The organism is Thalassotalea litorea (genome assembly GCF_043642205.1).
Taxonomy (GTDB): domain Bacteria; phylum Pseudomonadota; class Gammaproteobacteria; order Enterobacterales; family Alteromonadaceae; genus Thalassotalea_A; species Thalassotalea_A litorea.
This window is the reverse complement of the sequence record NZ_JBHZSG010000002.1, coordinates 155,221-207,378: the sequence shown is the minus strand read 5'-3', so window position 1 is coordinate 207,378 and position 52,158 is coordinate 155,221. Positions and strand designations below refer to the sequence as shown.

The window sequence follows — 52,158 nt, the reverse complement described above, 5'->3', positions numbered from 1 at the left end:
TTCTCTGCAATCAAAGCCTTGCCTAAAAGCCTTTAAATTCTCACTGAGTGAGCAATAATTTAATGTGATTGGTATAAGTATAGAAAAATTATGGAATTTGCCGAGAAAAGGCGAAAAAGAAAAAACCCCAAGCCTGGACTTGGGGTTTACTGCGATTAAGTTTTAAATCTTAGTATTAAATTTGCGACAGCTTCGCTGAAGCTATTTCCAGCGTTTGATTTTATAACCTTTAACGGCATAAAACAGAATAAAGAGATAACAAGGTAGCATTACCAAATACGCGCCCTGTTGACCTGCATCCGATGCCGAACTTGCCAAGCCCCAAAACAATGGTCCAAACGCTCCGCCTGCAATCCCCATCACCAACAATGCTGAACCAATGCTGGTGAGTTTGCCTAGCCCTGATAATGCCAAAGGCCATACCGCTGGCCAGACGATGGCATTAGCCAGGCCAAGCAAGGCAATTAACAATAAGCTGTCAGGCAGCATTGCACCGCCAAATGGAACTAATAATGCATTTGCTAACATAAACGAGTCATTATCGGCAACGACAATTAATACTGTTAAAATAACCCCTAATACGGCTGAAATCGTTAATGCGGCAGGCTGAGATAAAAAGCGCGGGATGGTGATAATGCCAATGATATAACCTAACACCATACATGCCATGGTGTAGGAGGTCATCACCGCGTAATTTTCGATGCCGAGCGATAGCGCATAGGTACCAATGGTATCACCGGCAATCACTTCTACGGCCACGTAGAAAAATAGCGCCGCAACGCCAAATACCAGGTTCGGATGAGCGGCAGCGTCTCGCAATCCATGTGCATTGCCAGTGCCTTCGTCCTCTTTTTCAAGTTCTGGTAACGGCGACTTTTTAACCAGCAAGGCCAAAAAGCCAATAAATAACGCCATGCCTAAATACGGAAATACTAAGCCATTAGCCATTTCTTCAATCTGAATTTGTGTTAAATCCGTGCCTACCCGATCTTTAAAGCTATCTAAGATCAGTGCAGTAAATACCATAGGTGCAACGACCCCGGCACTTTTATTCAAAATTCCCATGACACTAACACGTGCCGCAGCAGACTCTTCAGGCCCTATACGCACCACATATGGATTTACCGCCGTTTGCAACAAGGTCTGCCCTGCCCCCATCACTAACTGAGCGAATAAAAACAGACCGAATATTTGGGTTTTGGCCGCTGGAATGAAAAGCAAACCGGCGATCATCATACCGACCATGCCAAGCGCCATACCGGATTTATAGCCGACTTTACGAATTAACCACGCCGAGGGCAGCGCAGTGAATGTTACAGCGATATAAAAAGAAAACAGGATCAAAGACGCCTGAAAGGGTGTTAATTGTAGGATTTGCTTGAGATATGGCATTAATGAACCATTCAGCCAGGTCGCAAACCCGAGAATAAAAAATAACCCGGCAACGATGGCCATGGGCACGAAACTACTTTTGGATTGTTGTGTCATGGTCGAAGCCATATTAGCACCTTCTGTCTGTTGCATAATTCCCCAACTATTTTTACGTGTTTTTATTGTTTTAAATAAAGCAAAGGCGCGATTAAAATAACCGCGCCCCGTTAACCCAAGTTTGAGTAACATTGAAATCGTCATCGAAAATCACGAAATCGGCTGCCGCTCCAACTTTTAAATGTCCTAATGTTTTATCCTGATGAAGAAACTGCGCCGGATACAGCGAAGCCATTCGCAGCGCCTCCGTCACCGGTTGTTGTAATTTTTCAATGGTGTTCTTTACCGCCCTTGCCATATCCAGACAAGAACCCGCTAATTCACCCGTGGTGGCGTTTAATCGATCGCCATTTCGCAATACTCTGGCGCCAAGTAAGTCAAAACTGTCTTCATCACTTCCTACTGGGGACATTGCGTCTGTTACCAGCATGATTTTCCCAGCGCTTTTCGCTTTGATCGCAAGTTTGAGCGCATCATAGTGGACATGATGACCGTCGACAATCACCCCACACCAGCTATTATCATCAAGCAAGGCTGCACCAACCATCCCCGGTTCACGGGATTGAAATGCAGACATGGCATTAAACAGATGAGTAAAACCGGTTGCTCCAGCGTTAAGGGCCTTGGTTACGGTGTCAAAATCGGCATTGGAATGCCCCAGACATACATGCACGCCGGCGGCAACCAATCGGCTGATATCATCAGGAGACACGGTTTCCGGCGCTAATGTAACAATTACATTGCCCAGATCCTGACGACAGAATACCGCCATTTCCCGTTCTGTAATTGGGCGAATAAAGCTGGCATTATGAACACCTTTTTTCGGCACCGAAAGATGCGGGCCTTCAAAATGCACACCAATGATGCCCGGTAGTTTATCCGCCAGAGCCGCACTTATCACATCCGCAGTTTGCTCCATCACTTCGACATCGTCGGTGATCAGAGTCGGTAACATCGCGGTTGTTCCAAATTGCGCATGGGCGTTAAACATGGCTTCAAGTGTATCGATGCTTGGTGCAACATTAAGCAGAACACCACCGCCACCATTCACTTGTACGTCGATTAATCCAGGTGCCATCAGGCCCTGAATTTGCTCCGCTTTCGGATGATGCCCTTGAATTTCTTCAGTATGGATAACCCGCCCATCGAGCAATTCAACCACACAATTTTTGTGCAGTGTTTCACCATCAAAAAACGCGCTAACCTGAAGTAATTGCTGCATATTATAGAGTCCGTGTTACTTTTTTAAGTCCTTGTGGTTCATCTGGATTAAAGCCCTTAGCTAAGGCCACTTTTTCAACATCCAGATAAAAGCGTTGCAAGACTAACAATGGTGCTAACCTTGGGTGAATGTTGTTAACCACCTGGTCCAAATGAATCATATCAGCACCACGATTCGTGACTTCAACAACCTGCTCTTTGTGGGCCGTTGCCGACTCATCATTAACATGACAGTCGATGATAGTAAGTTTCTGCGCCACCAGGGTTACCGGACCATGTAAAAATTCGGCACTGGAAAAGGCTTCTGCATGAATTGAACAGACTTCTTTGAGTTTCAGTGCAATTTCTTTGCTTACCGCAAAACCAAGACCACGACCAAGAACCACGAGATTACGAGTATCGGCCAGTGCTTCTGCCGATAATTGCACTTCACTGTCTATCGCCTTTTGCAATCCTGCAGGCAAGGTTTGCAACGCATTAATAAGTTCTTCGTTTTTACCCCAATTTGCCGCTAACTGCAATAACGCGCTCAAGGTCGCCAGGTAACTTTTCGTCGCTGCTACCGAGTTTTCTGGGCCGGCTTTTAACGGTAAAACATCATCCACTAGCTCTGCAAGCGGAGAGGTCTCATCATTGACCAGGGCAATGGTGTAGGCACCCGCATCTTTGGCCATCTGCGCCTGAGACAATATATCCGGGCTACGACCCGATTGCGAGATAACGATCGCTAATGCTTTATCAAGTTTGAGTGCTTTACCATATACACTGGCAACCGATGGTGCAGCCGCAAACGTCGGAACACCCACTTCAATCTCAAATAGATACTTGCCAAACACGCCAGCATGATCGGAGGAACCACGACCAATGATCATCACCATTTTTGGATCAAATTGATTGAGCTTATCGCCAATTCTGGCGGCAGTATCTGCGTTTAACTTAAGTTGCTCGGCAATTACCTGAGGTGCCTGACGAGCTTCTTTTTGCATTAGAGTTGACATGATAAGTGTATATCCTGCTATTACGTGAACGATTGAGTCTTTTGTCTGGCGAAAAGCACGGCGCCGATTTCCGGTGCCTGCATTGGTTCGCTAAATTGACTGAAAATGTCGGTGGCAAGCCAGTCCTTTAACCGGACTTGCAAGCCACCGATCAGGGAGATCCTAGCCGGGTCTTTGGCCATCAGTTTATGAAATACCGCGGTAAAATAGTTGCTTGCCTGGGCCAATATTTGTTGTGCGACCAAATCGCCTTCATCGGCGGCATCGAACACATGGATGGCTAAACGTGCATAAAAGGTAGCCCCCTGAGCGCATAACTGGCTAACCAGATCATTTGAATCACTGCAATCAAGCGCATGATAAATGCGTTCGGTTAAGCTGGTTTGCGCGCCTAAATCATCGGCGGCTAACAACACTTTTTGTACCGCTTGCAATCCAAGCCAGGCACCAGAGCAGGTATCACCTTGCGGAAATCCATGGCCACCGACGATTAATGACGCACCATCAATACTGACATAGCCAACAGAGCCGGTACCGCAAATCATAATGGCGCCGTTTTCACCGTTGTGCGCGCCAAGGCAGGCAATGTGTAAATCCGTGGCTAAATGCATAGCCTGAAACGGATGCTGCCAGGCATTCATTAAATCGAAATATTTTGGAATGTTTACACCAGCCAGACCGACACCGGCAATTAACTGGCTAAGTTGTTGCTCGCCAAGCCCGGCATCAGCTAATGCAAGCAGCGCTGCGTCGATAATCGACTTTTGGGCCTTTTCAACACTGTGAAAAGGGTTTGCAGCACCCGCGATGCCTTCTCCCAGGCATTTCATTTGGGCATCAAGGATCACGGCTTTGCATTTACTGCCGCCGCCATCGATCCCCAAAAAGAGTTGTTGTTGACTTGTAAGCATCGAAGCCTCTGTTCACAACCGGGGCGACTTAATCTAAAGCCGCCAGTTTACAATTTATCTAAGTTGAAATAAGTCTACCGACAAATGACAACGCTGTCATTAATTATTTGATGTTTTTTATTACCCGTTAAAAAACATCAAGTTAGGGGGTGATTATTGGACCTTAAGTGCCCTACCCGCGCGATCTGAAGTGATGGCTTTGGCACGTACCCAAACCTCACTTTCCGTCACTGATACCGGCGCAGTATAGTCCACCCAGGTCGAATTTCCGACTCGGTACTGGAGGGGTAATCCCGGATAAATACTGTTGATATGTAACATGCCATCAACGATTTTGGCACCAACGGTAGGAATCCGGTAATGAATATTTGCCAATTCCAATTTTGCGAACTCTTTATTGACCATGGTATTGGCAAAGTCGCGCCATTTCTGTTGACGCAATTGGTGTTGTTGCTCGCTGATTTTTTGGCTTTGGCGATCATACACCTGACCCGAATGATCATAAGGCAACGCCCATTCAGGCGAGTACCATGCACGCTCCGCTAAGGCGAGCAAACGCGGAAAGATTTTATACTCGGTTAAATCATCATTGCGGGTATTCTCGCTCCACAATTGTCCCTGGATCCCGACAAACCCTTTGCCTTGTGCCATCGGCCCGTGCAACACATTGCCCTGGTCATCTTTTCTCAGGGAATCATCCGACTGATACGGTTGATCTTCACGGTCAAGCCAGTATTCTGCATGTGCCGGTAAATTATCAGGCATAAAATTAAAGATTTTTTCGGTGTTAATGTGACGAGATGCCCAGTAATAACCGTGCTCTTTGGGATCCGGTTCATAAGGAAAATCAAAATACATCACATCTGGACTGGACACGACCACTTCCCACCCTTGATTAACGAGTTGATGCGCGGTCTGATGGCCTTGCCAGAAAAGTACGCCCCAGGCGTTGGCCTGAACCACTTCTGGCATATTCTCAACTTTAGTGTGGCTCATGCCGTCGCTCCAACCGGCAACTTCAATATCCCGATCCGCCAGAATATGACCGACTCGCTCGATAAAATACCCAACCAAGTCTTCTGGCTTCGCAAGCGCATCATTGGCAGCAATAAATGCCTGACATTTGGGCGATTCCACCCAGGCGCCTGCGGTTTCATCGGCGCCAATGTGATAGCGGGTAAGCGGATAGCCCGCCTCATTATGCATGGCTTTTACTTCATCCATCACCTTGGCAATAAACGCATAGGATGAATCCATACAGGCATTAATGGTATTGTCATGGTAATACTGCACTGACGAATAGACGGTAGTATCGTTTGGATCATGGAGCATATATTGCTCGGCTTTGGCTTGTTCACCCGCCTGCATATAGTTGTCATAGCGCCGCTTCATCGAAACGATGGCGGCTCGGGAATGGCCGGGCATGTCCAATGAAGGGATCACCTGAATATGACGCTCACCGGCATATTTAAGGATCTCTTGATACTGAGCTACGGTGAAATAACCATTTACGTCGCTATTACTATCCACGCCAGCGCCTAGTTGAGGCAATAAACAGGTTGTCTCACTGAGATCAAAGCAACGTTTAGAACCAATATCGGTCAATTCTTTCAGCCCCGGTATTTCCAGACGCCAGCCCTCATCATCTGCCAGATGCAGATGCAGCTTGTTCAGTTTATAAGCCGCCATCTGATCAATCAGGTCGAGTAAAAACTGCAGAGAATGAAAGTTTCGGGATACGTCGACAAACATACCACGAAAATCGTAATGCGGCTCATCTTCGATGGTCACCGGTTGCGCGGTTAAATCGTCAATACGCACCAAGCCTGCAAGTGATTGCAATCCATAAAAAAGCCCTGTGCTATCACTGGCACTAATCGAAATTTCCTCACTGGCAACCTGGAGTCGGTAAGCGCCGCTTATCGGTTTGGTATTCGCATCCGAGCTACCATCCAAATTGTTATGTAGCTCAAGCAATACTGGCACACCACTTTCCGTTTGCTTAACGCCAAGCATCGCAAGGCGTTCAAGGGCGGTATGCACCGAGCCCGCATCTACCTGATTAAAGCGCACGTTTATGCCTTTGCTTAAGTCAAGAGTAGGTGCCGCGCTATCAACAGATATCGATTTCGGTGTTGGGATCAACGATGTTTCAAGATCATTACGGCTGGGTTGTTGCCCATCATAACGTGTAAACAAAGCTGCAGCGGTCGCCCATTGGGTCTGATCGGTATCGGTACGTTTAAATTGTTCACGAACCTGAGTGTACTCTTTTACAAATGGCGCAATTTCCAACCCGGTTTCAGGATCAATCTCAGTACGAGTACTTTCAATGACGCGGGCCTGCCAGTTGCCTTTATTAGCCAGCGCACTGGTTTCATCAACCGTCAATATATAGTTGGGGATCAGATCGGTTTCAGACAAACTCCAAAAGTCAGCACGAAAATCCAACGATTTCGTCTCTCCGGCTTTAAACCCTGTAAAGCTGTCAGATAACGCGATTTTATGCAGATCGCCATTTACGTGAGTGATGGTAAATTCGCCGCTCGAATGGGTTTGCACAGGATTAATCAATGAGAAGTAAATTGCCCAGTCTCTATCGGGAAAGTCTTCCTGGGCGGTAAAGTTCAACCGCCCCTGATAACAAAGACCATCATGTTTAGCTTTGTCACATTTTTCATCGGCAACATTCGTTACCAATTCAAATTCAACCTTTAACGATTTCGCAAAATTGTCGAGCTTTGCTTGCGTCAGTTGTTGTGCATGAGTGAATTGTTCGGTTCCATTTGCTGAATATATTTCAGGCTGAGGTTGACAACCTAACAGGGCACTCAGGCTAAAACTCAATAGCAAAGTTTTTTTGATCATCTTTAATATCCTTGCGCAACTTCTTAGTAATATTTATTGAAATTAGAGAAACTTAAATTTTTGGGTGTTCTCGAATTTTTTATGCGTTAATACATATTGCTAAATTTTCAACCATTGTAGACGGTCAAAACAATATTTATAGGGTTTACTAAGCGAGCGCGAGGAAAGATATTAAGCCACCTTGTACGGTGGCTTCGAGGTAAAGTCCAATTGCCGAAAAATCGCATTGAGACCATCTATTATCATTCAGGCGGTGAGCTTAGTATAAAAGCTCACCAAACTGAATTAAGCAGCTTGTTGTGCTTTCTTTTGAACCAAACGATGTACCTGGTGCATTGAATTTAAATGAGCAAAAATTGGGCTCATAAATCCACGTTTGCGAAGTTCCAGATACTCTTCATCGCTTAATTCATTCAATTTCTTTTCATTAACCAGATATAAACCGTTAATCGCGATTTTCTCGCCATTTAAATCGATTTCAAGATTCTGCTGAACAAGTAAATCTTTATCGGCCAATTCCTTGGTGAACATACGCGTAATATGAGCATGCTCTAAATATGACGCCATGGCTTCTTTGCGTTTGGCTAAGTATTCAGTCTCGTCACCGTTTTCTTCGAATAATGACTGACCTTCTTCTTCATTTACTACGTCATTATCGGTTGCGATAATCACCATGTAGTTGTCTGAATCTTTTGACTCAGGTACTAACGCCATCGGAAAATGGGTAATACACGCTGGTACGTATGTTCCGCCCCAACTCTCACTTGCCGTATATAGGTTTTCCCCTGGCTTAAGACCAAATAAGGCAACCGGTTGAAAGGTGCCATTTTCAGAGTTTTTCACAAACACGACCGGGAACTCGGCACTTGCTCTTGAAAACTCATGAACAACCAGTGGAACTAAATGCTGTGATTCAACCTGTTTGAAATTCTTTTGTGCTTTAATTTTTGTGTTGCCGTGTACGTTCTTATTTAACGGCTGTACGTTTTGCTGGCTCATTCTACTTCTCCAAACGTGAGAACCTTTTTTATCGAAACCGTAGACTAAACCTTACGTACACAACAATACAAGCGTTTTTTATTAAAAATTAAAATTAGATTTTCTGGACACCGTAGCGATAAATCTTTTCGATCAATTCTCTATGTTTTGGCAAAGCATCCAATAATTTTTCTGCTGTTTGTGAAACACGTTTAAAGTGCATTCTTGCCAGAGCAGATTCAGCAAATGCCGATTGATTTGGTGACAATTCAACATCAAATTCCATACCATATAAAACAAACAAATAGCTATCTAAAACAAAAGGTTCATATGCATAGTCAAAGTCGTATTTGCCTGGAGGATGATATTTCCAATGTGCTAATCGCTTTTGCAGACTTTCTGGTATAGATTCTTTACGACGGTTATCTGACCAATAGCGCGTATCACACCTTTTACTTATACAGTAATGTAACTTCACGAAATCAACGCTTTTATCCCAACGGAGTCGAAATGTATCATTAAACTTTTCTTCAACATAAGGCATTACTGCACGCTGCCTGGGGAATTGCTCAGCAAGCATGTTAGCAGCGGCCTCAACTAAAAATATTGCACTGGCTTCAAGAGGCTCTATAAAAGCGGCTGACATACCAATTGCAACACAGTTTTTATGCCAAAACTTTTGTCGATAACCTAGATTTAACGGAATTTTCCGTATTTCCTGATCGGCGCCCATTTTACCAGCGTACTGACGCAAAATTTGCTCAGCTCTTTCATCGGTCGAATATTTGCTACTATATACGTAGCCAATACCTCGGCGATGGTGGAGGCCTATATCCCAAATCCAGCCAGCTTCCTGAGCTGTAGATATAGTGTGAGTAGCTATCGGTGAATCCGGTTCCTCATAGGGCACCTGCATCGCCAGAGCCGTATCATTAAACAAGACATCATCTATTTTCTTCCACTCAACACCTAGCGTTTCGCCTATCAGCAATCCTTTGGTTCCAGTACAATCCAGAAAAAAGTCTGCAACAATCTCTCCTTCAGTGTCCGTCTCGACAGAGGTAATCATGCCCTTTAAGTCAACATTCACTTTTTCGACGTTCGCTAGAACATGTTGAACTCCAAGATTCCTTTGACAAAAATCACTCAAGAATTTTGCAAATTTATTTGCATTCAAGTGATAGGAGTAGTTTTGAATTGCATCATACGCTTTAGTGGTGATTAATTTGGGCGCGAGACCTGCTTTGCAAACATGTGTTTGACTAGCGACGCTTTCGTCGTAAGCTAATCCAGGGTTCTCACCGAGCAACCAGTATGGTGCAAGGTTAAAGTCATACGATGAATGAAACACTGCCGAAAGAGGATGAAAATAACTGGAGTGCTCACCTTCTGCGGGGGTGCGAACCCAATCTACGAACTCAGATCCTTGCTTAAATGTGGCATCACATTCACGCATGAATTCCCCTTCGTCAATTCCCAGAGTCTCTAGTGTTGTGCGTATCGTTGGCCACGTACCTTCACCAACCCCTAATATTGGAATGTTAGGGGATTCAACCAAAGTGATTTTAACTGCGTCGGTGTTAACCGCATTTAATTTCTTAGCAAGAATTGCTGCACTTAACCACCCGGCAGTACCGCCGCCGACAACAAGTATTGATTGATTAAGCTTTTCCATGATATTTATTCTCTTGATTACTCATTACTAACTCTTACTGACGAGTTTCCTTAAATCGCCTGAAATTCATAATCTCGAAGCTTTTCCAGTAATTCTCTATTTGTTGGCAATTGGTCTCGTAATTTAGATTTAATCTGTTGCACCTGCGCACAAGAATGTTGTGCCCTTGCAACTTCTGAATATTGCATTTCCCGTTGTATCAAGTCTTGTTTAAAACCCATGCCATAAAGCACATATTGATAACTTTCTAATGGGAAAGGTTCATAAACATTATCAAAATCATAATCGTTCAATGGTCTGCTCTGCCATTGTTCAAGTTTCATTTGCAAACTTTTGGGAATCGTATCGGGCTGCTTATTATCCGTCCAAAACGACTCTTTGCGGTTTGACAGTAAGTAATGCATTTTGATGAAATCAACTGTTTTGTGATATCTGAATGAAAAAGATTCATTGAACATTTTTTCAGATAACGCTAGCCCCGCCGTATTAGCAGGCAAGAGTTTAGTTAGCATATTTGCTGAGGCTTCAATTAAAAAGATCGCCGATGCTTCTAAGGGTTCGACAAATGATGCTGAAAGGCCAACGGCTAGGCAGTTTTTATGCCAAAATTTCTCTCGATAACCAAGTTGCATCGGGATCCTTCTTGCGTCAAGCCCCTCGGCTTGCGGACCTAAATAGTCTCTTAATACCTGCTCAGCTCTTTCATGAGACGTATGATTGGAAGAATAGACATATCCTGTTCCCCGCCGACTTGCTAAGCCAATATCCCAAATCCATCCTGCCTCCTGAGCTGTTGATAGGGTACAGCTGGAAACTTCATCATCTTCAGGTTGGTAAGGAATTTGAATCGTTACTGCATGATCCGTTAATAAAACATCATTGATAGGCTTAAATGGAACTTTTAATGTCTCCCCAATTAATTTAGCCCTAAAGCCAGTGCAGTCGACAAAAAATTCACCTTCGACAATATGGCCCTGTTTTGTCTGGATAGCTTCAATACACCCGTTTTTTGTAAGCTTACAATGTTCAACATCCGCCCGAATATGATTGACCCCCAATACTTGAGTCGAATGTTCGGTCAACATTTTTGCAAACAAAGCCGCGTCCAGATGGTATGCATAATTTTGCATACCTTCATATTCCCGATTTGTGATAGTTTTTGGACTAAGGTTTAAATCACATATTTCTCCCTGAACACTAACCGCTTCGGCATAGGTAAAATCTCTACCTAATTTCCCTAACTGCCAGTAAGGCGCTAGATTAAATTCTGAGGGATCAAATATTGATGTAAATAAATGGTAGTAGTGATCAGCAGCTGATTTGTTATGCCAATCGACAAATTTAGTACCTTGCTTTAACGAGGCATTGCAATAGCGAATAAAATCCGTTTCTTTAATGCCTAGGTTTGCAAGTGTTTTTCTCATCGTGGGCCAAGTCCCTTCCCCAACACCAACGCTAGGGACAGTTGGTGATTCTACTAACGTAACTTTGAGAGCTCCAGGGGACTTTGAGTTAAATTGCTTAGCAAGATTTGCTGCCACTAACCAACCAGCAGTGCCACCACCAACGACAACGACATGTTTTATATTTTTATACATAGGCTGAATTACTCTTGATACGACATTTAAGCTGCAATTGCAGTGTATCGATATTGAACAAGGCTTGCTAAGAAATTTATTAAAAGGGGAAAGGTTAGCCTTTCCCCTTTACGAACATATTATGTTATAAACGATACGTCGCTTTTAAGAAATAACGACGGCCGTTATCTACAGCTGTACGTAAGGTCTGTGCTCCACCGCTGTGGCGGGCAAAAACTACTTCTTCGGTCAGGTTGATACCTTCAACAATGATATCGAGGTTATCCGTAACATGCCATGTAAAGTTAGCATCAAGGAAAGCTTGTTCGTCATTAGTATCTAACTGATTAGCGATTGCTGTACCAGGTGCCAGAAAGTCACTACGATAGGTATAAGCAAGTCGCGCCGCGAATGTGTCATTTTCATAGTAACCTGTCAGGTTATACGAATTTTGCGAGTTACCAGGTAATTGAATGAGATCGCCATTATCATTTTCGGCTTCTGAATCCGTGTAGGTATAGTTAAATACCGTACCGAAGTTACCAAAAGTTTGTTGATACTGGAATTCAATACCATCGACATTACCACCACGACCTTGAGCTGGAACGGTTACGCGCCACTCTTGATCGATTCCATCTTCATCAGGGAACGTAGCAAAGACTTGCTTATCCGTAATGAACGACTTGATGTCTTTAGTAAAGTAAGCCAGTGATAATAAGGATTCATCATTGAAATACCATTCAAGACCGATATCCGTCTGAGTAGCTCTAAATGGTTTAATATCCGGGTTACCACGAGCTGCAGTATAAGAAGTCGGGTTGATATTACTGTAAGATGGCGTGAGTTGTGAATAACCCGCACGACTCATTACACGAGCAGCAGACATACGAAGAATCAGCTGATCAGATAAATCGAGAGCTAGATTAAAACTCGGTAACCAATCTTCATAGTCTCCACCAACATCAGACAATTCGCCTGTTGGGTCGTATGAAGTACCTGTGATATCAGTACCAGCATAACGAAGACCTACATTACCGCGGAACCCATCACCATCAAAGTTACCTTGAACATATAGAGAAGTAATATCTTCTTCAACTTTACCATATGCGCTTAGGTTTTCATTCCAACCCGTGACAGCATCATCAATCAACTTGGTATACTTACCCGCATCTAATGCTGGGTATGAAGAAATCGATCCTGAAGCCATAACATTGCCAAAATCGGAAATGGTACCATTTGAATAATCCGCAAGATTGGTTGCCCAACCACCCTCTAAAACGGCATTATTTTGCGCTTGGGAGAATTCGTGCTGGCGAAGTTTAATACCGGTTTCAATACTACTCATTACCCCTAATTCAACGTCAAATTGAGCATCTAATTGGAAGTAAACTTCTTCATCTGACAATTCCGTTGCCGTTAAGGAACGATCTGCATGCATTTGCCAAGTACCGTCCGCGGCATCAACACCGTTAACGGCCATGTACATATCATTTTGGCGATCCATATCAAAATCAACGGTTACGCCATTGTCAGCCATAGGATAATGATTACCGGTATTATCAGCCCATGTAAAACTAGGATTGTAACCTGCCATACCCCATAGACCATTATAGTTACCACCGTTACCGCCCTCAGACTCGGTATAACCCGCTACGGCCTTAATGGTATAACCATCACCTGTGTACTCGGCTGTAAAATCGATGACATCCGTCGTAATTTCAGCTTTTCGGGTATTAGTATCCTGTGCTAACCAAGCTGGTGCAATAGCGGTACCCGTTAATGGTAAGCCATTAGGAGCAATTCGGGCGCCACTAGCAGGGTCGATCAAATTATCACGAATTCCGCCAGTTTCTGTACAATAATCGCCTGGCACGGTGAAAGTACCATCGTCAAAACAGCCGAGGCCAGTGGCCCATTGCGAGTTAATTGTTAAGAAGTTTTGGTTGGTATTAAAGGCATCTAACTCTGTACGGAAAAAGTGACCGGTTAGAATTAAATCATCCATTGGTGCAAATTGAGCAGTGAAGTCGATAGCATCGCGCGTTCGGTCTTGATCAAATGCTGCAACACCAGAAGCTGACCAGCCTTCTTCCCAGTAATTTTCAGCCTTTCGTGCACGACCAATTGTTTCCAACGTAGAAGCCGTTACCAATACTCCAAATGTCTCCGAAGGATCTTTCCAACTATACATACCCGTAAAACCAAGACCAGTATCGTCGGCCAGGCTGTTAGTATTTGCTTCGACTGAAGCATATAATGTATTTGCGTCCAATTCTAAAGGACGACGTGTGCGCATGATAACGGTACCACCAACACCACCTTCATCGATTGATGCTTGTGGCGATTTATATACATCGACACCAGCAACAAGCTCAGATGGCATTAAATCCATATTAAAAGCACGGTTATTCGCTGATTGTGAAAACCAGGCTGTTGATGCAACAAAGTTGCCATTTAACTGTACTTGAGTAAGTTGAGGATCAATACCACGAATTGAAACTTCATTACCTTCACCAGTGAAACCACGATTGATGGTTACACCAGATACGCGTTGTAACGATTCTGCGATATTTTTATCTGGAAACTTACCAATATCTTCCGCGGAAATTGATTCAACCACTGCATTTGCGAATCGCTTAGCATTAAGGTTTTGCTTTAGGCTTCCCCGAATACCGGTAACTTCAATGACTTCTAGCTTTTTTTCTTCAACGGCTGCTGCTTCTTCTGCAACAACAGAACCGGAGGTTCCAGCTAACACCATAGCAATACTGCTGGCAAGCAGACGCTTTTGGAATTTGAATGACGACATCTTCTTGTTCCTTATGTATTTTTTATTTTTTTCACCCTATGTGCTCCCATTAAATCAAGTCGCGACAGTTCATCCTTACTCCCTGTGTTTGACTCAACAAAATGACAACGCTGTCATAAAGCTTAGTAAAACCATACACGGAAATTTGGATTTTGGAAAGATTTTTTTTTAGACAGCACCTGTTGCTCACAAAACCCGCAAAAAGGTGCGCAAGGCTTAATTTTTTAATATGAAAAACAACAAGTTAATGCTTTACGCTATTTGTCGTCACGATTAAAACCTTACAAAACAGGTTCCATTTCCATCTAACTGAAACCCCTTACATTTTTCTAACAATCTCGATAACCCCATAAAAATAAAAGAAAAAACCAAAAAAGTGACATATGCTTAAAAAATCAACGGTAAGATGATGAACTTTCATCTATGCCCCCCTTTCACGATGATAAATTGTGCTGTCTTGTCATCCCTTTTGAGGATGCTTATATGACGTTATCTCAAAAACTTTTTGCCGAATGTCTCGGTACGTTTTGGTTAGTGCTTGGCGGTTGTGGTTCCGCCGTATTAGCGGCGGGATTTCCTGAGCTTGGAATCGGTTTTGTCGGCGTATCTTTGGCATTTGGGTTAACCGTGCTAACCATGGCCTATGCCATCGGCCATATCTCAGGCTGCCACCTGAATCCGGCCGTATCTATGGGGATATGGAGTGCAGGGAGAATGCCAACCGGCGAGCTAGTACCCTATATTATCAGCCAGATCCTTGGTGCCTTGATCGCTGGTGGTGTGTTATATGTGATTGCGTCCGGACAGGCAGATTTTAGTTTAAGCCAAGGGTTTGCCAGTAATGGTTACGGTGAGCATTCCCCCGGCGGTTTCTCGCTAACCGCGGCGTTAGTCTGTGAAATCGTCCTCACCTTCATATTTGTTATGGTGATTTTAGGTAGTACCGATGTCCGTGCTCCCGCCGGGTTCGCGCCACTGGCAATAGGTTTGTGTTTAACCTTAATACATCTAATTTCCATACCAGTCACCAATACTTCGGTTAATCCCGCCCGCAGTACCGGTGTCGCTCTATTTGAAGGTGGCTGGGCAATTAGCCAGTTATGGCTATTCTGGTTAGCGCCGATAGCTGGCGCATTATTGGCTGGGTTCATTTATCCCAGAGTATTTTCACCCACAGTTAAAGATAAACGCAAGGCGAAGAATGTGGTCGCCGACGCGCTATAGCTACAGCGGTTTTCTATGGTGTGTTTTATGTTTTGACGGTTTGCCCCCAGGTTGGTGGAAATCGTCATGGTTGGTGCGTTGATAGGCCAGCGTAGATTGGTATTTGAAACAAAGGTGTCACGCAAGCATAGGTGCTTTTATTAATGATAAGTTTATCTCGCCAACGATGCATTAGCACCGACAATCGTGCTGCGATCACTGTGATGTGATAACAAGAGCTCATTCCGTTCAAACCGATTGCGGTTCACCTTGGCTATTTGCCCCTTGGAGATTGACAAACCATTCATCCATAATATGCACAGCCAGACAATCCATTGTCTGGCTTTTGGTCTAAAACATGTTCAGGGATTTTTGCCTGAGCTCACCGAAAAAACATGGTCGCAGAGCCGATATTCAATAATTATCAGTGTTCAGCTGCCACGATACTTGCTATCCAGCTGTCATAATATTTGCTATCCAGGTGTCTCAATATTTGCTATATAGTGGCTAAAAAATAAAATAACCTATCGCTTAACAAATTCTGTTAACCTTTGAAAATTAGCTTTTGGGTCATTGCGTTATAGCAACCGAACGATATTGCGATGAACATATAAAGATAATTTTCACGATCGGATACCTTGATATAAAGCAATGGTGCAACATAAAACAGTATGAGTATGCACCACATTGTTGAGCGAAACTGGCCAGAACACGTTTCGCCGACGTTAAAGACATATAGAAGGACAGATTTACCATGACGGTAACCATTAACGACGTCGCCCGCCATGCCGGCGTTTCCATAAAAACGGTATCGCGGGTGATCAATAACGAATCATCTGTTCGGGCCGCAACCAAAGAAAAGGTCGAAGCAGCGGTCAAAGAATTAAATTATCAACCCAATGCCGCTGCACGTAATCTTGCCGGCAGCAAATCCTTCAGTATCGCCTTTATTTATGACAATCCGAATGCTTACTACGTCATTGACATGCAAAATGGTATTTTACAAGAATGTCGTAAACAAAATTTCGAGTTAGTCATTCACCCTTGTAATGCTAAAGCGGATAATATTCTCGACGAGATTTCCAATATGATCCGTCATTCGAGAATTTCCGGCGTGGTATTAACCCCCCCCTTCTCAGAAATGCCCAAGGTTACTGACAGATTGAAAGAGTTAGGGGTCAGCTTCGTGCGGATTTTTTCGGGTCATAATGCCCCTGATGGGATCTCACCCTGCGTTATGGTCAATGACTTTGACGCCGCCTATGCTATCACCGAACACCTCATCGAATTAGGTCATAAGAGTATCGGTTTTATCAGTGGTGGCAAAGAGCATAAATCGACATTTGAACGTATCGAAGGTTATAAAGAAGCGCTGGTGCAACGAGGCATAAAGGTTGACGAAAGTCTGATTATCGACGGCGAATACTCGTTTGATTCTGGTGTAAAAGGCGCAACTCAGTTGCTCGAGCATCCACAAAAGCCAACCGCCATATTTTCCTGTAATGATGAGATCGCCGCCGGCGCTTTATTCGCTTCTCGTCTTGCCAATATCGCCATTCCCGAACAATTATCCATTGTCGGGTTTGAAAACAGTCCGTTTTCGCGCCAAACCTGGCCTAAAATAACCACCGCCGATCAACCCAACCAGACCATAGCTCAGAACGCGACAACCCTGTTGATCAGTGAAATCCGAAAACAAAAAGCACCGGATATTTGTCAGCAATTCACGCCGACATTATTGGTCAGAGATTCAACCACGAAAGTGAGTCATTAAAGGAATGTAAGAAAGTTTTTGCTTATAGAGCAATCTGGCAAAAGCCGGTCATCGCTTCTGATAACCATATCCCGCGAGAAAGTGTCGGACTGAACTTTGGATGTACAATTTAACCTTTTCCCGACTGATAGGTTTTTCGATATTGTATTCTTTGTGCATCCAAATCTCGCCCTTAATCACCGACAAGAACTGTATGGCCGCGGTATGAATATCCTCAATATTAAGGATATGTTGTTGTGTATAGTCATCGAGAATGGTTTTCACCTCCGCAATAACACGTTCCGGACCGGCTTTATAAAACAATCGAGATACATGCGGGTAACTGGTGGATTCATTGATACAGATCCGGTGAATTGCCAACGCTTCCGGGGACAACAGCAATGCCAGAAAATGTTCCGCATATTGACAAAGCGTGGTATACGGATCGCTGTCTTTCGGGCTGGCTGTAGAGGCGGATAGGAACGCTTCACAACGGGCGGTTATGGTCGCCACGAATAATTCATCTTTGCTACCAAAATGGCTGTACACCGTTTGTTTAGATACCCCGGCATTTTTAGCCACCACGTCCATACTGGTTGCAGCAAACCCGTTATCACAAAACAATTGCGTTGCGGCATCATATATCTGCTGACGCTTTTCTTCACTCTTGCTTCTGACTTTCGGAATGGCCACTTCTGTCTCCTGAATGCTCTTAAAAATGCTCTTATAAATGCCGACAAACTTTAATATCAAGCAGTTTGAATGTCTATATACGAAACCTCATCGACTCAAACTACAAGCGCTATCGGTTACAGATAAAACCACGAATGACAAAAACGGGGATCTACTTTATACGTCTTGCTTGAACGTACGCTCGTGCATTCCAACTCAAGAATACCCTTGCTTTGATGCTGAGCCAGTCTTTGGTAATCACCGAAAATGTGATCAAGGCTGATCATTTGGTTATCGATTTATTATAGATTGTAACAAATCAAACTAGACAGTCTAGTTTAAAATATCTAAACTAGACTGAGCCGTCTAGTTTACTTTTACATATTAATTATCATTATGAAGCGCTTTTTGCCGTTATTTTCACCACCAAACCAAGTCTCGAGCCGTATGCAACAAGCGGACTCCCCTTCTGTGATGCAACGCGTCAAGCGCCGAATTCATCACCATCTCATGTTTATTGCGCTCAGCCCTATCCTGATACTGTCAATACAAGGTTGCAATGAACTGGAAAACGTTAGTGCCGATACGTCTGGTCAAGATTATTATCACAAGGTAGAAACGGTAGTACTGCAACCCGAAACTGGGTATCACGTCGAGCGTAAGTTTGCCGGTACGGTTCGTTCCAAACAATCGGCAAAACTTATGTTTGAAGTTTCCGGGCGAGTTGCAGAGGTGCTCGCGTTTGAAGGCGATCGGGTTAGCCAGGGGCAAATTCTGGCAACGCTCGATCCGGAGTTGCTCAACATCGAATTGGAGCAGCTAATTGCGCAGCAAGCACAAATCAAGGCACAACAGGTATTGGTTCACGCCAATCTGCAGCGCATCAATGCTTTGATTGAACAAGGTTACACCTCTGCCCAAAGCAAAGACGAATTATTGGCGGAACAACAGGTTCTCAACGCCAATCAGCGGCAAGTTCAGGCCAATATCGATGCCAAACACTATCAGTTAAAACGAACCAAAATCACCGCTCCTTTTTCTGGCACCATCAATAAACGATTAATCAATCGAGGCGAGCTGGTATCGCCGCAAATCATGGCGTTTGAGCTCCAGCAAGGCGCCCAAAATGAATTAAAAGTCGGCGTACCGCAACATCTGGCTCGTGCTATAGAAACCCAGCGACAACATAAACTGATCATAAATGATGAATTCATTGATGTAGAAAACGTTTCTATCAACAGTGACATCAGTCCCTATAGTCGTACCGTACAATTGCGTTTTTTGCTCCCAGATACTGTTAGCATCTATAACAATCAACTTGGATATCTGGATTATCAGCAATATATACAGTCCGACGGGTATTGGGTACCGTTGTCGGCGATCACCGATGGCGTGCGTGGCGTCTGGAATATTTATACGTTAGCGCCTGGCGAACAAAAGCATTTATTTACATTGCAAACCCACACCGTAGAAATTTTGTACGTTAATCAAGATGGTGCCTTCATTCGCAGTGATTTGCCGGCAGGCACCCGCATTGTCAAAAGTGGGCTGCAGCGACTGGTGAGTGGTCAGGTTGTCCGCGTTACAAATACGGTGACAGCGCCATGATAGAAATGTTTGTTCGCAATGGCCGTTTAATGGCTCTGCTTATTATTCTATTAATTGTTGCCGGCCTGGCATCGTTATCTGCTTTGCCCCGCTCAGAAGATCCGAGCATGGAAAACCGATTTGGTCTGGTCATCACCCAATTTCCTGGCGCCAGCGCTGAACGGGTCGAAGCGTTAGTGACGGAAAAAATTGAACAAAAACTACAGACGTTATCCGAGATTGAATACCTGGCGTCAACTTCCCGGCCAGAAATATCCGTTATTCAGGTAAAACTCGAAGGTTACGTGACCGATTCCACGCAAGTATTTTCACGAATTCGCGATTTACTTGCCGATATTGAGCCGCAACTGCCCGCAGAAAGCCTGCCACCGCGCTTTGATGAAGAGCGAAGTTTTGCCTATACCCGATTGCTGGCATTAAATTGGCAGGTCGATGATCACCATGGCGAGCCTGATTTAATTACCTTGGGGCGCTATGCCAAAGAATTACAAAGCCAGTTGCGGTTAGTTTCCGGAACCGACATTGTCGACATCCATGGTATTAATGATGAAGAAATATTGGTCGAGCTGGATCAACAAAAAGCCGCCCTTGCTAATATTTCCGCACAGCAGGTCGCACAGGCCATCATGGCGGCCGACGTAAAAATCCCTGCGGGTAAACTGTTTAATGATAACCATCAATTGCAGATAGAAGTGGTTGGCGCTCTGGATAACTTGCAACGGGTGCGAAGCATTCCGCTTCGCAGTGACAATAATCAAATTCTTAGAGTCGCTGACGTGGCATCGGTGTCTCGTCAACTCAAACAACCCCTGACTGAAATCGCTATCGTAAACGGCAAGCCGGCTTTGGTTGTTGCAACGCGGATGATCCGCGGCATTCGAGTTGATCAATGGAGTAAAAGAGTCGACGAGCAAACGGCAGTGTTTGCGAAAAACCTCCCCGCCAGCATGTCATTGGATGTATTATTCGATCAAAATACTTACACCGAAGCAAGACTGAGCGATCTGGTCGATAATATCTTTCTCGGTTTCATCATCATTGCCGTGGTGTTGTTTATTACCTTGGGCTGGCGCTCGGCGATTATTGTGGTTGTGTCGCTGCCGCTAACCGTATTATTTACGTTAACGGTGATGAACTTTTATGGTTTGCCGATCCATCAAATGTCGGTAACTGGCCTCGTAGTAGCGTTAGGTATTATGGTAGATAATGCCATTGTCATGACCGATAGTGTGCAGCAACGCAAACAACGTGGCATCAATGGGTTGCAGGCCGTTCTACTATCGGTGCGACATTTATGGTTGCCGCTATTAGGGTCAACATTAACGACCATTTTGGCGTTTATGCCGATTGTGCTCATGCCCGGTGATTCTGGAGAGTTTATCGGCGGTATCGCTCTGAGTGTAATTTTTTCATTGATTGGCTCTTATTTAATATCACATACCATAGTCTCGGGATTGTCGGGACGCTTTGTCAAAGGTAATCAGTCCAAACATTGGTACAATCAGGGGCTTGGCTTGCCATCCCTCAACCAACGTTTTACCAGAAGTTTAACCCTGACCCTAACGTACCCAAAAACAGTGATCGCTCTGGTTTTTACCTTGCCCATTGCCGGTTTTCTTGCCGCAGGGAGTCTTGCGGAACAGTTCTTCCCACCTTCGGATCGCGATATGTTCCATATCGAAGTATTTTTGCCACCGCAAAACAGCATCTACGCCACGCAGGCATTAACCGAAGATATATCCGAGTCGTTAGAACAACATCAAGCCATCAATCATATTCGTTGGTTCGTAGGAAAAAGTGCTCCGGCATTTTATTACAATTTGATCGCCGCCAAAGATGGCATGCAAAACTATGCCCAGGCGATGATCACCGCCAAAGATTTCAAAGCGGCGAACCGTCTGATCCCACAGTTACAACGACAGCTGGATGATGAGTTTCCCGAGGCGCAAATATTGGTGCGTAAATTAGAACAAGGGCCGCCCTTTAATGCCCCAATTGAAATTCGCATCTTTGGCCCAAATTTAGATACATTGCAATCATTAGGTAACGATTTACGCCGTATTTTTTCGCAAACACCAGATGTGATTCATACCCGTTCAACGTTGTTGGCGGGAACCCCTAAAGCCTGGTTAAACGCCGATGAAGATGCAATCAGTACATTACAGCTAACCTTAAGCTCTCTGGCAGGCCAACTTGAAGTAGGACTGCAGGGCCGTACGCAAGGTTCCATTATTGAAGCGACAGAATCGATTGGCGTGCGCGTCCGTGCCGGTGACGAATATCGACAAGGCGTTAATAACCTGACGAACTTCCCCATTATTAATAGTGTGAGCGGAGAATTTATCCCGCTTGGAGCCATTTCCGAGGTCGATATTAAGCCTTCTCGAGGCGCCATTCCGCATCGCGATGGGAAACGGGTGAATGTAGTTGAGGGCTATTTACGCGCGGGCGTACTCCCTTCGGTGGTATTGGCGAAAGTGAACGAGAAAATCGAAGCCGGTGAAATTAGTATTCCGACCGGTTATAGCCTCGAATTTGGTGGCGAATCTAATGCTCGTGATGATGCCGTCGGGAAATTGTTAGGAAGTGTCGGCGTGATCCTGGCATTACTGATCACTGTGGTAGTCCTGTCATTTAATTCGTTTCGGGTATCCCTGATTATTTTTATCTCGGCATTCATGTCGATGGGTCTAGGTTTGTTAAGCGTATTTGTCTTTAACTACCCCTTCGGCTTTACCGTCATTATTGGCTTATTAGGTCTCATGGGTCTGGCGATTAACTCTGCCATCGTGATCCTGGCCGAACTAAAAGCCGATGAACAGGCCATACAGGGTGATAAAGACAGTGTGATCCATGGCGTGTTAAGTTGTACGCGTCATATCAGCTCAACCACAATTACCACCGTTGGGGGCTTCCTGCCCTTAATTCTGGCTGGTGGTGGATTCTGGCCCCCGTTCGCTATCGCCATTGCCGGCGGCACAGTATTAAACACGTTATTGTCATTTTACTTTGTGCCCGCCGCTTTTTATCTGATGAGCCGTAAACGTTCCTTCGATATCACTGCGAGTATTGCCAACTAAATGTAAAAATTAGGTGGTCCAGGTTTTTCTGAAAAATAAAAAAAGCCCGAATCTTGGGCTTTTTTCTGAAGTTTAGGCCATTATTAACGCGAATTGGTGACTCTTTGAGCAAACAAACAGAAAGTCACAAAATATTCTAAAAAAAGAGTTGACGACCTCAAGGCAGATTTGCATAATACGCCGCACTTGCTTGAGGCAACTCAGACAAGTGATTGGAAGGCTACGTAGCTCAGCTGGTTAGAGCACATCACTCATAATGATGGGGTCGCAGGTTCGAGTCCCGCCGTAGCCACCATATCGCGGGAGTGGCGGAATTGGTAGACGCGCTGGATTTAGGTTCCAGTATCCTAGGATGTGAGAGTTCAAGTCTCTCCTCCCGCACCATTTACATTGTTGGGGTATAGCCAAGCGGTAAGGCAGCGGGTTTTGATCCCGTCATTCCGAGGTTCAAATCCTCGTACCCCAGCCACTTTCCTGAAGTGGCGCGTATCAAAGCAAACAATGTAAAGAAAGTCCCTGAGTTGGGGTATAGCCAAGCGGTAAGGCAGCGGGTTTTGATCCCGTCATTCCGAGGTTCAAATCCTCGTACCCCAGCCAACTTTTCTGATTTCCCCTATCTATCTTGCTTCATCTTAATTTATTTTCTCTTATGTATTATTGTTTTGACCTATTATCGTGTTAATACCAATCACATTAAATTATTGCTCACTCAGTGAGAATTTAAAGGCTCTTAGGCAAGGCTTTGATTGCAGAGAATGGTCGCTCCATTGTCTCAAAATCGGCCAAAATCAGTAACGTAGGATAAACGCCTTTAATACTCACCTGTAGGGAGTTTATCAGAGGTCCATTTACGGCCCTATATTTCATTAATATAGAATGACTATATCAATAAAATCTATGTGGTAACTGAACCTCTGCCCTAACTCTGAGTTGTGCACAAACTTAATGTGATTGGTATATGTTCCGATGTTAATCAACCCCTTTGGTATTATTTCATTGCCGTAATGTACTTCGCTATCAAGGAAGCCCTGCAGGAAAAAGCGCAGGAAGAAATTAAACAAGACGCTTAGGCAATTGCGCTTTCGTAACTGCTTAGTGGTAACTGCTTAGTGGCAATAGCTTCATTAAGGGAAACAGAACATGACTTGAAGAGCTAAGTGCTGCTCCTGATGCTATAGCCTAACCTTCATATCTACCTCCAATTTCGGCACGAGTGACGCGAAAAACAACACTTCGTCTATTTCTTGAGCAAACCGTCATTTTTTTCAATATAAGGCATAAAAAAAGCTTGCGCTTTAAAATGCCTTCCCTATAATGCACATCGTTCGCGGGAGTGGCGGAATTGGTAGACGCGCTGGATTTAGGTTCCAGTATCCTAGGATGTGAGAGTTCAAGTCTCTCCTCCCGCACCATTAAAAAACTCCGAAGCTAATTTCTTACGAGATTAACTTCGGAGTTTTTTTCGTTTTAACACGGCTAAAATTCGCGATTGCGAATGCCGAACCAGACAAAAACTGGTTGGTTTTGCTACAGACCACAAGCGTATGCCAGCACCTTATCTTTCACTGGTCCCAACCTTTGCGCGCCAAACAAACCGAGATTACGCAATAGCTTTATGGGTCCGGACGGTTGCTTAAAACCACGATAGATCAAATCCATCGTCGTCATCATTAACAAATTGTCATTGCGTCGTTGTTTTTCATAGCGCTGCAAAACCTCACTACTGGCATAATGTTCGCCTGAGCCGATGGCTTTTGCTAACACTTCCTGCAGCGCTTTTACATCTTTAAACCCAAGGTTTACGCCCTGCCCTGCCAACGGATTGATAGAATGAGCCGCATCTCCAAGTAGTACAACCCTACCCTTCACATACTGATTGGCGTGACGTCGAACCAATGGAAACGCGGCTTTGTCGACGACGTCAATATGGCCGAGGCGTTTCGGAAAGTGATTCAGCACTTGTTGTTGTAATTGCGTATTCGGCAGACTTGCCAACGCTTTGATTTTATCGGGTTTATCGTACCAGACTAGCGAAGCGTGATGACTCGTTAACGGCAAAAATGCTACCGGGGCACCGTCAATAAAGTGCTGCCAGGTGATATCCTGCTGAGGATGTTCGGTGGTTACGTTAATCAACATCGCCGAGTGCTGGTAGTCCCAACCCGTCGTGCCAATGTCTGCCATCTGGCGCACTTTGGACTGGCCACCATCGGCGCCGATCAGTATTTCACATTGAATCTCGGTGTCGTCAATCGTGGCAATGACTTTATCGGAATAACAGGTAATCGATTGCAATGTCGCCGGTGCTAAAATAGAGATATTGGGCTTATGTTGCATCTGTAGCCAGGCGGATGCCTGTAGCAAGTGGTTTTCGACAATATGGCCCAGGTAGGGTTGTTTAATCTGATCGCAATGGAACTGAGCGTAACTGAGACTTTGTTCCCAGACACCAAGCCGGCGGTAAGGACATGCTCGCCAATCCAGAACCTGTTGCCATATATGCAATTGCTGTAAAAACTGTTCGGAGCCAAGCGAGACAGCAGACACCCGGAGGTTATATGCCTGGTCTTTGGCAAAGGAATCTGGATTGTCCAAAAGGTCGCTATCAGGACGATGGGTATCGACAAGGGCAATTTTCAAACCAAGATCAGCCAGCGCTACAGCCGTCGTCGCACCCACCATGCCACCGCCGATGATCAGACAATCAAACTTTTCCATTTCTATGTATCAACCCTTAGTTATTGCTGACAAAGCAGTCGCTCAGATCGCAAATGTTTCATTCAATTTAAATCAACAATCCTGACCTGACTCTACCTAATTGTAATGGACAATGACAGGTTGATACCAGCGCAAATTCATTCAGCGCCTCTGTACCAACACCACGGCTTTCCTCAAATAATCATTGTCTTATATCGGGATCAGACGACCTGCCTGAAATTCGGGCTAAGATGTTGATCTTAGGTAGAATGTAACAATTATCGTTAAATCCCTCAGTTTGACACAATTGCTTACACTGCCTGTGCAACGTTTTTTTAACATTTCCTATCTTAAACCCTAATCCAATTAACTTGTCTAGGAAATGATGATGAAAACACTCACTGTAATGACACTATCGATACTTATATTGCTATCACAACCAACCTTTGCAGAGGAACGAGCGAAGGCAAATAATACGATACCGGACGCGCCTTCAAGCACGGCCCGGACAACGGTCTCTGCCTACACCGTAAATTACGTACAAGAGGTAGATATCATTGCTCAGAAAACCCAACACAGCTTGCAATACCTCGAGTACACCGGACAAACACAAATATACCAACAGGCTCGCCAAACCGTACTTGAGATTGGTAAACAAACCCAGCAACTGCAAAATCGGGTAGCCTTGACCGGTACTGGTGAACATTGGTCAGACAGTGATAATGCGGCCAGATAACCCGTGATATTAGGGCCATCCATAGGGTTTGTCCGTCGCTTCGCCATGCTAAAGGGGCGCTGATGATCCTTCCCAGAAAACTTTACAAATTAATAACAGCCATTTAGTAGCGTGGCGGTACAAGAAAGAGTAAAATATGCTCCTTTTTTACCATGACACTACTCATGTCGAGCTCAAGAAGAGTTCGAATAGCGTTTATGTAGCGCTAGCGTCCGGCATCTTTGAGAACACCGTTGCGACTTCCCGTTGACGTGTTTCGAGAAGTAATACACACGGGCCGTTGCAGATAATCATACGAGCAACCCTGACAGGCGATTTAATCCCTGAATATCAGGATATACTATGGGTAGTACTAAGACTTAGGCAAACGTGCATGACCAAAAAGCTGTTTATTAAAACCTGGGGCTGCCAAATGAACGAGTATGACTCGCAGAAAATGGCTGACCTGTTAGATTCCACCCACGGTTTTGTTGAAACAAAAGAGCCGGAAGAAGCGGATATTCTGTTACTGAATACCTGCTCTATCCGTGAAAAAGCTCAGGAAAAAGTGTTTCATCAACTGGGTCGATGGAAGAATCTTAAGGCGGACAATCCAGACTTGATCATTGGCGTAGGTGGCTGTGTTGCTTCTCAGGAAGGCGATGCCATTCGTCAACGCGCACCGTTTGTGGACATCGTATTCGGGCCGCAAACTCTGCATCGTTTACCGGAAATGATCCAACAGGTCACCGGTGAACATAACTCGGTTGTCGACGTCAGTTTCCCGGAAATCGAAAAGTTTGACCGCTTACCAGAGCCCAAAGCCGAAGGCCCAACGGCGTTCGTATCCATCATGGAAGGTTGCAGCAAGTACTGTACGTTCTGTGTGGTTCCCTACACCCGCGGTGAAGAAGTCTCTCGCCCATTGGACGATGTCCTTTATGAAATTGCCCAGTTAGCCGAACAAGGCGTGCGCGAAGTCAACCTATTAGGGCAAAATGTCAATGCTTATCGTGGCGATACCCATGATGGCGGCATTTGTCGTTTCTCGGATTTATTGCGTTTAGTGGCAACCATTGATGGCATTGACCGCATCCGTTATACCACCTCGCACCCGGTAGAATTTACCGACGATATTATCGATGTGTACGGAGATATCCCAGAGCTGGTCAGCCATCTGCATTTGCCGGTTCAAAGTGGTAGTGATCGCATTTTGAATATGATGAAACGCGCTCATACCGCCATTGAATATAAAAGTAAGATCCGCCGTCTGCGCAAGGTTCGTCCGGATATTTGCATGTCTTCGGACTTTATTATCGGCTACCCCGGTGAAACCGACGAAGATTTTGAAGCGACCATGAACCTGATCAAAGCCATTGATTTTGATCTTAGCTTTAGCTTTATCTATAGCGCTCGTCCCGGCACGCCTGCCGCCGATGCAGTTGATGACGTCAGTGAAGCGACGAAGAAACAACGATTGCAAATATTGCAAGATCGCATCAATACCCAGGCCTTGTCTATTGCCCGCAAGATGCTGGGCACCGAGCAGAGAATTTTGGTCGAAGGTCCATCGAAGAAAAACCCGATGGAACTGCGTGGTCGTACTGAAAATAACCGCATCGTCAATTTTGAAGCACCACATACGGTCATCGGCCAGTTCGTCGATGTGGAAATAACTGACGTCTACAGTAACTCATTGCGCGGCAAATTGATCCGCACCGAGAGTGAAATGGGATTGCGTATCGCCCATTCACCGGCGGATATTCTTGCCAATCAGCATCACCAATCGCAAGTCTCTCCCGACAGTTCCACTGACAGCCTTGGTGTCGAAACTTACACACCCTAACTCATAGTTAGGGTCCATACTTAGGAAGACGGCAACGTCAGGCTTCGGGCATGTCAGAAGCCAAAGACAAAGGATAAATGGTTTAAACATAATGAAGACCAGCTTAGATGTAACGCTTGAACCTATGGATAACCATAGGCTTGCCAACTTATGCGGCCCTATGGATGAGAACCTGCGCAAAATTGAGCGCTTGTTAGGGGTTGAAATTGGCTATCGCGGCAACGCGTTTAAAATTCATGGTAATAACACTCACAGCGAAGCTGTGGCTAAATTACTGAGAGATTTATACATCGAAACGGCCGAAGTCAAAGGCAAAGCAGGCAATATCACCCCGGAAATGCTGCATCTGGCGATCCATGAAGTCAATATTCTCGAACAGGGCACGGATCACGACGTCGATTACGAAAAAATGGTGACCATCAAAACCAAACGCGGATTGATAAAGCCTCGTAACGAAAACCAAAAAACCTATGTCCAGAATGTCCTGACCAATGATATCAGCTTTGGCGTGGGCGTAGCGGGTACAGGTAAAACCTATCTGGCCGTCGCCTGTGCCGTTGACGCATTAGAGCGTCAGGAAGTACGTCGAATTCTCCTTACCCGACCTGCCGTAGAAGCAGGTGAGAAACTGGGGTTCTTACCCGGTGATTTATCGCAAAAAGTCGACCCTTACCTACGTCCATTATATGATGCCTTGTTTGAAATGCTCGGCTTTGAGAAAGTTGAAAAGTTGATTGAACGCAATGTGATAGAGGTTGCGCCTTTAGCTTACATGCGTGGTCGCACCTTAAACGATGCCTTTATTATTCTTGATGAAAGCCAAAACACCACGGTAGAACAAATGAAAATGTTCCTAACCCGTATTGGCTTTAATTCAAAGGCTGTGATCACCGGAGATATTACTCAGGTGGATTTGCCTCGTGGACAGCGTTCCGGCTTGCGCCATGCGATTGAAGTTCTGGATAATATCAAAGGCGTTAGCTTTAACTTTTTCCAGTCAAAAGACGTGGTGCGCCATGCGGTGGTAGCACGGATCGTCGAAGCGTATGAGCGTCATGACTCAAGACAGGCCAATGCGAGCCCTTCGAGCAAACATCGAAACCCGCAACAAGGCACGGCCCAACATCAAGGTGCACAGCAAAACCAACACCAAGATCCGGCTGAACCATCGGATCCGGAAACATAAAACGATCATTATTTAAACAATATTACGGAACTTTTGCGGACATTCAGACTCTACTTGATTGTCCTGGGTGCGAAGCCTGGTTGTATCTAAAGGCCTCGTACCCTAGGCACGAATCTTATTGATGCGCGCCGGGTTCCCGCCAACGTAGAAGCTAGCACATTGACGACACAAACCAACATCCTGGATGTACAAATCGCTTGCGATGATCATAGCGGACTGCCTTCACAGCAGGATCTGCAATTATGGGTAGATACGGCGCTGGCCCATTATCAACAAGACACTGAACTTACGGTTCGTATTGTTGATTGCGATGAATCACAGCAGCTTAACCGAGAATATCGGCAAAAAGATAAGCCAACCAATGTCCTATCGTTTCCCTTTGACGTGCCCGACGGCATTGAAATGAATTTACTTGGCGATTTAATCGTCTGTGCAGATGTCGTTAAGCAAGAAGCCCGCGAACAGAATAAAGAAATCCAGGCCCACTGGGCCCATATGATCATCCACGGATGCTTGCATTTATTAGGTTATGATCATATAAGAGAAGAAGATGCCAATGAAATGGAAGCTTTAGAGGTTAAGCTATTGGCATCATTAATGATTAGTAACCCCTATATAACCGACTAAGTGCCGTAGGCAATTGGTCTTTTTGATTTAATTACAAAGGTGAAAATACTGCTCTATGAGCGACGACAACCCGCACTCTAGCAACGGCTCTTCGAAGTCCTTTATGGAAAAAATAGTACAAGCATTTACCGGAGAGCCGCAAAATAAAGAAGAATTGGTCGAAGTATTACAAGATGCTCAAGACCGAGAACTGATCAAACCCGCTACCAAACAAATGCTCGAAGGTGTATTGGAAGTTGCCGATATGCGCGTTCGTGACATTATGATCCCTCGCTCCCATATGGTTACTGTCGATATTCAGCAATCGGTTGAAGAGTTTCTGCCTATCGTACTCGAATCCGCTCATTCAAGATTCCCGGTAATCAACGATGACATTGATCACATCGAAGGTGTATTGCTGGCCAAAGATCTATTGGCGTATGGCTTTACCAAGGAAGCAAGCAGTTGCACCCTAAAAGACATTATTCGCCCGGCGATCATTATCCCTGAGAGCAAGCGGGTAGAACCTCTGTTAAAAGAATTTCGCCAGCAACGTTATCATATGGCCGTCGTCGTTGATGAATATGGCGGTGTCTCTGGACTGGTGACCATAGAGGATATTCTTGAATTAATCGTTGGCGAAATAGAAGATGAACATGACGATTTGCTTGAGCGCGAAATACGCCGATTAGCCGGTAATGTGTTCCATGTTAAGGCACTTACCGACCTCGACGATTTTAACGAATATTTTAATTGTGATTTTGACGAAGAAGTCGCTGACACCATTGGCGGGACCATTATGCATCGCTTTGGACATATGCCACTACGAGGTGAAAGTATCGCCATCGATGGATTTGAATTCAAAGTGGTTTCTGCGGACAAACGTCGCATTCAGCAACTGCAGGTTACCGTGCCTAAGGATCATGAGATTAATGGTCGTTTAGTCGACGAGCGCTAACGCGATGTCATGACAAGGGGTTCTGCGGGTTACAACGCATTAAGCGGTATCTAATCCTCAGTAACCCTGACCAGTCAATATAACAATAACCAAAGCAGTCACTGCTAATTGATGGAACAAAACCTTGAGCGCAATCATTTCAACTAAACGCCGCCTATTGTTCTGCTTTATTGCAGGTTTATTTATGGTATTGGCCTATGCGCCATTTTCCATCTGGCCCGTCGCCTGGCTTTGTCTGATTGTTTTTATACAGCAACTTCATCATGCCAGCGCGAAACAAGCCTGGTGGCTCGGATTCAGTTTTGGTCTGGGTTGGTTTGGTGCCGGCATCTCCTGGGTTCATGTCAGTATCGAACAATTTGGCGGCATGCCATTAATCGCCTCATTATTATTGATGGTGCTTCTTTGTGGGTATCTGGCTCTCTTCCCTGCCTTGGCCGCCTGGCTGACGCAACAGTTTCAACACCGGATGCCGTTCACCCATGGTCATTTGCTGTGTTTTCCGTTTTTTTGGTTTATCGCCGAATTTTTACGGGCACGATTATTCACAGGATTCCCTTGGTTATCGTTAGGCTACAGCCAAATCGATTCACCATTTGTAGCACTGGTTCCGGTTATCGGCGAAACCCTGTTATCAGCCTTGGTGTTGCTGGCCTGTGTGGCGATTTATTATGTACTCATTAACCAACGACGGAGGGTTAATGCCGCAATTTTGGTGGTTTTCGCATTAATAACCGCCGTCAGTCATGTCCCAACCTGGGTTGAAAAATCCGGCGAGACACGTTCCATCGCCATGGTACAAGGTAATATCGAGCAGTCATTGCGCTGGGATAAAGCGCGCGAAGATATCATCATTAAGCAGTATATTCGCGATACCCAAAGCCTGTATCAGGATCATGATTTGATTATCTGGCCGGAGGCGGCCATTCCTCGTTTAGAACCATTGGCACAACCTTACCTTCAGGATATTGATACCCAGGCAAGTAAACACCAAACAGCATTAATCACCGGCATTATCAATTATGAAGTCAGCAGTCGCAGCTTTTTTAATACCTTGATTGTTCTTGGTAACCAACAACCAACGGTTATGGAAAACCAGGACGCTCAACAAAACACGCCACACGGTGACTATTATTTTGGCGATCCGAATCGCTATAACAAGCATCATTTACTTCCCATTGGTGAATTCGTTCCCTTTGAGTCAATTATGCGTAAAATTGCGCCGCTATTTGACTTGCCCATGTCATCCTTTAGTCGAGGCGATTATGTGCAAGCCAACCTGGTGGCCAATGGTATCAACATCGCACCGCTTATCTGTTTTGAGGTCGCGTTTGCCCAGCAAACCGCCGCGAATGTGTCCAACACCACCGATTTATTACTGACGGTCAGTAATGACGCCTGGTTTGGCGATTCACACGGTCCACACCAGCATCTGGATATCGCTCGTATGCGAGCCATTGAGTTTGGCCGGCCGATGCTTCGTGCTACCAATAACGGCATCACCGCAGTTATCGATCACTTTGGTGATATTGTCGAGTCCATTCCTCAGTTTGAACAGACCACGTTAAGCACCAAGGTGCATCTGACCCAAGGTGAAACCCCGTTTGCAAGCTGGGGCTTTATCGTTGAACGTATTCTTGCAACCTTGATAGCATTGTTCCTGATAATGACGTTTATCTGGACAAAATTACGCCGCAGAATAAACGCCTAACCTGCTAACTAAACGCGGTGAAAGTTCCTCCCCGGCAACTGAAAGTGCTTAAAGGCTAAAGCTTAAGGGTTAATGGTTAAGAGTTAAGTCAAGGGTTTAAAGCTGAAGGTTGAAAGCCCGGCAACAAACGTGCATAAGCACCCCAGCCTTTTATCCAATACCTGACACAATAACCGCGTTAAGCATTTAGCCTATTCACAAGCAACAATCTCGAGCCGTTTAAACAAAAATTATCCCTCTAGCCCACAGCCTTTTTCATTGCTAAGATAACAGCATGTTAACAAAGACAATGACAATAATGACTTATTCTATTCGACCTGTGATAGCCGCTCTGGCGCTATCAATATCTATCGCACTTCCGGCGTTGGCTGACACCACAATCATTAACAATGTTAAAGGCTATACCTTCAATGACGGGGAGTTGATGGCATTTAAAGCCATACAATTTACCGACGATAAGGTCGACCGGATATTTAAACTTACCGACAACATCGAATCTCAGGATGATGTCACCATCATCGATGGTAAAGGTCAGGTCATGCTACCGGGATTGATTGATGCCCATGGCCATGTATTGAGCTATGGCCTTAGCCTGATGCGCGTCGATTTGATGGGCTCGCCATCAGAGCAAGACTCGGTACAACGGGTTAAAGCGTTTGCAGCCAAAAACCCCGATACTGCCTGGATACAAGGACGAGGCTGGAATCAGGTGCAATGGCCAAGCAATGAGTTTCCCAGCGCTGCAAGTCTGGATAAGGCGTTTCCCGACACCCCGGTGGTGTTGTCTCGAGTTGATGGCCATGCATTGTGGGTTAACTCAAAAGCCATGGCGCTTGCCAATATTAATGCAAATACAAAAGACGTGGACGGTGGCCAAATAATCCGTGACAAAGATAACAAACCAACCGGCGTTTTGATCGACAATGCCATGGATTTAGTCTTCAAAAAAATCCCTCCATTGTCACTTCAGGAGATGGAACTTGCGCTGCAAAAGAGCATGCGTTCTCTGGCATCTATGGGGTTAACCTCCGTCCATGACGCCGGTATTTCAACAGAGAATATTGCAGCATATCAAAGCCTGGTGAAAAAACAGGCGATGCCGATTCGTATTAATGCGATGGTAGATGTCATGGATCCAAAGTGGCAAGCCACACTCGCTAAAGGCACCGAGCTTAGCGATGATAAAATGCTGCAAATTAACAGCGTTAAAATATCCGCCGATGGTGCTCTGGGAAGCCGCGGTGCCGCCCTAATCGAAGACTACTCGGATATGCCTCACCACAAGGGCTTATTGTTGCACGATGATAAGACCCTTGGTGATATCGTTCTTCATGCAATGCAGGCCGGTTTTCAGGTAAATACCCACGCCATTGGCGATAATGCCAATAAAATTGTTCTCGATCATTATCAAACAGCAATCGAAAAGACTGAGTCTGTGGATTTACGCCACCGCGTCGAACACGCGCAGGTATTACAAATGACAGATATTGACCGTTTTGCAGAAATGGATATTATCGCATCGATGCAGGCAACCCATGCCACGTCCGATAAAAATATGGCTGAAGATCGCTTAGGCTCCGAGCGTATCAAAGGCGCCTATGCCTGGAAAACGCTGTTAAACAAAGACGTGATCATTGCCGCAGGATCTGACTTTCCAGTGGAATCTCCGAATCCTTTCTTTGGCCTTCACGCATCACTGACGCGTCAGGATAAGCAGAACCAACCGAAAGGCGGTTGGTATCCAGAACAGTCAATGACCATGTCTCAGGCCTTTAAAAGTTTTACACTGGATGCGGCTTACGCCGGTCACCAGGAAACCTATCTGGGGTCATTAGAGCCGGAAAAACAAGCGGATTTTATTCTGATCGATTTGGATATTTTTGAAACAGCAAAGGAAAATATTTGGAAAGCTAAGGTCAACCAGACCTGGGTAGCCGGCAAAAAAGTGGATTTTTAACTTCTAGGTAATGCTTAAAAACGTTAACATTGCAATAACATAGGTTAGATAAGGAATTGCCCCTAAACATGAAACACTTATTAATTTCGTTAGGATTCGTCGCAAGTTGTACGCTAAGTGCCACGACGGCGTTCGCAAATAGCGGTGCGGTAGCGACCGTACCTGGTGCCACAACCACCGCGAATGTGGTTACCGCTGGAGGGAAACCCATTACGTTATTGGGTGAGCCGGTCCAAGTGGGTGACGATGCGCCGCAATTCACAGTCGTAAATGAGCGTTTTGAAAAGGTCTCACTAAGCGATTTTGCCGATAAAACCGTGATGATATCCGTCGTTCCAAGTTTGGACACTGGCGTTTGCTCGACCCAAACCAAACGGTTTAATGATGAAGCCTCGGCGCTTGGCGATGATGTCGTATTACTGACCATATCCAATGACCTGCCATTTGCGCAAAAACGTTTTTGCACCAAAGAAAAGGTCAATAAAATCATGGTGTTGTCAGACTCAGTCTGGCGCGACTTTGGTAACAAATATGGCTTATTAATCAAAGATATGGGCTTGCTTACCCGTGCTATTTTAATTATCGATAAGCATGGCAAAGTCGCTTATAAAGAACTCGTAAAAGACATTTCCAACGAGCCTGATTACGATACGGCGTTAATGATGGTGAAGTGATTCGATAACGATAACGACTGAAAAGGAGCTTCACCGCTCCTTTTTTTATGCCTTAAACCTTGAGCCGTGTACATCTCAATGTGAAAACTCCGTTCACGCGATAATATACACTTTGAATAACGCCTTGAGTAACGCTTTGAGTAACAACGCTTTAAATAACGTCAGTTTTGTTCCCGGATACCTTTTGCGTTATTGACCAAATCGCTTTGCACTTTTTAAATACGCGATTTCCGCTGATGAAGACTGACGATTTAGCACCTGATTACGATGCGGAAAGCGACCAAAGCGCTCAATAATGTCCGCATGCTCACCCGCAAAATCCAGCGCATTGTGAATAACCTGCAGATGTTTTTCCTGGAAATATTCATCTTCAAGCTCGTTAAACTTCAGCAAACACAGGTTTTGCATGTCCAGCGATTCGCTGTGTTCAAGCGGGTGATAATAAAAACATTTCTCAATCAGGCACAAAGACTGGTCATAGCCCTTATCGATGCCCTCAAGGCAATAGTTAATTACCAAGTGGTCGCTCGCAAATGCCTTAGCGGTTCCCCGATAGATATTACGCGTCATTTGATCGAGTAAAATAATCAGCGCCAACGACCCTCTTGGGCTTTGTTGTAAGTCCTCAAGTTGACCAGCCGCAGCCTGCTTCACCAGGGTTTCAAACCTTGCCTTTATCTCCAGATCTTGTGCATGCGTTGCTGCATACCAGCGCTTAGCTTGCTCAGCGGTGGCCAATTCATCTTCAATATTGCCAAACCAGTAAGCTAAAATCCGTTCAGCTGTGCTTTGAATCATACCTCTCCTTTTGGGATTGATTGTAAATATGGGCAATCATCGCCCTTTTGGTATAAAGGCACGTGTTACGACAATTACCGGAAACTCACCCCTTCGACGAATAACGAACAGTAATGCGTGAGCGCATAACACCTTTGATTGCAACCTGGGCAGATAATTTTTATTGCCTACCTAACACCACGTATTGCCCCTACAAGCAAAAAAATTAATTTTTTTTAACGAACGCCTTGAATCTTTTTTTGCCCGCCCCATATAGATAATTGTAGTCGCCATAAAGGGTCTACAAATAATCGCCTGTTCTTAATGAAAGGCACTTTAAATTAACATATTGCTATAGATAGGATATGACTATGCGTACTATTTCTACAGATTTTTCTCCACTTTATCGTTCATTCATCGGTGCTGAGCACTTAGCTTCATTAATGGATAAAGCCTCTCGCGCTGAAAAACAGCCAGCTTATCCACCGTATAATATTGAATCAATTGCCGATGATAAATATCGCATCTCGATGGCTGTCGCAGGATTTGTCGAAGCAGAATTGGATATTGAATCCAAAGATAACGCACTGACGATCACTGGTACAAAACAAGCCAATGAATCCGATGCCAATCGAAAATTTTTATATCAGGGCATTGCCGAGCGCAACTTTGAGCGCAAATTCCAACTCGCCGATCACGTAAAAGTAGTGTCCGCGCATATGGAAAATGGCCTGTTGCATATTGACCTGGAACGTGAAATTCCAGAAGCGCTGAAGCCTCGCAAGATTGCCATTAATGGTAAAAGCTTGTTAGAAGGCAAAACCAGCTAAGCAACAGATACATATCTCCCTTAAATTTATCTGTCGCTAAAGGCCCCATTCGGGGCCTTTTCTATGATTGTTAGCCTACGCTTGATTGGCCACTAAGAATATCTTAAAACCACCATTGCCACCGCCTTGTAGGCAGATTACACGTTCAAAAACTTTAAACTATTCAATCGCTTTATAACCAAGCATTACGTTAAATTACAAATATTAATTTGTGCCCCGTTATCAAAAGCTGTCATACTAACCATCAAATTAGCCCCCTGACGTAATGAGACTTTGCAGCAAAGTCACTCATTGACGATATTCACCAATAACAATAAAGCGACTACAATATGTCTTCATCAGTTTGGGGCAAACTAGCTCTTTTAGGTATTGGCTACCTGATCACAGGCGGTTTTATCTGGCTTCATTTTCATTCAACCCCAGAGTTTTACCAGGATTTGGAAGCCATTCGAATTGGCGTTTTCCTTTTATTGGTACCGATCTTGTGCAAATATTTAATTCAACTTTTTGCATTGCCCATTTACTCTTTTCGTCAGCGCAGAATTAACCAGCAAGCCCGACATGCGAAACCTAAAGGTGTATCGGTATTGATCCCTGCCTTTAATGAAGCAACTGGCATTATTGGCACCATCGAATCGGTCGTTAACAACAACTATCCCAACCTTGAAATCATCGTTGTAAATGATGGTTCTACCGATCAAACCCATGATTTAGTGCAAGCTTACCTCAACAAATTTTCAACGCGTTATTTTGTAAAAAATCAGTCAAAACCAAGCATCAAATATTTACCATTAACTAATGGTGGTAAAGCCAGAGCACTCAATAAAGCCTTAAAACTTGCCAGCAAAGACATCGTCATGACGATTGATGGCGATTGCCTGATGGCTCCCGATGCGATCAAAAATACCGTTAAACAGTTCCATTGCCCGAAGGTAGGCGCAGTTGCTGGTAATGTTGTGATCGCCAATAAACGTAAAATCATAGGCCTGGTTCAACAGCTCGAATATTTATGTGGCTTTTTTCTTCGCCGGGCGGATTCGGTATTCAATTCTGTGTTTATTATCGGCGGTGCGGCCGCCAGTTATCGTCGCGACGTGCTGACTAAGCTAGGTGGATTTGATACTGACATCATTACTGAAGATATTGAGATCTCTTTGCGGATCTTGTCGTTAGGTTATAAAACCCGTTATGCCGCGGATGCCATCACCTACACCGAAGCTCCGTCGGATTACAAAGGTTGGTGCAACCAGCGTTTGCGCTGGAAGTTTGGTCGCTTTCAAACCTTGCTCAGATACCGGGATATGTTTTTCAGTAGCCATAAAAAGCATCATAAGTATCTGACATTTATCACATTACCTATCGCCATTTATGGTGAGTTCATCCTGCTCTGCGAGTGGTTATTGGTGACCTTATTTTTGGGCTATAGCGTTTATAGCGGTAACTACGCGCCGTTAATGCTGTTGATTGCCTTGATGACAACAATGACTTACATCCAGCTTATCTGTGATCATAAACCTAAACATCACCTAAACCTGTGGCTATTTGCTCCTATCGCCTGGATCTTGTTTTACCTGGTCGATATCATCGAATTTCAGGCACTCATTCGCAGTTTAAAGCGTCTGGCGCTAGGTCGGTCTTTGCAATGGCAAAGCTGGGTTCGTGAAGGGATCAAGAATTAACAAAAGATGGCACACGCAGCAAACGACGCTGCGTCAAGGTGACAATTCGAAATAAAATTTCGAACGGTGACAGTTCGGCATCAAAGATACCGGACAGGCGACAAGCCACGTTCTTACCTTTCTACAGAATCATGCCATCCTGTGATTCTGCATACCTACTATCCATGTAGGCAACCTTTTTAAACACCGTTGTTCTTGAGATTCCGACCTCCGGGATGGAGTCTCGCGAAAGGTCTCAGGGTTCAGGTTTGAGAAAAAGAAAAAGCAAAAGCCCCTTGCCAAGCTCCTGAGCCCTGAAACCGGAAACCTGAAACCTTTCTTTACCTATGATCAATTTACCTCTTCCTTCCGTATTTACTTGTGTGCAACGACATACAAACGAATACTGGAGACCGACATGCCTACCTACAAACGACTCGGTTACGCGGGTTTAATCCCCTTCATCGCTGCGGTGACTTTATTCGCATTCGACATACGTATATTTAGCCTGAGCGGTGATTCCTTATTTGTACTCTACAGCGCTGTTATCCTAAGCTTTCTTGCCGGCACACTGTGGGCCAACAGTTTGAAGAACAATGGCGAAGCCATTTACAACCGCGAACTTGTTACTTCCAATATCCTGTCGCTCATTGCCTTTGTCAGCTTAATGTTGAATTCAACCCTAACCGCAGTATCGCTATTACTGGTTTCCTATCTGCTTATTTTCAAACATGAAGCTACACTTGAGAATTATGCGCAAATTTATCCCGACTATTTTTTAATGCGACGCAACCTGACGTTAGTGGTCAGTGCAATGCACATTTTGCTGGCGGCGCTCATTCTTATCACGCCTCTTTTCGGCCAAGGTAACTAATCCAAGCTAATTGATTCAAGATAGCTAAGCCAAGACAGATAGGCCAAGACAGATAGGCCAAGACAGACAAGCCAAGGTAACTCAAATGAAACTGACAATATTCTATGACGGCCAATGCCCACTTTGCCTGCAGGAAATGCGGGCCTTACAGCGTAAAAACACAGAAAACCTAATTTATTTTATCGATATCAACCGTGTGGACTTTTCCGAGCTTTATCCTCATATTGATTTACAAAAAGCCCGCTCAATTTTGCATGGCGAAGATGAGAATAACAAACTTTTGCTGGGTCTTGACGTTACCTATAAAGCCTGGGCATTAGTCGGAGAGCGCTGGCGCGTTGCACCGTTGCGATGGCCCATACTGCGTCCTGTTGCGGACAAAGCGTATCTGGTGTTTGCGAAAAACCGATTTAATATTTCACGCTGGCTTACCGGACAGGAGCGACTTGACTGCAGTCAATGTGCCGATTTAAACAAAAGCAAATAAACCATCAAGCGCACGTAAGTTCATCCTGCTCATCAGATTTGCCAAACATAAGCTACGTGCTCAGTCTGGCCATTTTTGCCAACCCTACACCCTAAAAGGTTTTGCTATGTCTACGACTTTGATCATTGGCGCGAATGGCGCACTGGCAACGGCGATTGCGCAAGCAAAGGTTAGGTCAAACATCAACAAACTCGCGACCAATGAAGAGCCTGATACAGTGATCAGAGTATCACGTTCAGCTGCCCTACCCCGTATAGTTGTCGATACAAAAGACGTTCATGCCGAACATGCCAACCATGCCGAATATGCCAACCATGCCGAATATGCCAACGACGCCAACCAAGTACGGGATATTCAGTGCGATAATTCTATCGAGCAAATTCAACAAGTCTGTGCATCCCTAACGACTCAAAATGAGCACATTGACACCATTTATATTTGCAATGGCGTGTTACATGGCAAGTTGCCAGAGGGTGGCAGAACGCCAGATTCAAACCCTGATTTCTTTCCCGAGAAAAAAATCGAAGATTTAACGGTAGAGGCTTTGCAACATGTGATGAGCATTAATGCATTTTTGCCGGTATTATGGTTGCAACATTTGCTGCCATTGTTTGCCCAAAAACACCCATGTAAAATTATATGCTTCAGTGCGCGTGTTGGCAGTATCAACGATAATCGCCTCGGTGGTTGGTATAGCTACCGGGCATCAAAAGCCGCCTTAAACATGTTACTGAAAACCATCAGCATTGAATTTTCCCGGCGCTTTAAACACGTTAAGCTACTCGCATTCCACCCAGGAACAACGGACACACGATTATCCAAACCGTTTCAGGCTAACGTCCCTCAGGACAAGCTATTTACTCCGGAATTTGTGAGCCAACGTTTGTTGGATATCGTAGATAATTTGAGCTTTGATGGTGAACTCAGCTATTTAGACTGGAACCACAAGACCATTGATTACTGATCCTGAAAAATAAAACGAAAAGCTTCATTTTACATAGCTAGTCATTTTTTCGCGGACATTGCTTTTACGGGTATTGCTTTTGCGGACATAAAAAGCACAAATTTTTATTTATGGTGATCCATCTCGAACTTAGGCTCGTAAGGGTTAATAGAAGATGACGAATAGTCCATTACGATGCTCCTGAAAGCAACCGTGAAGCCTTTACGTCAACTTTCTACTTGAAACTCGCTCATTAACGTTCCCTGTGTTGTATTTCGGAGGCTTTATGCCTCCTTTTTCTTTTCTGATAGATTCGGTTTAGTGCTGCCTCGACCAAATTCAAACCAAATACAGGCAAAATATCAAACAGGCATCATGCCAACATCGGCCAAGCGATTTCCCATTAATTTACACGCAATACCAATTTGCCGATATTACGATTGTTCGCCATTTTTTGATGTGCAAGGTTTGCCTCCTGCCAAGGCATGACGGAATCAATGACGGGTTGTAACGTCTCATCACTCAATTTGCCACCAAAATCACGATTAAAGTTAGTAACCAGATTGGCTTTGTAATCATCGCTGCGATTTCTTAATGTCGATGCATATAAACTTAAGCGTTTTCCCAACATTTTCGCCATATCAAAATGCTGACTAAATCGCCCACCTAAAATAGCTAACGTGACAATACGTCCATCTAATGCCGCCACATCAATATTTTTCGCGACGTATTCCCCTGCCACCACATCAATAATGACATCAAACTGACAACGATGTTGTTTAGCCCAAACAGTAAAATCCTGCTGTTGATAATTAAGGACTTCATCGGCTCCCAACTTACGACAGGCTTTTACTTTTTCATCGCTACCCACGGTTGTCGTGACAAAGCAACCTGCAGCTTTCGCGAGTTGAATAGCGGCACAGCCCACACCAGATGCACCGGCATGAATTAAAACTCGCTCTTTGGGTTGCAATTTAGCTAAGGCGAACAAGCTTTGATAAGCCGTAAGAAAAGTCTCAGCAATCGCTGCGCCTTGCTCAACGCTCATGGTTTTTGGTAACGCCATTAAATGGCTAGCTTTGACCTTGGCATACTCCGCATAGCCGCCACCCGGCACCAGAGCGAAAACACGGCCACTAATCTGCCAGTCATTTACCTTTTTTCCTACCTCAACGATTTCACCCGAAACTTCAATCCCTAGTATGTCTGACTCACCAGGAGGGGGTGGATACTTACCGGCTTTTTGCAGTAAATCTGCACGATTAATGCCGATTGCCTGCACCTTTATTAAACATTCATCATCGCCAATTATCGGCTTATCGGTTTGCGATAAAACTAATGTATGGCTGTCATCTGTATGTAAATAGTGCACCTGAGCCTCTGTTATTATCTCGTAAACTTTTCAAATCATAACTGAATCTGATTAACAAAGGCCAATACTCTCTGACAAAGAGCAGACGAATATCCCAAAAAGCCTTATTGCTTGCGTTATGGCAACAGCCGGCCCTTAAACAACAGGTTCAATTCATAGCTAGTATAAATGGTGATTTTCATGGTAAAAAGGCCACTCAGTAAGCTGAGGCAATTGCATCAATATACGCAAAATTCCGCTAATGAGACGAAACAATGGCAAAACCCAATAAAAAGATGCCAGACAAAACGGTAAAAGTAATTTGTAACAGCTGTAACCAACTTTTGTTTAAATACAAAAAAGGGGGAACTGGGGCATTGATAAAATGCTTTAAAGAGCGAATCATCGAAGATAATACCAAGAAGCCAGGCATCTGCCCGAATTGTCAGGCGGAATTTGCCCGTGACACTTTAGTACGTGGCACGCCGGCATTTAAAATTATCGGCAACAAGGCGAAGCAGAAATAAATTGCGAGATCCCTACAACTGGGGCGGGATCTCACCAAAGATTGCAGGCCTCAGGTTTTAGACCAAACAAAAGCGTCTGAGCTTTGAACTCTGAACTCTTAACCCTGAAACCGGAAACCGGAAACCTAAATTCTTGAGATTCCGACAGCAGGGGTGGAATCTCGCGAAAGGTGGTACACACCGGCGAAAGCGGGGGCCGGTGACAGACTCAGCAAACTACGCTGAGTCTGGTTGACAATTCGAAATGAAATTTCGAACGGTGACAGCCCGCCATCGAAGATACCGGGCAGGGCTCAGGCCCTAGGTTTTAGAACAAACAAAAGCGCCTGAAACCGAAAACCTAAATTCTTGAGATTCCGACAGCAGGAGTGGAATCTCCCTTTCCGCTAATCTTTAGGAAGAGCCGAAAGCGTTTGGTAATCATTCATCTCTAAATCGTCATTAACGCAGGCCAGCAGATAACTCATCATTTCCTCTGTGGATACCTCATCCTCTTGTGCGTAAATTTTGCAGGTATCTAACACCTGTTCAATATAACTGGCAGGCGCCTCTTCCGCATATTCCAACTCATAAGCTTCTTCAGCAACGGCACTGAACGCAATAGCAGTGAACAAGCTAGCCACAAACACATTTATTTTTTTCATTTTTACACCTTTGGTATTCGTATTAAAGTTCTAGGTCGTAATAAAAGGAGCCTAATTCTCTTTCAAGTTGTCTTTGCTCGAGCAAAGAATCCAATCTCCGCTTGATTTTCAACTTGGTTTTGGCGGCTTTTTTTAATGCTTGTTTGTTTTTACTACCATAAGCAATTTCAAAACCCGCGAGGCCCGTAGCCTGATATTCATCATCATCAATTTCGGTTTCAAAATCATCATCATAGTCGTTACTATTCATCATGTTTCCTTAACAAAATTCACCATTGAATTTGCACAGATATTGATTTGAAATCAGGGATTTGAAAAGCAAATAATTTTCATTTTGACGATAAAAAGTATTTGTTAATAAGAAGGGAAATCTTGAGAACCCTGCCGCTGGGGAGGGTTCTCAAGAAAGATGGCAGGTCTCAGGTTTTAGAACAATCAAAAGCACAAGCAAAAAATCCTGAATCCTGAAACTGGAAACCGGAAACCTGAAACCTGAATCCTATTTTTTGAGATTCCACCGAGGGGATGGGATCTCGAAAACTACCTTACCAGTGCTATCTCATTTTCGGCATGGGCAATATAGCTTACGTACTCGTCGAGAATTTCCTGGGCCTTTTCTTCGGAACCAGCAACATCATTTAACGCTTTTCGCCAGGCGACAGAGTCTGGGTTGGTTTCCCAGGTCATGTCCTCGATGCCATTTTGCATATGCCAGATAACCAGTAAATCATAGTCGCCGGTGTGCATTTCCATAACCATTTCTGGCATTGGCGTCTTGGCTTTTTCTGAAGCTACCTGATAGTAATCGCGAATGATTTTTAACGCATCGTCACGTTTACCTATTTTGTAGGTGATCTTAACGACATTTTTCCATTTTACGCTGTCATCATAGCGCTTGCCTTCTTCAGCCATTGCCGGAGATAACATCAAAGAAGCGGCACAAATCATTGAGCCTGCGACAGTCAGTATTTTTTTTAACATAGAATCGTTCCTTATTTTTAAGGTGGATTCACAAGAAAGATGTAAGCATTTACTGGATGGGTTGTTGTTCACAACGGCTTAAAATGTAGATGTGCAACCTTACAACCTTGTGAATATTTTTATTACAACGTAATGATATAACTATAAAAATGTAGCCGAGATTTAGATGACTCGCTAATTGAGAATGGATTTATTACGCTTATCAATTAAAACGGCAGGGCTAATAATTCACCAATATCGGGTTGCCATTGAAACTCTGTCAGTTTGATCCGTCCAGACACGACAACGACGCCTTCATCCTGGAGTTTATTCAATTGTGTTTGATATTGTTGGCAGCCTTTAGCAAATGAGATTTTTCCCTGGCTATTTACCACCCGATGCCAAGGCAGGTTTTGTGATGCTGAGGCCAATTTAAGCGCCCTGCCCGCCAATCGAGCTCTACCGGGCAAACCTGCCAAATCGGCCAATTGGCCATAGCTCACCACTTTGCCCGCAGGCACCAGGGCGACCAGAGTCCAGATCCGTTGTACTTTGTCGTCAATCGTTGTTTGGGAGGATGTTGTCATAGGAGTAAGGTACATGAAGCAGAGGTTTCGTGGCAACACCTAACAACTGCCAGCATACCTTTACGTCATTCCAAGCCTAGCTGTCACTCACCCCGCGCTTTTGTTTTATTCCTTATTCCGTTCCCATCATTCCCAGATACTACTGGGAATTTAAAGCAAAAGCAGATCCCCTCTTTCGTGAGGATGACGGTTAGAATCGTGCCGACACCAAGCTCTTCCACCCGACGAAGTCTTACCTCTAAAAACAAAAAACCGGCGATTAAGCCGGTTTTTTATTCGCCCGCGCAGCCTTTCCGTCATTCCCAGATACTACTGGGAATCTAAAGCAAAAGAAGATCCCCACTTTCGTGAGGATGACGAGGTTTAGGATAACGAGGTTTAGGATGACTACCCTTTCCGTCATTCCCAGATACTACTGGGAATCTAAAACAAAAGCAGATCCCCACTTTCGTGAGGATGACGGTGTTGAGTGTGAGGATGGCGTAGGGAGTGAGGATGACGACCCTTTCCATCATTCCCAGATACTACTGGGAATCTAAAGCAAAAGCAGATCCCCACCCGCGCAGCCTTTCCGTCATTCCCAGACACTACTGGGAATCTAGAACAAAAGCAGATCCCCACTTTCGTGAGGATGACGGTGTGGGGGCGAGTGCGACGATGTGGGTGCGAGGATGACGGTGTGGGGGCGAGTGCGACGGTGTGGGTATGAGAATGACGATGTGGTTGCTAGGATAACGATGTGGGTGTGAAGATGACGTTGTTAAGTTTGAGGTTAACGGAGGAGCACTAGGTTGAACGTATCAGAGAGGAAATTCCATTTTGGGACTGCCAACGCCTGTGAATGTCTATATCCCTGACAGTTCTATTTGGCGCTAATAATCAACAAATCATCATGATATTGTTCAGCATCCTCAACACCGTAACGGACCAGTAACTCTTCTTTGCCATCGTGGTTTAAATCGTCACTGCTTAATAACACGCCATTTTGTGGTAATGGCAACGAAAATTTTTGTGCCCGGCTAGCGATATACTTATCGCCATTCACACCAGCGTATATTTTCAACCTGTTTTCGTCGGCGCTAAGAATAAGCTCCTTAAAACCGTCACCATCTAGGTCCGCCAGTTTTACCACAGGGGCGCCACTTTTGCCGGTCGAGAGACTAAATGTTAACTCGACTTCTTTACTAATGCTCTTTTTAAACGCGCCCGATTGTATGTCCTGCACATAGATAAGCACGTCCTGATCGACGCTACCACTAAGTAACGCACCAATAATTTGCGATACAGAAATATCAAATGAAGAAACCAGCACTTCCTGGCGAGCATCCTGATTAAGGTCAACAAACTCGATATCACCAACCGTCCCCTCACTCGCTAACACGGTATTAGGTTGTTGGCCGTAAACAATGCCTTGCTCGGTCTTTTTCCCCAGATAGACCTGATAGTCATTAGTTCGATCCAGCACCCCAGAGCTGGTACTATGGCGCACTACAAGATCCGTGATGCCATCACCATTGATATCATCCATACGTTCCAGGTTCTTGTGATCTAAGCTGCTCTGATCCAGGTTAGATCCATCGGCATTGCGGGTATCCCACCAGTTTTGTCCGGATATTTGCGAGTTAATGCTCACTTCGCTGGCTTGCGGGTCAAACGCATTGTCGTCCTGAGCATAATGTACCAGCAACTTCCCCGCATTTACCCAGGCAATGTCCGACTTGTTGTCCTGGTTCATATCCGCCAGAAACCACTTTCTTTGGGTATAGCTGACGCTGCTTTCAAACACCTCTACAATCGGGATCACCGGCAACTGCTGACTTCGATAGGAGACACTTTCTTTTGCATCGATTTTTGCCTTAGATTGCGACAGATAAATATTCACGCCATTAAAATCCGCCAGAGCAAAATCTGGGATCGTGTCCTGATTTAAGCGTTGCACAAAATTTGCGCGTTTGAGGTAATTAGAAGACGACTTGATCACGATAGAATTGACGTCCAATATGGGCTGAAATGGTGTCGATGGATGTTCAGGACGCAGCTCTACAATTTTTGAACTGGTTAAAAAATACAGTCGATTTAATGGCTTGGTCGGTGCCTTTGGGGTTAACACTCGGTTTTGTGATGTATCCTTTACGTTCAACCGGTCATTGAGATCGTATTCAGCATCGGTATCAAAGGAAAAATATTCAGAATCAATCGGCAAGTGACGATACAGTTCATATTGTGAAGAACGTTCATCAACCGCAAAAATAGCCAGTTGACTGCGGCCTTCATTCTCACCAATCAAAATAATTTCTTTACCCGGATTAGGGAGAAAGTTTCCCCGTATCGGGTCTTGGGATATTGAAAAAGGCGCAGAAATCGTCTGTGAGTTAAGGCTCAATTCTTCTGCCAAGCTGAGATTAGCAATAGATAAGATACTCAGTGTAATCAGCGACTTACAGATATTTCTCATTTTCATCATAATCCTTTCCCATAATCTATATGGATGTCAGCCTAATTCGACAAAACTACCAGGGCAATACATCACCATTTGAATGCCGGAATACACCACTGTCTTCCATCGTCAAACCGTCCATCAACGCCACAAGTCTTTTTGCCGCTATCTCGGCAGAAATATCACCGCGGCCATTAACCATATCCGTTTGTACGTAGCCCGGATGATAAATACCGACGGCTATACCTTTAGTATACAAGTCTTTGGCAAGAGACATCCCTGCAATGTTCAATGCCGCTTTTGACATACGGTAGCCGTAACGTCCACCTGAGGTATTATCAGTAATCGATCCCATTCTTGAGGTGATCAGGGCAATTTTGCTGCCTCGATGCAGATTTTGCTGCAATTTCTGACAAATGCGAAGTGGCGCCAGCGCATTGACCTGAAACTGCGCTTCAATTTGCTTTGTATCAAAATGCTCTAATGACTCATCTCTTAAGATACCGGCATTATTAATTAAAAGATCAATATCGACGCCAGACAATTTAGAGCAAAGTTGTTGTATATCTTGCTCTGCTGCAACATCAATGTTTTCAACGATCGTTAGTGAATATTGTTGAGACAGTTGCTTCAGTGCTGCTGATCCTTGCCGACAAACCGCGAAAACCCTATCTCCCCGATTTGCAAAAATGGTCGCCATCGCCAAACCGATGCCTCGATTCGCCCCCGTAATAACTACTACAGATTGATTAGATTCCAACATAATACGAGCATTCCTTAAAGGCTTAATAAGTAACGAGTTATTTCACAGAGTGTAATCCAGTGCCAGGGGCAATGTTAACCACATTCGAGAAATATTTTTTCGTTAGCTTCTATACTGTAAAAAGTAACGCTGAAAGGATCTGCTATGAAAAAACCCGTTATCGCAAATATTGTTCCGGCAAAGGTTGAGCTCACGGCAAAAAAATCGGTGTTTTTTTGTGCTTGTGGCCTGTCAGGTAATCAACCTTATTGCGATGGTTCACACGCATCAACAGCATTTAAACCGCTGAAAATCAGTAGTGATGAAGATAAGACAGCGTACCTGTGTCAGTGCAAGCAATCTGCGAACCTGCCCTACTGTGATGGCACTCATAAACAGTTTAGTAAAGACGATATCGGTAAGCCGCCAAAGTCTGAAGACACGGATGTCGAATCAACGAGCAACGCCAGCCAAACCAGTAAAACTGAGCCATCAGGCAAGCCGACGGCAACACCTACGCCTGAAGAGCCCACGGTCGCTTACATTCATGAATTAGCCAAACATGGTTTAAACAAATCTGGGCACCATGGCCCCATGGTCGCCATGGGTGTACCCAAAACTAAATTGCCACAATGGGATGATATCCAAATCATGGTAGCGCAACTGGCAAAGCAACCCTTACTCGATGATCGTAATGTCGACACGGATTTAGTCATCGGTAAACAAGCTCGTAAGCCGCTTAAATTATCCATCCCACTGCTGGTCTCAGATATGAGTTTTGGTGCGCTTTCCGAAAATGCCAAATTAGCCTTGGCAAAAGGCGCGGAACTTGCCGGCACCGGTATATGCTCAGGTGAAGGAGGTATGCTTGAAGCTGAACAACAAAGTAATTCCCATTATTTTTACGAATATGCCAGCGCTGGATTTGGTTATGATGAAGAAAAACTCAAAGACGTTCAGGCGTTTCACTTTAAAGCCGGTCAAGCTGCGAAGACCGGTACTGGTGGCCACCTGCCAGCAGATAAAAATACCGATTTGATTGCTAAGGTCCGAGGCATCGAGCCTGGTACCGATGCAATTTCCCCGGCAACGTTTGAACATTTACATACGGTAGAAGATTTTCGACGCTTTTCCGATCGGGTTAGAGAGATCACCGGCGGTATCCCTATCGGGTTCAAGCTAAGCGCAAACCACATTGAAGCCGACATAAAATTTGCAGTAGAAGCAGGTGCTGACTATATCATTCTTGATGGTCGCGGCGGCGGCACAGGCGCTGCACCAGCGTTATTCAGAGATCACATCAGTGTTCCAACCATTCCGGCACTTGCCAGAGCCCGGCATATTCTCGATAGAATCGACCCTCAACACAAAGTGACATTGATCATCACCGGCGGGTTGCGCACCCCAAGTGATTTCGTAAAAGCTTTGGCATTAGGAGCAGATGGTATTGCCCTCGCAAATTCTGCGATGCAGGCTATCGGTTGCGTTGGTGCGAGAATGTGTAATCTTAACAACTGTCCTGCGGGCATCGCCACCCAAGACCCTGAGCTCACTAAGCGGCTCAATGTTGAAACCGGTGGTGAACAACTCGCGCGTTTTTTCGCGGCATCCACCGAGCTTATGAAAATCATGGCGCGGGCCTGCGGCCATAGCCACCTGAATCAATTTAATCGATATGATCTGGCCAGTTGGCACCGACAAATGGCAGAGTTAGCCGGGATTGATTATGGCGGATTCAAAGCCACCCGATTGTAATATTCCTTAACCGAACCTATAAAAATTCCCATTAAATTAATGACTGATAGATTATGAAAATAACACGACTTATCAAAGAACCCTTAACTCACTTTATCGTTATCGCTGTTGGCTTGTTTTTCGCGTTTGATGTAATGAACGACAATGAGGGCGATGCACAGCATGTCATCAATGTCAGTAGTGGTCGAATCGAACAGTTACACCAACGTTTTGTCAAGGTCTGGCAGCGCACTCCGACTCAGGAAGAAATGGCATCGCTGATCGACAACTATGTTTTGGATGAAATCTATGCCCGTGAGGCAAGAGGCTTAGGACTAGATGTGAATGACGGGGTGATCCGCAAACGCTTGCGTCAGAAAATGGAATTTATGATGCAGGATATTACCAGTGCCCAGCCTCCAGCCCCTGAAGAATTAGCGCGCTTTTTTAACGAAAACCAAAAAAAATACCGGGAGCCGAATACCTATAGCTTTCAACAGGTTTTTATGAGCAATGACACACCAGAAAAAGTGGTCAATATGTGGGTGGGACAGCAACAACAACGTATTAACAAGGGCTTAGAGCCAGAAGGAACATCTTCTTTGTTACCAAAGTCATTGCAGAGCCAAAGCCTTACTATTGTAGCCCGGCAGTTTGGTAACGATTTCGCTCAGTCGTTAAGCGTTCAACCGATTGAACAATGGAGCGGGCCTATTAGCTCTGGCTACGGGTTGCATTTCATCTATATCAGCGATGTTCAGCATGGCTCTCTGCCTAATTTGTCACAGATAGAAGACAGCGTTTTGGCAGACTGGCGTTATCAAAAAAACCTCGCCAATCAAAAATCCTATGAGCAGGATTTACTCGACAGGTATCAGGTTAATGTCAATATGCCAACATTAGTGGCGGGAGATTACTAATGCTGGGGGTACGTCGATTTATATATGCATTGGTATTGATTGCCATAAGTCCGCTCGGGATTTGCGACGATATGCGTCCGGCGTCATTAACAATAAGTCATGGCAAAGACACAACCTATGATGTGATTTTCAAAGTGCCCGCCAAAGAAGGGGCAAGACTAAAACTCGACGTATATTTTGATAACGACACCGCCGAGCAAGGTGTCCCGTTGGGCTATTTCACCAATCAGGCATATGTCAGTAAATGGCAGATAACCCGTGATACGTTACAGGGACTTAATGTAAGTATTGATGGTTTAACCCAAAACTCCGCGGATGTCCTGCTGCGTATCATCGATAACCAAGGCAAAATACTAACCCGTGTTCTTAATGCTGACACGCAAAGCTTTCAGGTTGAGGACAGCTATCAGCAAACCAACACGTTTGTGCTTTATACCATACTTGGCATTGAGCACATTCTCATTGGTCTGGATCATTTACTCTTTGTTGCTTGTCTAATCTATATATCACGCACCGGTCGTAAGTTATTACTTACCATCACCGGCTTTACCATCGCCCATTCACTGACATTAATTCTGGCGACAACCAATACCATCAATCTTCCGATTGCGCCGGTGGAGGCGGTTATCGCCCTCAGTATCGTGTTGCTGGCCCTGGAAATCTATAAAAATCGAACCAATAGCATTACGCTAACCTACCCGGTTGCTGTATCGACCAGCTTTGGACTCCTTCATGGCTTCGGCTTTGCCTCGGTTTTAAGCGATATTGGTCTACCAGCGGACGAAACCTGGTTTGCCCTGTTAAGTTTTAATGTTGGTGTCGAAATCGGACAACTATTATTTGTTGCCGCCCTGTTTGTGGTGTTCTTTCTCTGTAAATTCCTGTTTAAGTCACTCACTCTGGACAAACTAAGATTTGCCGTCAGCTATGCCTGTGGCTCGGTAGCCATGTATTGGCTGGTACAACGGTTAGCGGCTTTTTGATCGTAATTAACTTTGACACGAAAGAGCAGATCCCCACCTGCTCTACCATCCCGTCATTCCCAGATACTACTGGGAATCTAAAACAAGAGCAGATCCCCACTTTCGTGAGGATGACGATGTTGAGTGTGAGGATGACGCAGGGAGTGAGGATGACGGCCCTTTCCGTCATTCCCAGACACTACTGGGAATCTAAAGCAAGAGCAGATCCCCACTTGCGTGAGGATGACGGTGTTGGTGTGAGGATGACGTAGGGAGTGAGGATGACGGCCCTTTCCGTCATTCCCAGATACTACTGGGAATCTAAAGCAAAAGCAGATCCCCACTTTCGTGAGGATGACGGCCCTTTCCGTCATTCCCAGATACTACTGGGAATCTAAAGTAAAAGCAGATCCTCACTTTCGTGAGGATGACGTAGGGAGTGAGGATGACGAGGTTTAGGATGACGGCCCTTTCCGTCATTCCCAGATACTACTGGGAATCTAAAGCAAAAGCAGATCCCCACTTTCGTGAGGA

At 44.8% G+C, this 52,158-nt stretch carries 41 protein-coding genes and 5 tRNA genes; 27 read left to right on the top strand and 19 right to left on the bottom strand.

Features of this window, described 5'->3' with window-relative positions:
• Positions 1 to 201 precede the first annotated feature (201 nt).
• The 9 genes from nagP to ACHUFQ_RS02005 form a co-directional block, all read right to left on the bottom strand.
• Entirely contained in the window at positions 202 to 1,524 is a 1,323-nt protein-coding gene (nagP, locus tag ACHUFQ_RS02045) for an N-acetylglucosamine MFS transporter NagP (protein WP_394172513.1), read from the bottom strand.
• Positions 1,525 to 1,579: 55 nt separating this feature from the next.
• Entirely contained in the window at positions 1,580 to 2,710 is a 1,131-nt protein-coding gene (nagA, locus tag ACHUFQ_RS02040) for an N-acetylglucosamine-6-phosphate deacetylase (RefSeq protein ID WP_394172511.1), read from the bottom strand.
• Between the two features lies 1 nt (position 2,711).
• Positions 2,712 to 3,710: a glucosamine-6-phosphate deaminase NagB-II gene (nagB-II, locus tag ACHUFQ_RS02035; protein ID WP_394172521.1), complete on the bottom strand. Its 999-nt coding sequence runs from the start codon at positions 3,708 to 3,710 to the stop codon at positions 2,712 to 2,714.
• A gap of 17 nt (positions 3,711 to 3,727) precedes the next feature.
• Positions 3,728 to 4,618 carry an N-acetylglucosamine kinase gene (gene nagK, locus ACHUFQ_RS02030; protein ID WP_394172509.1) on the bottom strand — a complete coding sequence of 297 codons (891 nt, stop codon included), beginning with the start codon at positions 4,616 to 4,618 and terminating at the stop codon, positions 3,728 to 3,730.
• Positions 4,619 to 4,771: 153 nt separating this feature from the next.
• Positions 4,772 to 7,486 carry a family 20 glycosylhydrolase gene (locus ACHUFQ_RS02025; protein WP_394172507.1) on the bottom strand — a complete coding sequence of 905 codons (2,715 nt, stop codon included), beginning with the start codon at positions 7,484 to 7,486 and terminating at the stop codon, positions 4,772 to 4,774.
• A 285-nt stretch (positions 7,487 to 7,771) separates the two neighbouring features.
• Complete coding sequence (locus ACHUFQ_RS02020) at positions 7,772 to 8,485, bottom strand: SapC family protein (RefSeq protein WP_394172505.1); 714 nt, start codon at positions 8,483 to 8,485, stop codon at positions 7,772 to 7,774.
• A gap of 94 nt (positions 8,486 to 8,579) precedes the next feature.
• Positions 8,580 to 10,139 carry a tryptophan halogenase family protein gene (locus ACHUFQ_RS02015; protein ID WP_394172503.1) on the bottom strand — a complete coding sequence of 520 codons (1,560 nt, stop codon included), beginning with the start codon at positions 10,137 to 10,139 and terminating at the stop codon, positions 8,580 to 8,582.
• A 50-nt stretch (positions 10,140 to 10,189) separates the two neighbouring features.
• Positions 10,190 to 11,737, bottom strand: coding sequence for a tryptophan halogenase family protein (locus tag ACHUFQ_RS02010; RefSeq protein ID WP_394172501.1), 1,548 nt, complete (start codon positions 11,735 to 11,737; stop codon positions 10,190 to 10,192).
• Positions 11,738 to 11,861: 124 nt separating this feature from the next.
• Positions 11,862 to 14,525: a TonB-dependent receptor gene (locus ACHUFQ_RS02005; RefSeq protein ID WP_394172499.1), complete on the bottom strand. Its 2,664-nt coding sequence runs from the start codon at positions 14,523 to 14,525 to the stop codon at positions 11,862 to 11,864.
• A gap of 483 nt (positions 14,526 to 15,008) precedes the next feature.
• On the opposite strand from ACHUFQ_RS02005, the gene aqpZ reads away from it, so the two are divergent.
• On the top strand, positions 15,009 to 15,749 hold the full coding sequence (gene aqpZ / locus ACHUFQ_RS02000; protein WP_394172497.1) for an aquaporin Z: 741 nt from the start codon (positions 15,009 to 15,011) through the stop codon (positions 15,747 to 15,749).
• A 733-nt stretch (positions 15,750 to 16,482) separates the two neighbouring features.
• Entirely contained in the window at positions 16,483 to 17,502 is a 1,020-nt protein-coding gene (locus ACHUFQ_RS01995; protein WP_394172495.1) for a LacI family DNA-binding transcriptional regulator, read from the top strand.
• A 48-nt stretch (positions 17,503 to 17,550) separates the two neighbouring features.
• Here ACHUFQ_RS01995 and ACHUFQ_RS01990 read toward each other — a convergent pair whose 3' ends face one another.
• A complete protein-coding gene (locus ACHUFQ_RS01990) occupies positions 17,551 to 18,174 on the bottom strand; it encodes a TetR/AcrR family transcriptional regulator (protein ID WP_394172493.1) in 624 nt (207 codons plus the stop codon).
• 387 nt (positions 18,175 to 18,561) lie between these two features.
• Here ACHUFQ_RS01990 and ACHUFQ_RS01985 point away from each other — a divergent pair, with 387 nt between their 5' ends.
• The 7 genes from ACHUFQ_RS01985 (at position 18,562) to ACHUFQ_RS01955 (ending at position 24,253) form a co-directional block, all read left to right on the top strand.
• The gene (locus ACHUFQ_RS01985; RefSeq protein ID WP_394172491.1) at positions 18,562 to 19,761 is read left to right on the top strand and encodes an efflux RND transporter periplasmic adaptor subunit; all 1,200 of its coding nucleotides are present in this window, start codon (positions 18,562 to 18,564) and stop codon (positions 19,759 to 19,761) included.
• Positions 19,758 to 22,841: an efflux RND transporter permease subunit gene (locus tag ACHUFQ_RS01980; protein ID WP_394172489.1), complete on the top strand. Its 3,084-nt coding sequence runs from the start codon at positions 19,758 to 19,760 to the stop codon at positions 22,839 to 22,841. The genes ACHUFQ_RS01985 and ACHUFQ_RS01980 overlap by 4 nt, the downstream gene beginning before the upstream one ends.
• A gap of 218 nt (positions 22,842 to 23,059) precedes the next feature.
• Positions 23,060 to 23,136 (top strand) — tRNA-Met (locus tag ACHUFQ_RS01975).
• A 4-nt stretch (positions 23,137 to 23,140) separates the two neighbouring features.
• Positions 23,141 to 23,225, top strand: a tRNA-Leu gene (locus tag ACHUFQ_RS01970).
• A 10-nt stretch (positions 23,226 to 23,235) separates the two neighbouring features.
• Positions 23,236 to 23,310 (top strand) — tRNA-Gln (locus ACHUFQ_RS01965).
• A gap of 53 nt (positions 23,311 to 23,363) precedes the next feature.
• Positions 23,364 to 23,438, top strand: a tRNA-Gln gene (locus ACHUFQ_RS01960).
• 730 nt (positions 23,439 to 24,168) lie between these two features.
• Positions 24,169 to 24,253: transfer RNA gene (locus tag ACHUFQ_RS01955), tRNA-Leu, on the top strand.
• Positions 24,254 to 24,368: 115 nt separating this feature from the next.
• Here ACHUFQ_RS01955 and ACHUFQ_RS01950 read toward each other — a convergent pair.
• Positions 24,369 to 25,559, bottom strand: coding sequence for an FAD-dependent monooxygenase (locus ACHUFQ_RS01950; protein ID WP_394172487.1), 1,191 nt, complete (start codon positions 25,557 to 25,559; stop codon positions 24,369 to 24,371).
• Positions 25,560 to 25,926: 367 nt separating this feature from the next.
• On the opposite strand from ACHUFQ_RS01950, the gene ACHUFQ_RS01945 reads away from it, so the two are divergent.
• The 8 genes from ACHUFQ_RS01945 (at position 25,927) to tpx (ending at position 35,191) form a co-directional block, all read left to right on the top strand.
• Positions 25,927 to 26,274 (top strand): hypothetical protein, encoded by a 348-nt coding sequence (locus ACHUFQ_RS01945; protein ID WP_394172485.1) that lies wholly within the window; start codon positions 25,927 to 25,929, stop codon positions 26,272 to 26,274.
• Between the two features lie 373 nt (positions 26,275 to 26,647).
• Complete coding sequence (gene miaB / locus ACHUFQ_RS01940) at positions 26,648 to 28,099, top strand: tRNA (N6-isopentenyl adenosine(37)-C2)-methylthiotransferase MiaB (RefSeq protein ID WP_394172483.1); 1,452 nt, start codon at positions 26,648 to 26,650, stop codon at positions 28,097 to 28,099.
• A gap of 91 nt (positions 28,100 to 28,190) precedes the next feature.
• The gene (locus ACHUFQ_RS01935; RefSeq protein ID WP_394172481.1) at positions 28,191 to 29,285 is read left to right on the top strand and encodes a PhoH family protein; all 1,095 of its coding nucleotides are present in this window, start codon (positions 28,191 to 28,193) and stop codon (positions 29,283 to 29,285) included.
• A 159-nt stretch (positions 29,286 to 29,444) separates the two neighbouring features.
• Positions 29,445 to 29,912, top strand: coding sequence for an rRNA maturation RNase YbeY (gene ybeY / locus ACHUFQ_RS01930; protein WP_394172479.1), 468 nt, complete (start codon positions 29,445 to 29,447; stop codon positions 29,910 to 29,912).
• Between the two features lie 55 nt (positions 29,913 to 29,967).
• Complete coding sequence (locus ACHUFQ_RS01925; protein WP_394172477.1) at positions 29,968 to 30,849, top strand: HlyC/CorC family transporter; 882 nt, start codon at positions 29,968 to 29,970, stop codon at positions 30,847 to 30,849.
• 124 nt (positions 30,850 to 30,973) lie between these two features.
• Entirely contained in the window at positions 30,974 to 32,560 is a 1,587-nt protein-coding gene (lnt, locus tag ACHUFQ_RS01920; protein ID WP_394172475.1) for an apolipoprotein N-acyltransferase, read from the top strand.
• A gap of 298 nt (positions 32,561 to 32,858) precedes the next feature.
• On the top strand, positions 32,859 to 34,517 hold the full coding sequence (locus ACHUFQ_RS01915; protein ID WP_394172473.1) for an amidohydrolase: 1,659 nt from the start codon (positions 32,859 to 32,861) through the stop codon (positions 34,515 to 34,517).
• 68 nt (positions 34,518 to 34,585) lie between these two features.
• On the top strand, positions 34,586 to 35,191 hold the full coding sequence (gene tpx, locus ACHUFQ_RS01910) for a thiol peroxidase (protein WP_394172471.1): 606 nt from the start codon (positions 34,586 to 34,588) through the stop codon (positions 35,189 to 35,191).
• Positions 35,192 to 35,380: 189 nt separating this feature from the next.
• Here the strand turns inward: tpx and ACHUFQ_RS01905 are convergent, their stop codons facing one another.
• On the bottom strand, positions 35,381 to 35,989 hold the full coding sequence (locus ACHUFQ_RS01905; RefSeq protein WP_394172469.1) for a DUF924 family protein: 609 nt from the start codon (positions 35,987 to 35,989) through the stop codon (positions 35,381 to 35,383).
• A gap of 350 nt (positions 35,990 to 36,339) precedes the next feature.
• Here ACHUFQ_RS01905 and ACHUFQ_RS01900 point away from each other — a divergent pair, with 350 nt between their 5' ends.
• From ACHUFQ_RS01900 to ACHUFQ_RS01880, 5 genes are all read left to right on the top strand, one after another.
• The gene (locus ACHUFQ_RS01900) at positions 36,340 to 36,798 is read left to right on the top strand and encodes an Hsp20 family protein (protein WP_394172467.1); all 459 of its coding nucleotides are present in this window, start codon (positions 36,340 to 36,342) and stop codon (positions 36,796 to 36,798) included.
• Between the two features lie 329 nt (positions 36,799 to 37,127).
• On the top strand, positions 37,128 to 38,477 hold the full coding sequence (locus ACHUFQ_RS01895; protein ID WP_394172465.1) for a glycosyltransferase: 1,350 nt from the start codon (positions 37,128 to 37,130) through the stop codon (positions 38,475 to 38,477).
• Positions 38,478 to 38,874: 397 nt separating this feature from the next.
• Positions 38,875 to 39,330 (top strand): DUF3429 domain-containing protein, encoded by a 456-nt coding sequence (locus tag ACHUFQ_RS01890; protein ID WP_394172463.1) that lies wholly within the window; start codon positions 38,875 to 38,877, stop codon positions 39,328 to 39,330.
• Positions 39,331 to 39,415: 85 nt separating this feature from the next.
• A complete protein-coding gene (locus ACHUFQ_RS01885; RefSeq protein WP_394172461.1) occupies positions 39,416 to 39,817 on the top strand; it encodes a thiol-disulfide oxidoreductase DCC family protein in 402 nt (133 codons plus the stop codon).
• 106 nt (positions 39,818 to 39,923) lie between these two features.
• Positions 39,924 to 40,781, top strand: a complete 858-nt coding sequence (locus ACHUFQ_RS01880; protein ID WP_394172459.1) for an SDR family NAD(P)-dependent oxidoreductase — start codon at positions 39,924 to 39,926, stop codon at positions 40,779 to 40,781.
• 382 nt (positions 40,782 to 41,163) lie between these two features.
• On the opposite strand, the gene ACHUFQ_RS01875 is transcribed toward ACHUFQ_RS01880, so the two are convergent.
• Positions 41,164 to 42,132 carry an NAD(P)H-quinone oxidoreductase gene (locus tag ACHUFQ_RS01875; RefSeq protein ID WP_394172457.1) on the bottom strand — a complete coding sequence of 323 codons (969 nt, stop codon included), beginning with the start codon at positions 42,130 to 42,132 and terminating at the stop codon, positions 41,164 to 41,166.
• Between the two features lie 254 nt (positions 42,133 to 42,386).
• On the opposite strand from ACHUFQ_RS01875, the gene ACHUFQ_RS01870 reads away from it, so the two are divergent.
• Positions 42,387 to 42,638, top strand: a complete 252-nt coding sequence (locus ACHUFQ_RS01870) for a hypothetical protein (protein ID WP_394172455.1) — start codon at positions 42,387 to 42,389, stop codon at positions 42,636 to 42,638.
• Positions 42,639 to 43,024: 386 nt separating this feature from the next.
• On the opposite strand, the gene ACHUFQ_RS01865 is transcribed toward ACHUFQ_RS01870, so the two are convergent.
• The 4 genes from ACHUFQ_RS01865 to ACHUFQ_RS01850 all read right to left on the bottom strand — a co-directional run bounded on the left by ACHUFQ_RS01865 (position 43,025) and on the right by ACHUFQ_RS01850 (position 44,829).
• Positions 43,025 to 43,282, bottom strand: coding sequence for a hypothetical protein (locus ACHUFQ_RS01865; protein WP_394172453.1), 258 nt, complete (start codon positions 43,280 to 43,282; stop codon positions 43,025 to 43,027).
• A 22-nt stretch (positions 43,283 to 43,304) separates the two neighbouring features.
• The gene (locus ACHUFQ_RS01860; protein WP_394172451.1) at positions 43,305 to 43,532 is read right to left on the bottom strand and encodes a PA3496 family putative envelope integrity protein; all 228 of its coding nucleotides are present in this window, start codon (positions 43,530 to 43,532) and stop codon (positions 43,305 to 43,307) included.
• A 290-nt stretch (positions 43,533 to 43,822) separates the two neighbouring features.
• On the bottom strand, positions 43,823 to 44,263 hold the full coding sequence (locus ACHUFQ_RS01855; RefSeq protein ID WP_394172449.1) for a hypothetical protein: 441 nt from the start codon (positions 44,261 to 44,263) through the stop codon (positions 43,823 to 43,825).
• A gap of 206 nt (positions 44,264 to 44,469) precedes the next feature.
• Positions 44,470 to 44,829: an MGMT family protein gene (locus ACHUFQ_RS01850; protein WP_394172447.1), complete on the bottom strand. Its 360-nt coding sequence runs from the start codon at positions 44,827 to 44,829 to the stop codon at positions 44,470 to 44,472.
• 495 nt (positions 44,830 to 45,324) lie between these two features.
• Here ACHUFQ_RS01850 and ACHUFQ_RS01845 point away from each other — a divergent pair, with 495 nt between their 5' ends.
• The gene (locus tag ACHUFQ_RS01845) at positions 45,325 to 45,504 is read left to right on the top strand and encodes a hypothetical protein (RefSeq protein ID WP_394172445.1); all 180 of its coding nucleotides are present in this window, start codon (positions 45,325 to 45,327) and stop codon (positions 45,502 to 45,504) included.
• A gap of 187 nt (positions 45,505 to 45,691) precedes the next feature.
• Here the strand turns inward: ACHUFQ_RS01845 and ACHUFQ_RS01840 are convergent, their stop codons facing one another.
• Complete coding sequence (locus ACHUFQ_RS01840) at positions 45,692 to 47,293, bottom strand: FG-GAP repeat domain-containing protein (protein WP_394172443.1); 1,602 nt, start codon at positions 47,291 to 47,293, stop codon at positions 45,692 to 45,694.
• 46 nt (positions 47,294 to 47,339) lie between these two features.
• On the bottom strand, positions 47,340 to 48,029 hold the full coding sequence (locus tag ACHUFQ_RS01835; RefSeq protein WP_394172441.1) for an SDR family oxidoreductase: 690 nt from the start codon (positions 48,027 to 48,029) through the stop codon (positions 47,340 to 47,342).
• A gap of 144 nt (positions 48,030 to 48,173) precedes the next feature.
• Here ACHUFQ_RS01835 and ACHUFQ_RS01830 point away from each other — a divergent pair, with 144 nt between their 5' ends.
• The 3 genes from ACHUFQ_RS01830 to ACHUFQ_RS01820 are packed head-to-tail and all read left to right on the top strand — an operon-like array spanning position 48,174 to position 51,645.
• Positions 48,174 to 49,763 (top strand): glutamate synthase-related protein, encoded by a 1,590-nt coding sequence (locus tag ACHUFQ_RS01830; RefSeq protein ID WP_394172439.1) that lies wholly within the window; start codon positions 48,174 to 48,176, stop codon positions 49,761 to 49,763.
• Positions 49,764 to 49,816: 53 nt separating this feature from the next.
• Positions 49,817 to 50,662: a peptidyl-prolyl cis-trans isomerase gene (locus ACHUFQ_RS01825; RefSeq protein ID WP_394172437.1), complete on the top strand. Its 846-nt coding sequence runs from the start codon at positions 49,817 to 49,819 to the stop codon at positions 50,660 to 50,662.
• Positions 50,662 to 51,645 carry a HupE/UreJ family protein gene (locus tag ACHUFQ_RS01820; RefSeq protein ID WP_394172435.1) on the top strand — a complete coding sequence of 328 codons (984 nt, stop codon included), beginning with the start codon at positions 50,662 to 50,664 and terminating at the stop codon, positions 51,643 to 51,645. Before ACHUFQ_RS01825 ends, ACHUFQ_RS01820 begins: the two co-directional genes overlap by 1 nt.
• Positions 51,646 to 52,158: the final 513 nt, after the last annotated feature.

Coding starts and splice junctions, on each gene's coding strand:
- nagP (WP_394172513.1), bottom strand. CDS start 1,524: ATGCAACAGACAGAAGGTGCTAATATGGCTTCGACCATGACACAACAA.
- nagA (WP_394172511.1), bottom strand. CDS start 2,710: ATGCAGCAATTACTTCAGGTTAGCGCGTTTTTTGATGGTGAAACACTG.
- nagK (WP_394172509.1), bottom strand. CDS start 4,618: ATGCTTACAAGTCAACAACAACTCTTTTTGGGGATCGATGGCGGCGGC.
- ACHUFQ_RS02025 (WP_394172507.1), bottom strand. CDS start 7,486: ATGATCAAAAAAACTTTGCTATTGAGTTTTAGCCTGAGTGCCCTGTTA.
- ACHUFQ_RS02020 (WP_394172505.1), bottom strand. CDS start 8,485: ATGAGCCAGCAAAACGTACAGCCGTTAAATAAGAACGTACACGGCAAC.
- ACHUFQ_RS02015 (WP_394172503.1), bottom strand. CDS start 10,139: ATGGAAAAGCTTAATCAATCAATACTTGTTGTCGGCGGCGGTACTGCC.
- ACHUFQ_RS02010 (WP_394172501.1), bottom strand. CDS start 11,737: ATGTATAAAAATATAAAACATGTCGTTGTCGTTGGTGGTGGCACTGCT.
- ACHUFQ_RS02005 (WP_394172499.1), bottom strand. CDS start 14,525: ATGTCGTCATTCAAATTCCAAAAGCGTCTGCTTGCCAGCAGTATTGCT.
- aqpZ (WP_394172497.1), top strand. CDS start 15,009: ATGACGTTATCTCAAAAACTTTTTGCCGAATGTCTCGGTACGTTTTGG.
- ACHUFQ_RS01995 (WP_394172495.1), top strand. CDS start 16,483: ATGACGGTAACCATTAACGACGTCGCCCGCCATGCCGGCGTTTCCATA.
- ACHUFQ_RS01980 (WP_394172489.1), top strand. CDS start 19,758: ATGATAGAAATGTTTGTTCGCAATGGCCGTTTAATGGCTCTGCTTATT.
- ACHUFQ_RS01950 (WP_394172487.1), bottom strand. CDS start 25,559: ATGGAAAAGTTTGATTGTCTGATCATCGGCGGTGGCATGGTGGGTGCG.
- ACHUFQ_RS01945 (WP_394172485.1), top strand. CDS start 25,927: ATGAAAACACTCACTGTAATGACACTATCGATACTTATATTGCTATCA.
- miaB (WP_394172483.1), top strand. CDS start 26,648: ATGACCAAAAAGCTGTTTATTAAAACCTGGGGCTGCCAAATGAACGAG.
- ACHUFQ_RS01935 (WP_394172481.1), top strand. CDS start 28,191: ATGAAGACCAGCTTAGATGTAACGCTTGAACCTATGGATAACCATAGG.
- ACHUFQ_RS01925 (WP_394172477.1), top strand. CDS start 29,968: ATGAGCGACGACAACCCGCACTCTAGCAACGGCTCTTCGAAGTCCTTT.
- ACHUFQ_RS01915 (WP_394172473.1), top strand. CDS start 32,859: ATGACTTATTCTATTCGACCTGTGATAGCCGCTCTGGCGCTATCAATA.
- tpx (WP_394172471.1), top strand. CDS start 34,586: ATGAAACACTTATTAATTTCGTTAGGATTCGTCGCAAGTTGTACGCTA.
- ACHUFQ_RS01905 (WP_394172469.1), bottom strand. CDS start 35,989: ATGATTCAAAGCACAGCTGAACGGATTTTAGCTTACTGGTTTGGCAAT.
- ACHUFQ_RS01900 (WP_394172467.1), top strand. CDS start 36,340: ATGCGTACTATTTCTACAGATTTTTCTCCACTTTATCGTTCATTCATC.
- ACHUFQ_RS01895 (WP_394172465.1), top strand. CDS start 37,128: ATGTCTTCATCAGTTTGGGGCAAACTAGCTCTTTTAGGTATTGGCTAC.
- ACHUFQ_RS01890 (WP_394172463.1), top strand. CDS start 38,875: ATGCCTACCTACAAACGACTCGGTTACGCGGGTTTAATCCCCTTCATC.
- ACHUFQ_RS01885 (WP_394172461.1), top strand. CDS start 39,416: ATGAAACTGACAATATTCTATGACGGCCAATGCCCACTTTGCCTGCAG.
- ACHUFQ_RS01880 (WP_394172459.1), top strand. CDS start 39,924: ATGTCTACGACTTTGATCATTGGCGCGAATGGCGCACTGGCAACGGCG.
- ACHUFQ_RS01870 (WP_394172455.1), top strand. CDS start 42,387: ATGGCAAAACCCAATAAAAAGATGCCAGACAAAACGGTAAAAGTAATT.
- ACHUFQ_RS01865 (WP_394172453.1), bottom strand. CDS start 43,282: ATGAAAAAAATAAATGTGTTTGTGGCTAGCTTGTTCACTGCTATTGCG.
- ACHUFQ_RS01860 (WP_394172451.1), bottom strand. CDS start 43,532: ATGAATAGTAACGACTATGATGATGATTTTGAAACCGAAATTGATGAT.
- ACHUFQ_RS01855 (WP_394172449.1), bottom strand. CDS start 44,263: ATGTTAAAAAAAATACTGACTGTCGCAGGCTCAATGATTTGTGCCGCT.
- ACHUFQ_RS01850 (WP_394172447.1), bottom strand. CDS start 44,829: ATGACAACATCCTCCCAAACAACGATTGACGACAAAGTACAACGGATC.
- ACHUFQ_RS01845 (WP_394172445.1), top strand. CDS start 45,325: ATGACGACCCTTTCCATCATTCCCAGATACTACTGGGAATCTAAAGCA.
- ACHUFQ_RS01840 (WP_394172443.1), bottom strand. CDS start 47,293: ATGATGAAAATGAGAAATATCTGTAAGTCGCTGATTACACTGAGTATC.
- ACHUFQ_RS01835 (WP_394172441.1), bottom strand. CDS start 48,029: ATGTTGGAATCTAATCAATCTGTAGTAGTTATTACGGGGGCGAATCGA.
- ACHUFQ_RS01830 (WP_394172439.1), top strand. CDS start 48,174: ATGAAAAAACCCGTTATCGCAAATATTGTTCCGGCAAAGGTTGAGCTC.
- ACHUFQ_RS01825 (WP_394172437.1), top strand. CDS start 49,817: ATGAAAATAACACGACTTATCAAAGAACCCTTAACTCACTTTATCGTT.
- ACHUFQ_RS01820 (WP_394172435.1), top strand. CDS start 50,662: ATGCTGGGGGTACGTCGATTTATATATGCATTGGTATTGATTGCCATA.